At 38.5% G+C, this 57,671-nt stretch carries 55 protein-coding genes, 1 tRNA gene and 2 pseudogenes (2 of these 58 cut by a window edge); 28 read left to right on the forward strand and 30 right to left on the reverse strand.

What is annotated here, in order from left to right:
* A protein-coding gene (locus tag PSF31_RS11180) for a helix-turn-helix domain-containing protein (RefSeq protein ID WP_164561254.1) crosses the window boundary here: on the reverse strand, positions 1 to 289 show its start. Its footprint begins 491 nt before the window's first position; only the first 289 of its 780 coding nucleotides appear in the window; the start codon lies at positions 287 to 289; its stop codon lies beyond the left edge, outside the window.
* 226 nt (positions 290 to 515) lie between these two features.
* On the opposite strand from PSF31_RS11180, the gene PSF31_RS11185 reads away from it, so the two are divergent.
* The 9 genes from PSF31_RS11185 (at position 516) to PSF31_RS11225 (ending at position 6,044) form a co-directional block, all read left to right on the forward strand.
* Positions 516 to 1,724 carry a PrgH/EprH family type III secretion apparatus protein gene (locus tag PSF31_RS11185; protein WP_164561255.1) on the forward strand — a complete coding sequence of 403 codons (1,209 nt, stop codon included), beginning with the start codon at positions 516 to 518 and terminating at the stop codon, positions 1,722 to 1,724.
* Positions 1,725 to 1,770: 46 nt separating this feature from the next.
* The gene (locus PSF31_RS11190) at positions 1,771 to 2,091 is read left to right on the forward strand and encodes an EscF/YscF/HrpA family type III secretion system needle major subunit (protein WP_096863500.1); all 321 of its coding nucleotides are present in this window, start codon (positions 1,771 to 1,773) and stop codon (positions 2,089 to 2,091) included.
* Between the two features lie 53 nt (positions 2,092 to 2,144).
* Complete coding sequence (sctI, locus tag PSF31_RS11195; RefSeq protein ID WP_004263051.1) at positions 2,145 to 2,441, forward strand: type III secretion system inner rod subunit SctI; 297 nt, start codon at positions 2,145 to 2,147, stop codon at positions 2,439 to 2,441.
* A 3-nt stretch (positions 2,442 to 2,444) separates the two neighbouring features.
* Positions 2,445 to 3,194, forward strand: coding sequence for a type III secretion system inner membrane ring lipoprotein SctJ (gene sctJ, locus PSF31_RS11200; RefSeq protein WP_096863499.1), 750 nt, complete (start codon positions 2,445 to 2,447; stop codon positions 3,192 to 3,194).
* On the forward strand, positions 3,178 to 3,735 hold the full coding sequence (locus PSF31_RS11205; protein WP_096863498.1) for a hypothetical protein: 558 nt from the start codon (positions 3,178 to 3,180) through the stop codon (positions 3,733 to 3,735). Before sctJ ends, PSF31_RS11205 begins: the two co-directional genes overlap by 17 nt.
* Entirely contained in the window at positions 3,707 to 4,357 is a 651-nt protein-coding gene (locus tag PSF31_RS11210; protein WP_272683193.1) for a hypothetical protein, read from the forward strand. The genes PSF31_RS11205 and PSF31_RS11210 overlap by 29 nt, the downstream gene beginning before the upstream one ends.
* Complete coding sequence (locus PSF31_RS11215) at positions 4,347 to 4,826, forward strand: hypothetical protein (protein ID WP_096863496.1); 480 nt, start codon at positions 4,347 to 4,349, stop codon at positions 4,824 to 4,826. Before PSF31_RS11210 ends, PSF31_RS11215 begins: the two co-directional genes overlap by 11 nt.
* A gap of 316 nt (positions 4,827 to 5,142) precedes the next feature.
* Entirely contained in the window at positions 5,143 to 5,571 is a 429-nt protein-coding gene (locus tag PSF31_RS11220) for a winged helix-turn-helix domain-containing protein (RefSeq protein ID WP_272683194.1), read from the forward strand.
* A gap of 26 nt (positions 5,572 to 5,597) precedes the next feature.
* Positions 5,598 to 6,044, forward strand: a complete 447-nt coding sequence (locus PSF31_RS11225; RefSeq protein ID WP_004263072.1) for a YbaY family lipoprotein — start codon at positions 5,598 to 5,600, stop codon at positions 6,042 to 6,044.
* A gap of 117 nt (positions 6,045 to 6,161) precedes the next feature.
* Here the strand turns inward: PSF31_RS11225 and PSF31_RS11230 are convergent, their stop codons facing one another.
* Positions 6,162 to 6,623, reverse strand: a complete 462-nt coding sequence (locus PSF31_RS11230; protein ID WP_096863494.1) for a MarR family winged helix-turn-helix transcriptional regulator — start codon at positions 6,621 to 6,623, stop codon at positions 6,162 to 6,164.
* A 108-nt stretch (positions 6,624 to 6,731) separates the two neighbouring features.
* Between PSF31_RS11230 and PSF31_RS11235 the strand changes: the two genes are divergently transcribed.
* The gene (locus PSF31_RS11235) at positions 6,732 to 8,552 is read left to right on the forward strand and encodes an FUSC family protein (RefSeq protein WP_164561256.1); all 1,821 of its coding nucleotides are present in this window, start codon (positions 6,732 to 6,734) and stop codon (positions 8,550 to 8,552) included.
* 50 nt (positions 8,553 to 8,602) lie between these two features.
* Here PSF31_RS11235 and norR read toward each other — a convergent pair whose 3' ends face one another.
* Positions 8,603 to 10,117 (reverse strand): nitric oxide reductase transcriptional regulator NorR, encoded by a 1,515-nt coding sequence (norR, locus tag PSF31_RS11240; RefSeq protein WP_096863493.1) that lies wholly within the window; start codon positions 10,115 to 10,117, stop codon positions 8,603 to 8,605.
* Between the two features lie 181 nt (positions 10,118 to 10,298).
* Here norR and norV point away from each other — a divergent pair.
* Together norV and ytfE are read left to right on the forward strand one after the other, a co-directional pair.
* Positions 10,299 to 11,492: pseudogene (gene norV, locus PSF31_RS11245) on the forward strand (anaerobic nitric oxide reductase flavorubredoxin); the annotation flags it as partial.
* 62 nt (positions 11,493 to 11,554) lie between these two features.
* On the forward strand, positions 11,555 to 12,217 hold the full coding sequence (ytfE, locus tag PSF31_RS11250) for an iron-sulfur cluster repair protein YtfE (RefSeq protein WP_164561257.1): 663 nt from the start codon (positions 11,555 to 11,557) through the stop codon (positions 12,215 to 12,217).
* 71 nt (positions 12,218 to 12,288) lie between these two features.
* Here ytfE and PSF31_RS11255 read toward each other — a convergent pair whose 3' ends face one another.
* The 4 genes from PSF31_RS11255 to PSF31_RS11270 form a co-directional block, all read right to left on the reverse strand.
* On the reverse strand, positions 12,289 to 13,659 hold the full coding sequence (locus PSF31_RS11255; protein WP_096863492.1) for a class-II fumarase/aspartase family protein: 1,371 nt from the start codon (positions 13,657 to 13,659) through the stop codon (positions 12,289 to 12,291).
* A 14-nt stretch (positions 13,660 to 13,673) separates the two neighbouring features.
* The gene (locus PSF31_RS11260) at positions 13,674 to 15,230 is read right to left on the reverse strand and encodes a PTS transporter subunit EIIC (protein WP_096863491.1); all 1,557 of its coding nucleotides are present in this window, start codon (positions 15,228 to 15,230) and stop codon (positions 13,674 to 13,676) included.
* Between the two features lie 193 nt (positions 15,231 to 15,423).
* Positions 15,424 to 16,164, reverse strand: coding sequence for a MurR/RpiR family transcriptional regulator (locus tag PSF31_RS11265; protein ID WP_094960882.1), 741 nt, complete (start codon positions 16,162 to 16,164; stop codon positions 15,424 to 15,426).
* 110 nt (positions 16,165 to 16,274) lie between these two features.
* On the reverse strand, positions 16,275 to 16,757 hold the full coding sequence (locus PSF31_RS11270) for a cold-shock protein (protein ID WP_004263097.1): 483 nt from the start codon (positions 16,755 to 16,757) through the stop codon (positions 16,275 to 16,277).
* 182 nt (positions 16,758 to 16,939) lie between these two features.
* Here PSF31_RS11270 and PSF31_RS11275 point away from each other — a divergent pair, with 182 nt between their 5' ends.
* Positions 16,940 to 17,638 (forward strand): RluA family pseudouridine synthase, encoded by a 699-nt coding sequence (locus PSF31_RS11275; protein WP_096863490.1) that lies wholly within the window; start codon positions 16,940 to 16,942, stop codon positions 17,636 to 17,638.
* A gap of 32 nt (positions 17,639 to 17,670) precedes the next feature.
* Here PSF31_RS11275 and PSF31_RS11280 read toward each other — a convergent pair whose 3' ends face one another.
* The 10 genes from PSF31_RS11280 to PSF31_RS11325 form a co-directional block, all read right to left on the reverse strand.
* Complete coding sequence (locus PSF31_RS11280) at positions 17,671 to 18,210, reverse strand: DUF2058 domain-containing protein (RefSeq protein ID WP_096863489.1); 540 nt, start codon at positions 18,208 to 18,210, stop codon at positions 17,671 to 17,673.
* Between the two features lie 296 nt (positions 18,211 to 18,506).
* On the reverse strand, positions 18,507 to 19,508 hold the full coding sequence (locus PSF31_RS11285; protein WP_232062923.1) for a fimbrial protein: 1,002 nt from the start codon (positions 19,506 to 19,508) through the stop codon (positions 18,507 to 18,509).
* A gap of 13 nt (positions 19,509 to 19,521) precedes the next feature.
* Positions 19,522 to 20,088, reverse strand: a complete 567-nt coding sequence (locus tag PSF31_RS11290; protein ID WP_094960885.1) for a fimbrial protein — start codon at positions 20,086 to 20,088, stop codon at positions 19,522 to 19,524.
* A gap of 39 nt (positions 20,089 to 20,127) precedes the next feature.
* A complete protein-coding gene (locus tag PSF31_RS11295) occupies positions 20,128 to 20,745 on the reverse strand; it encodes a fimbrial protein (protein WP_096863487.1) in 618 nt (205 codons plus the stop codon).
* An 8-nt stretch (positions 20,746 to 20,753) separates the two neighbouring features.
* Positions 20,754 to 21,503, reverse strand: a complete 750-nt coding sequence (locus tag PSF31_RS11300) for a fimbria/pilus periplasmic chaperone (protein WP_004263108.1) — start codon at positions 21,501 to 21,503, stop codon at positions 20,754 to 20,756.
* Between the two features lie 13 nt (positions 21,504 to 21,516).
* A complete protein-coding gene (locus tag PSF31_RS11305) occupies positions 21,517 to 24,048 on the reverse strand; it encodes an outer membrane usher protein (protein WP_164561258.1) in 2,532 nt (843 codons plus the stop codon).
* A gap of 29 nt (positions 24,049 to 24,077) precedes the next feature.
* Positions 24,078 to 24,623 carry a fimbrial protein gene (locus tag PSF31_RS11310; protein WP_232062925.1) on the reverse strand — a complete coding sequence of 182 codons (546 nt, stop codon included), beginning with the start codon at positions 24,621 to 24,623 and terminating at the stop codon, positions 24,078 to 24,080.
* A gap of 66 nt (positions 24,624 to 24,689) precedes the next feature.
* Entirely contained in the window at positions 24,690 to 25,253 is a 564-nt protein-coding gene (locus tag PSF31_RS11315; protein ID WP_094960889.1) for a fimbrial protein, read from the reverse strand.
* An 82-nt stretch (positions 25,254 to 25,335) separates the two neighbouring features.
* Positions 25,336 to 25,725: a helix-turn-helix domain-containing protein gene (locus PSF31_RS11320; RefSeq protein WP_004263121.1), complete on the reverse strand. Its 390-nt coding sequence runs from the start codon at positions 25,723 to 25,725 to the stop codon at positions 25,336 to 25,338.
* A 941-nt stretch (positions 25,726 to 26,666) separates the two neighbouring features.
* A complete protein-coding gene (locus PSF31_RS11325) occupies positions 26,667 to 27,224 on the reverse strand; it encodes a tyrosine-type DNA invertase (RefSeq protein WP_004263124.1) in 558 nt (185 codons plus the stop codon).
* Positions 27,225 to 27,562: 338 nt separating this feature from the next.
* Between PSF31_RS11325 and PSF31_RS11330 the strand changes: the two genes are divergently transcribed.
* Positions 27,563 to 27,925, forward strand: coding sequence for a YibL family ribosome-associated protein (locus PSF31_RS11330; RefSeq protein ID WP_036958636.1), 363 nt, complete (start codon positions 27,563 to 27,565; stop codon positions 27,923 to 27,925).
* 244 nt (positions 27,926 to 28,169) lie between these two features.
* Here PSF31_RS11330 and PSF31_RS11335 read toward each other — a convergent pair whose 3' ends face one another.
* Genes PSF31_RS11335 through PSF31_RS11345 form a run of 3 tightly spaced genes read right to left on the reverse strand, consistent with a single transcriptional unit; the run spans position 28,170 to position 30,972 of the window.
* Positions 28,170 to 29,285 carry an alpha/beta hydrolase gene (locus PSF31_RS11335; RefSeq protein ID WP_096863486.1) on the reverse strand — a complete coding sequence of 372 codons (1,116 nt, stop codon included), beginning with the start codon at positions 29,283 to 29,285 and terminating at the stop codon, positions 28,170 to 28,172.
* 18 nt (positions 29,286 to 29,303) lie between these two features.
* Positions 29,304 to 29,768 (reverse strand): cyclophilin-like fold protein, encoded by a 465-nt coding sequence (locus PSF31_RS11340; protein ID WP_096863485.1) that lies wholly within the window; start codon positions 29,766 to 29,768, stop codon positions 29,304 to 29,306.
* A 1-nt stretch (position 29,769) separates the two neighbouring features.
* Complete coding sequence (locus PSF31_RS11345) at positions 29,770 to 30,972, reverse strand: MFS transporter (RefSeq protein WP_096863484.1); 1,203 nt, start codon at positions 30,970 to 30,972, stop codon at positions 29,770 to 29,772.
* 111 nt (positions 30,973 to 31,083) lie between these two features.
* On the opposite strand from PSF31_RS11345, the gene PSF31_RS11350 reads away from it, so the two are divergent.
* Positions 31,084 to 31,980, forward strand: a complete 897-nt coding sequence (locus PSF31_RS11350; RefSeq protein WP_096863483.1) for a LysR family transcriptional regulator — start codon at positions 31,084 to 31,086, stop codon at positions 31,978 to 31,980.
* Positions 31,981 to 32,048: 68 nt separating this feature from the next.
* Here the strand turns inward: PSF31_RS11350 and rhuM are convergent.
* Both rhuM and PSF31_RS11360 read right to left on the reverse strand, forming a co-directional pair.
* Positions 32,049 to 32,312: pseudogene (rhuM, locus tag PSF31_RS11355) on the reverse strand (RhuM family protein); the annotation flags it as partial.
* 176 nt (positions 32,313 to 32,488) lie between these two features.
* Positions 32,489 to 32,583: transfer RNA gene (locus PSF31_RS11360), tRNA-Sec, on the reverse strand.
* A gap of 309 nt (positions 32,584 to 32,892) precedes the next feature.
* Between PSF31_RS11360 and prlC the strand changes: the two genes are divergently transcribed.
* Complete coding sequence (gene prlC, locus PSF31_RS11365) at positions 32,893 to 34,935, forward strand: oligopeptidase A (RefSeq protein ID WP_004263141.1); 2,043 nt, start codon at positions 32,893 to 32,895, stop codon at positions 34,933 to 34,935.
* Positions 34,928 to 35,698, forward strand: coding sequence for a 16S rRNA (guanine(1516)-N(2))-methyltransferase RsmJ (rsmJ, locus tag PSF31_RS11370; protein WP_094962881.1), 771 nt, complete (start codon positions 34,928 to 34,930; stop codon positions 35,696 to 35,698). Before prlC ends, rsmJ begins: the two co-directional genes overlap by 8 nt.
* Positions 35,699 to 35,781: 83 nt before the next feature.
* Here rsmJ and gdhA read toward each other — a convergent pair whose 3' ends face one another.
* Positions 35,782 to 37,116: an NADP-specific glutamate dehydrogenase gene (gene gdhA / locus PSF31_RS11375; protein WP_004263145.1), complete on the reverse strand. Its 1,335-nt coding sequence runs from the start codon at positions 37,114 to 37,116 to the stop codon at positions 35,782 to 35,784.
* A 266-nt stretch (positions 37,117 to 37,382) separates the two neighbouring features.
* A complete protein-coding gene (gene uspA, locus PSF31_RS11380) occupies positions 37,383 to 37,817 on the reverse strand; it encodes a universal stress protein UspA (RefSeq protein ID WP_004263149.1) in 435 nt (144 codons plus the stop codon).
* Positions 37,818 to 38,267: 450 nt separating this feature from the next.
* Here uspA and uspB point away from each other — a divergent pair, with 450 nt between their 5' ends.
* Positions 38,268 to 38,603, forward strand: a complete 336-nt coding sequence (uspB, locus tag PSF31_RS11385; RefSeq protein ID WP_004263154.1) for a universal stress protein UspB — start codon at positions 38,268 to 38,270, stop codon at positions 38,601 to 38,603.
* A gap of 132 nt (positions 38,604 to 38,735) precedes the next feature.
* Here uspB and pitA read toward each other — a convergent pair whose 3' ends face one another.
* Positions 38,736 to 40,226, reverse strand: coding sequence for an inorganic phosphate transporter PitA (gene pitA, locus PSF31_RS11390; RefSeq protein WP_004263157.1), 1,491 nt, complete (start codon positions 40,224 to 40,226; stop codon positions 38,736 to 38,738).
* 375 nt (positions 40,227 to 40,601) lie between these two features.
* Between pitA and PSF31_RS11395 the strand changes: the two genes are divergently transcribed.
* Together PSF31_RS11395 and PSF31_RS11400 are read left to right on the forward strand one after the other, a co-directional pair.
* Positions 40,602 to 41,810 carry an NAD(P)/FAD-dependent oxidoreductase gene (locus tag PSF31_RS11395; protein WP_096863482.1) on the forward strand — a complete coding sequence of 403 codons (1,209 nt, stop codon included), beginning with the start codon at positions 40,602 to 40,604 and terminating at the stop codon, positions 41,808 to 41,810.
* Positions 41,811 to 42,288: 478 nt separating this feature from the next.
* On the forward strand, positions 42,289 to 42,987 hold the full coding sequence (locus tag PSF31_RS11400) for a pirin family protein (protein WP_164561262.1): 699 nt from the start codon (positions 42,289 to 42,291) through the stop codon (positions 42,985 to 42,987).
* Positions 42,988 to 43,054: 67 nt separating this feature from the next.
* Here PSF31_RS11400 and pckA read toward each other — a convergent pair whose 3' ends face one another.
* The 4 genes from pckA to PSF31_RS11420 form a co-directional block, all read right to left on the reverse strand.
* Positions 43,055 to 44,674, reverse strand: coding sequence for a phosphoenolpyruvate carboxykinase (ATP) (gene pckA / locus PSF31_RS11405; protein WP_004263163.1), 1,620 nt, complete (start codon positions 44,672 to 44,674; stop codon positions 43,055 to 43,057).
* A gap of 203 nt (positions 44,675 to 44,877) precedes the next feature.
* Positions 44,878 to 45,750, reverse strand: a complete 873-nt coding sequence (hslO, locus tag PSF31_RS11410; RefSeq protein ID WP_004263166.1) for an Hsp33 family molecular chaperone HslO — start codon at positions 45,748 to 45,750, stop codon at positions 44,878 to 44,880.
* 39 nt (positions 45,751 to 45,789) lie between these two features.
* A complete protein-coding gene (gene hslR, locus PSF31_RS11415) occupies positions 45,790 to 46,200 on the reverse strand; it encodes a ribosome-associated heat shock protein Hsp15 (RefSeq protein ID WP_004263168.1) in 411 nt (136 codons plus the stop codon).
* A gap of 64 nt (positions 46,201 to 46,264) precedes the next feature.
* Positions 46,265 to 48,358: an IgaA/UmoB family intracellular growth attenuator gene (locus PSF31_RS11420; RefSeq protein ID WP_004263171.1), complete on the reverse strand. Its 2,094-nt coding sequence runs from the start codon at positions 48,356 to 48,358 to the stop codon at positions 46,265 to 46,267.
* A 325-nt stretch (positions 48,359 to 48,683) separates the two neighbouring features.
* Here PSF31_RS11420 and nudE point away from each other — a divergent pair, with 325 nt between their 5' ends.
* On the forward strand, positions 48,684 to 49,235 hold the full coding sequence (nudE, locus tag PSF31_RS11425) for an ADP compounds hydrolase NudE (protein ID WP_004263174.1): 552 nt from the start codon (positions 48,684 to 48,686) through the stop codon (positions 49,233 to 49,235).
* A gap of 156 nt (positions 49,236 to 49,391) precedes the next feature.
* On the opposite strand, the gene mrcA is transcribed toward nudE, so the two are convergent.
* A complete protein-coding gene (mrcA, locus tag PSF31_RS11430) occupies positions 49,392 to 51,908 on the reverse strand; it encodes a peptidoglycan glycosyltransferase/peptidoglycan DD-transpeptidase MrcA (protein WP_096863480.1) in 2,517 nt (838 codons plus the stop codon).
* Positions 51,909 to 52,024: 116 nt separating this feature from the next.
* On the opposite strand from mrcA, the gene PSF31_RS11435 reads away from it, so the two are divergent.
* The 7 genes from PSF31_RS11435 to PSF31_RS11465 all read left to right on the forward strand — a co-directional run.
* A complete protein-coding gene (locus PSF31_RS11435) occupies positions 52,025 to 52,855 on the forward strand; it encodes a hypothetical protein (RefSeq protein WP_036958620.1) in 831 nt (276 codons plus the stop codon).
* Positions 52,856 to 52,858: 3 nt separating this feature from the next.
* Positions 52,859 to 53,404, forward strand: a complete 546-nt coding sequence (locus tag PSF31_RS11440) for a PilN domain-containing protein (protein WP_004263186.1) — start codon at positions 52,859 to 52,861, stop codon at positions 53,402 to 53,404.
* Positions 53,397 to 53,945: a hypothetical protein gene (locus tag PSF31_RS11445; RefSeq protein WP_164561263.1), complete on the forward strand. Its 549-nt coding sequence runs from the start codon at positions 53,397 to 53,399 to the stop codon at positions 53,943 to 53,945. The genes PSF31_RS11440 and PSF31_RS11445 overlap by 8 nt, the downstream gene beginning before the upstream one ends.
* Positions 53,938 to 55,002 (forward strand): secretin N-terminal domain-containing protein, encoded by a 1,065-nt coding sequence (locus PSF31_RS11450; protein WP_420719978.1) that lies wholly within the window; start codon positions 53,938 to 53,940, stop codon positions 55,000 to 55,002. Before PSF31_RS11445 ends, PSF31_RS11450 begins: the two co-directional genes overlap by 8 nt.
* Positions 55,003 to 55,509: 507 nt before the next feature.
* Positions 55,510 to 56,031, forward strand: a complete 522-nt coding sequence (gene aroK / locus PSF31_RS11455; RefSeq protein ID WP_004263200.1) for a shikimate kinase AroK — start codon at positions 55,510 to 55,512, stop codon at positions 56,029 to 56,031.
* A gap of 45 nt (positions 56,032 to 56,076) precedes the next feature.
* Positions 56,077 to 57,165 carry a 3-dehydroquinate synthase gene (gene aroB, locus PSF31_RS11460; protein WP_004263201.1) on the forward strand — a complete coding sequence of 363 codons (1,089 nt, stop codon included), beginning with the start codon at positions 56,077 to 56,079 and terminating at the stop codon, positions 57,163 to 57,165.
* Between the two features lie 261 nt (positions 57,166 to 57,426).
* Positions 57,427 to 57,671 carry the 5' portion of an SPOR domain-containing protein gene (locus tag PSF31_RS11465; RefSeq protein WP_096863477.1) on the forward strand. 661 nt of this gene lie beyond the right edge of the window, so 245 of the gene's 906 nt are visible here — the first part of the coding sequence; its start codon is at positions 57,427 to 57,429; the stop codon falls past the right edge of the window.

The following is a 57,671-nucleotide window of genomic DNA, read 5'->3' on the forward strand; positions in this document are numbered from 1 at the left end:
TAGCGAGAAATGCTTGCCCTGTCGCGGTGTCAATAACTGCTAAAATTTCAACTAATTCTGATAAATCCATTGAATATAAATTCCAGTTTGATTTATCTATCAACTCCCATTCATTTTCTTGGCAAATAAATATAGCCTGACTTTCTATCGAAATATTTAAATTTGAATATAGAGATTTATAAGAAAAAGGCGTTAAATTCTTATTAGGTATAGCCAAGACCAATTTATCCTGCAAAGAAAAGCAACAGCCCCTACTTTCTAATAATGTAGCAATATCTTTGTTTGACATTTTATAGGCCTTATTAACGTAATTTAGTGTATACAGAATGAGCGATAGATGAAAAATCCTCAAGGGAATACTCTGGAATCCTTCACACTTTCCATTCCAAATTAAAAGTAAAAATGAATAAGAACAATTCAACTGACAAAAAAAATATTTCTTGTTTTACTTTCAGCCAATAACGAGACCCAATAATACATAACTAAAATGAAATTAATTCCATGAGATTATTTTTATGAGTAACACAAATAGCCAAACATGCATAATAAAAATTGCTAGTGGCCCAATGACTGGCCAAGAATTAATGGTTAATACAGATAATAATCTTATTATCATTGGTGACGGCTTAGATTACAAAACTGACATCAATGATGATGGGTTTACAACTTACCAGATCCCTAGTAATGGTATTGCATGTGAGTTTTCAATTATTTCGGCAAGTCCATCAACTGAAAGTGGTTTGGCAATTCGACTAAATGATAGTGGACTAAGTACTGAAATTCCTATCGTTCTTCAGCAATTGCTTTTGGCTGATATATTTCCTATCGCAATAAAAATGCAAGATACTGATTGGCAAAGCGCCCAAACGTTTGAAGACGCATTGAGCTCGGAAATGGAAAACCCGTTACCTGCCTTTAAAGCTAAAATAAAAAAGTCAACCAAGGAAAAACCAAGTATTTTTAATAAACAAACTATGCTGGTCTTTTTCTTTACTTTATTTTCAATATTTATTACTTACGTTACTTTCCAGTATATTCCAGAACAAAGTGCTGAGAAAAAAGTAAAAACACTAGAGCACATACTTCAAGGCAACCACGACCCTATTACTGTAACTCAAAGTGCAAATGACGAAAGCCTCATTTTAGTTAAAACCCAAAGAGATGCCGACTGGAGTATGCAACGCCTAGTCAAAGCTAAATATAATGAAAAATTTTCAATTAAAATAATAAATAAACTCGAAAATGAAATTGAAAATAAGATTATTGACGTATTTCCAGACACATTAAAGATAGAGCTTAGTAACTCATGTAACCCCAAAATAACGGCGATAGATGACAAAATATCCATTAATGAAAAAAACAAAATAGATAAAATATTATCTAGCTATTTCAGTTGTTATATTTCGAGTGAAATAAAAAAAGTTAATTTTGGTGAGTTATTACAAAAAGCAGAGCTAGGATTGACAGAAAGTAATGTTCAATGGCGTAAAATTACTAAAGGTAATAAAGTCATATTTATAATAAAAGACAGCTTAAATGACGACCAGACGGCTTCACTGATTAATTTTACAAATTCATTTTACAAACAATGGGGAGAAAACCACATTCAATTTTCTATTTCCCTTGCAAATAACAAGCTTGAAGGAAAATCATTTGTCACCAATGCAAATGGTTATATTCTATTAGGTAATAATCATTGGTTTTTTAATTCAATCAGTTTTTAACTTAACAGATATTTAATTAATACGGTTTTAAATAAAGAGGAAAAAAATGGCAAACTCAAATACAGATGTTATATCAGGTTTAGATGCTAATGGTCGTTGGGGAAGCTCTAAATTAGAAACCGAGGGAACAGGTCAAAATGATCTGGGTATGATCTATCGTACCTCGGCAAGTATTAGTGCTAAAGCTACAAAATTTGGCGATGAATTAAACACCTTACTTGCTAGCGCCAATTTAGAAGTCGATAACCCACTAGTGTTGGCAAAAATCACCGCTATGAGTGGTAACTATAATATGGCACGCCAATTGCAGAGTAATTTTATGAAATCCATTAAAGATACTGACCAAGCCATTATTCGTAACGTTTAATTTTAAAGAGCATTATTAATTATAATGCTCTATTTTATTTAGGATAATTATTTATGTTAGCTATTACACCACATTTACTACTCACTGCCCCAACAGAGACCACATCAGTTCTCTCACCATCTCTTCCGATTGAAGACAAGGTCAAAAAGCTATTTGCTGAATACACAGCAACCGTCAGTCAAGAACGGAAAGCCTTAACTGAGAATGTCAATAATATTGACCCAAGTAACCCAACCCAACTACTGCAATTTCAAAATCGTGTCGGCAATTATAGCCTGACAATGAATATGATTAGCACATTGACACATAAAAGCGTCTCTGCAATTGATGCCGTCTTAAAAGCACAGTAAACCATGAATATTTTAAAGAAGTTTATCTTGATTGGATTTATTAGCTTCTTAGCGGGCTGTGATAACCAATTATTACTCAGTCAGTTAAGTCAAAGGCAAAGTAATGAAGTGTTGGCCATACTGCAAGAGCATGGTGTTGAGGCTACGCGTAAACAAGATAATAAAAACGGGGATTCCATTCGTGTTCAACCTAGTGATTTTGTTATCGCGGTAGATTTATTGCGCCAATATAACTTACCATCAAAAGAGCCAATAGAAATTATTCAAGCATTCCCTGGAGATTCTTTGGTGGCATCACCACAAGCAGAACGTACCCGTTTACTTTCTTTAATCGAACAACGGCTTGAACAATCACTGCTCACCATCCCCGACATTATTAATGCTCGAGTGCATGTCAGCTACCCATTAAATGGCAATAATCCGACCAAGCAAATACAAAATGTGTCTAGCTTGGTTACTTATTCCGGAAGTGAAGATCCTCAAATGATGATGCATAAAATTAAACTGTTTCTAACGAACAGTTTTGCTGAAGCAAATTACGATAATGTCTCAGTCGTCGTCGTCAACCGGCCACCATTACAATACCAAATTAAATCTGAACCAGAAAATACATTCAATCCAATTATAATCAGCTCAATTATCGCAACAATTATCATTCTATTTGCTATTTTACTATTACTGTGGCGCCAGCTAAGTAACAAAAAATCAGCAACTCATCTGATGGAGAAACCTGTTGATGGCAACGCTGACTAACCTACTAATTGAACAAGAAAATATTTTACTCGCGCCAGGTTGCTATTTCCATAGTGAATTTAATGGGGTCGGATATAACGACTTTCCACCTTTACTACAACGTAAACACAATCAGCAATTGATTCATCAATACTCATTGCCTTTACCCAATGAGAAAACTCCCTTATTGCCAAAAGTATTATCTGAACATTGGGCTTTACTACCGGAGGTAGCGTTAGGCTTAGGGGTTCTACTACACGCCGAACCACTCCCTTGGTGGGTTGAACTTTCCAAATACCGTGTATTACATACACGCTTAAGCCGCTCACTTTGGCAGTCGGAAAATCAACCCACGACGTCACCACAGGTACTAACTGCCCTTGGAGCACAACAGTTATTAATGTGTTTAGCTCCCTTTGGCACCACTTACACCCTTCGGGCAAAATATATGTTCAGTCTTGAAACTCAGCAACTTATACCGTCATCCGTAAAAACGATGCTACCTTGGAATACTATTGAAGAAACATGTCGATATGTCAGAGAAAACACCCCCAAATGTTAAACAGACGATGTCTGAAAAAGTTTTGATCAAATACCAAGCATTGAGTGCCGATAGATACCACACAATTATCACTCAACAAGCTCAAAAAAAGGCGAGTGAGCTATACAAACAAGCAAAACAACAGCAAGAAGCTATCTACCAAACCGCTTATCAACAAGGCTATAACGATGGAATTAAACAATTATTAACTGATTTTATTCATGCGGTAGAAACCAGTGAAATTCAATACCAAGAAAATATCAGTCAAAGCAAAGAACAGCTGATGAAAATATTGAATGATATTTTTGGTGATAACCATCTACAAGAGACGGTTGCAACCTATTTTGAGAGGCAATGTGTAAAAACAACCAATACAACATTACACTTACCTGAAAAAATGCAAACTCGTATTACGATAGGTGGTTCTGATATGAAGTTTTCAACCACGGCTGATAATACAATTGCCTTAGAAGTCGATAATAGAATCACCTACTTTTCCCCTGTCATTGCCTCTAAAAATATTTTTCCTCATGTATTTTCTGTTCCGACACAATGCCAAATTTTAAAAATGCATAAAAATGCCTATCAAAACTTGATAACAACAATAAATTCAATACCGGAAGAACACAAATATGCAGACTAATCTACAAACTAAGGTTATCAATCCTCAATATAACGGTTCTCAAATTCATACAGAAAATATTCAAAGTAAAATGACCTCAATATGGCAGGAGAAAAATATGGAGACCACAAATAAGTATCAATACAGCGAAAAAATAGATTTATCCCCTATAGAAAAAAATAAAGTTAACAACTTTATTGATGAGCTTAAATCAAAGGAAGATGACAAAATATTCTTTTCTCATGTATTTAAAACTATGATTGCATTGGGTAAAGATGAAAAACAAAACTTTATCGCTGGAGTTAGCCAAGCATTACAATCATCAAATGACCCAGAGCTAGTATCACTAAATAAAAAATTTAATCGCTCACTCAACCATTATATGTCGATCAGTTTAATGAGCACCCCTCTTAACAACCAACTTCGTCATAATATGACTAATATTGATTTGGAGGGTAACGGCGATGAGGATGAGGAACTAGTAATCTAACATTAATTTTTCTATCTCTCTCATCTTGTATCTATAATCCCTCGACTAATATTTATAGGTTTAGTGTATTTTTTTAATATCCTAAGCCTATTTATTTAGCAAAATATAAAAAATATAAAAAATATAAATAAAAATTGATATATACAACCTCTGAATATCGTTTAAATTCACTTCATCAAAACACATTGGCTCAATATCAAAAAGCGGTTTTATATTTTAAATATCTTATTTACCCTCGTTTTTTGTATTGAAATATATTCATAAATGATCAGGACAGATATAAATTATGACCGATTTATCAACAGTACAAAACCTTATGGATAACATTGACTATAATGAAAAAGAATCAATGATCCTCTTATCTGGAGACGTCGTGTATGACCCACTAAAACGTACACTTTCCCATGAAAAAAATGTCGTTAACCTTTCCGAAAATGAATCATGTCTGCTTAAATTATTATTAATAAAAACAAATAATAAAAGAGAAGTTATGTATGAAATTTGGGAAAAAAGAGGCACTATCGTAACTGAAAGTAGTTATTACAAGCTAGTCAGGCAATTACGACAATCCTTTAAAAAAGTCGATCTCGATGAAAATTTAATTATGACCTTACCTCGAATTGGTATTTTATATACAGGAGAGAAATCAGAAATGCCAACACTCTCAAAATATGACACAAAAAAAAGCCTTTACACCTATATACGATATTTTCTGCAGAGAATGTTTATTCGTTCATCACTATAACCAGATTTCATCAAAGAGAAAATTTAATGCTAAATATTAACCCAAATTTTTCAAAGAAATACTTTTTTTTATTATTTATACTTTTTATAACCTTCATGCTATCTGCTTGTAATAGTACTTTAATGAGTTATTTTACTCATACTCCCGCTTATAATATTAATGGTAATATTTATTCCCACTCTTATGATATTCCCGAAAATTCCACAATTACACTGTCATTGACCTCAATACAACAAAATGAAAACAACGCAAAGTCTAATCTGGATTACAGTTTAAAAACAAAAAGTGCAGGACGTAGTATCGCATTTACAGTCGCTCTTCCTGAAGAATTTCAATCCAAACGGTATACCTTAGGAATGAGTGCAAGAATTGAAAAAGATGGAGAACTAATCATGATGAGTAATAAACTAAGCCCAATACCTGAGAATATGTCTGAAGTAGTATTACTTCCTATGACCGCTATTTCGCAATAACAACGTTCATTTCGCCAAAATAAATTTAAAGAATTCTCCTCCTCTTAATGAAGAATGACATAACCCGCTCTCAAACCAGCCCTAAATACATAACATTGCTAGGTTGGTTATTGAGCCTCACTCATTTGGTTTTTCTAATAAACTCGGAAAATCTGCCGCCGAGCTTTCAATAGCTCGTTTCGCTAAGCTTTCTAGTGCACTAAATAGCTGATCAGCCTCTTGTTCTGGCAAATCCGCCGCTAAATAATCATTCCATTTATCTAGTTTAAAATTTAACTCATTCACAATCGTTTTGCCGAGCGCTGTCAACGAAACATGGTAAACCCGTTTATCGACGAAGCTATTCGTTTTGGCAACCCAGCCCTTAGCTAAAAATTTGCTCACACCTCGAGTCGTCACTGATTTATCCACAACCATCGCTTTCGTAATCTGCTCTAGGGTTGATGCATCATATTGATGAATATGTAAAATCATCAAACACTCAATTGCATTGAGACCATAAGGCTCTCCCATCCATTTCATATAATGGTGAGCTGCTCGGCTAATCACTCCAAATACTCGAGCCTGTTCTGTACGCATAATCCCTCTTTAGTTGATTTTATCAACCAATTAGTTGATAATCACACGGCTTTTAGTTGATATTATCAACTAAATACCTTTTTAACACCCCAAATTTACTCATATTCTATGTCAAAAATAATAACTTTACTGAATTCATTGGGATTCAACCCAGCACGCTTTCGTTTTGCCGCCATTACCGCTTGTGCATCAATTGCTGCGCTCTTTATTGCTCAATATTTAGAGTTAGTTCACCCCCAATGGGCAGCCATGACCGTCTGGGCTTCAGCGCAACCTTGGCGCGAAAATTTACTGGAAAAAAGTTGGTGGCGTTTTGCTGGAACAGTTTGTGGTGTGCTTGCCGGTGTCGTCTTAATTCAGCTTCACCTTATTCACCCGTTACTTTTCATTATTGGGCTAGCGAGTTGGTTAGGCATTTGCAGTGGTATCGGCCAATTACAAAAGGGCTTTGTCGCTTATGGCACATTTTTAGCAGGTTACTCCGCCGTGATGGTGAGTATGTTGAGCGTTCATATTACTGATAGCTTATTTATAGTCGCTTGGGATCGGCTATGGACCATTTTGGTTGGCGTGCTTTCAGCTGTAGTATTCAATTTCCTTTTTACCCCTAAGCGTGAACAAGATAATATCATTACCCTTAAAAATCAAATTGATACACTATTCTTCCAAATGCTACATGACTCACTTGAGAAAAAGCACCCAATTAAGCAACACGATATCGACTATCTTTGGCAAACCATGGCTAGCTATGACGAAATTTTAGAGACTCATCGTATTGGCTGGCGTTATCACCGCAAACAAGTTGCTAAAGCACGTCAAAAACTCATGTTTCAAAGCCAAATATTATTACACTTAGATAAATATCAATCTATTGCACCTTTTTATTTTCCTGCACTAGAGCCAACTGAGACTCAATGGAAACATATTTTATCATTATGCCCCGCTGGAGTACTGAAAACACTATTGATCCCACTTTACTATGCTATTTTTGGTAAATCAGCGAAACACTTTGAAAAAGTGGATAAACTGAAGCTTCATCAAGATAAAATTTCAGCGTGGCACGCCTTTGCTCGTTCTTTTATGACTATCGCTGCAGTTGGTTTGTTATGGTTGTGGACACAGTGGCAAGTACTGGCTTATCTTACTCTCGGTCTTTCAGTGATGTTGGCTCTATTCGCATCCCTCGATTACCCCGCTAGGTTTATGAAAAATATTTTTACTGGGCAATTGTTTGGCGCTATTACAGCGTTAATCTGCACATGGTACTTATGGCCTTTTGCCTCTTCATCATGGCAGATGACCTTTTTCATTATTCCAGTGATTATTAGTGGCGTTATCATTTTTTCCCATAACCGCCTAATTTTAATTGCGTTTGATTACATTATGGTTTCTTTAATTTTGCTCCAACCGAGCTATCCTTTTTCTCTTTCACTCCCTCAAAGTATCGGTAATGCCATTGCGATAGTTTCAGGCCCATTAGTTGCAATGGCTGCTTTCGCATGGATTTATCCAACCAACCCGACCAAGCGTTACCAGCAATTAATCTATCTCTCTGAGCAGCAATTTAAACAAGGAGTAGCGGCTCTAATTCAGGGCAATAAGCCTTCCACATCCCAATTCATGCACCGTTTATTTAGTGGATTATTGCTAGCAAAAAAAGCAAATATTCCTCACCCGCCTACATTTGATTTTTTTATAACTCGACAAAGTATTTGGTTGTATCTACTTATTTTGCATAAGCAATTTGCGCACCACGCATCAAAGAAAAGAGCCCTTATTACGCTTGAAAAGCGCATTCAACAAAATCGCTTTGACTTAAAGAAAATTTCCACACTATTTCAGCATTTACAGCGTAACGAAAATGATAATAAAGAACTTGAACAGCTTAAGAAATATGTAAAACACTATATGGAAAAAGAATATTGCTAATAATAAAATAAGTTCTTATGAGTACCCCGACTAAAGCAGGCATTAATACTTTATTTCAGACCTAGTCGTTTAGCTAATCGATGTAAATTAGCGATATCGACAGACAATTCTCTGGCACATGCAGACCAATTATAATGGCTTTGTTCTAATACTTGTGAAATGACTTTACGCTGAAAATCATCCGTTACCTCACGTAAATTTTTAGTTAGTGGTAAGACTTTCTGTGATGTTTCTGTAAACTCATACTTATTATTATCAAAGGTAAAATATTGAGGCTGTAAGATAATTTCATCAGTATCACTTGAAGCTCGAGCAAGAACAACGGCACGATGAATCGCATGTTCCAATTCACGTACATTACCTGGCCATGAATAATTGAGTAAATACCGTTGTAATGAAGGACTCAGTACCACACTGGATAAGCCAAAACGCTGGCGATATTGTTCACAGAAGAACCCCGCTAATAAAATAATATCTTCGCCACGTTCCTTTAATGGGGGGACAAATAGCGGAAATACACTTAAACGATGAAATAAATCGGCCCTAAACCGACCTTCTAACACTTCTTCGCGTAGATCACGATTAGTTGCCGCCAATATACGAACATTAACGCGTAAACTACGGTCATCACCAACACGTTGAATATCGCCATATTGCAATACTCGCAGTAATTTAGCCTGTAACGCTAATGAAAGCTCCCCTATTTCATCTAAAAATAAGGTACCATTATCCGCCATTTCGAATTTACCACTACGGTGGCTAATTGCCCCAGTAAAGGCACCTTTAACATGACCGAATAATTCACTTTCCGCCACACTCTCAGGCAGCGCAGCACAGTTTAAATAAATAAGAGGGTGATCTGCTCGAAGGGATTTTTCATGGATAGATTTAACGACTAGCTCTTTTCCTGTTCCCGTTTCTCCGCCGACCAGAACATTTAATTCAGACGCGGCAACAATATCAATTTCCTTTTTTAATTGTTGCATACGAAGAGATAAACCAATAATCTCGGTTTCTCCAGAAGGTTTAAATAGTATGGGTTTATTCGGTAATATATTTTGCTTTTCAAGCTGTTCAATAAGTAATGCATTATTTAGTGCTCCCGCAGCTAACGCGGCAATTAACCTCAGTGACTCATTGCTAAATGCATCGAATTGATCAGGTTCCATACCATCTAATGTTAATGCACCAATAAGATTTTGCCCCGCATACAAGGGTAAGCCGACACAAGCATGAACTTTTAGGTGTTGATGATGAGGAATTAACCCATCATATGGGTCAGGGAGCTGGCTATCAGCAGGAAAACGCACTACATCACCGGCTCTTGCAATTGCTTCTAGCCGAGGGTGCCCTGATAAAAAGAATCGACGACCTAAAACATCAGCCATTAACCCATCGATTGCTAAAGGAATAAATTGGCCTGATTCATAACGTAATAACGCACATGCATCACACCTTAATGACTGCCTTAACGTGGTAATCAAACGCTGAAATCGATCTGAATGCTCCATACCACTTTGTAATTCGATTGCAATCTTTGCCAGTGCCTCGACAGAAAAACCCATGATTCATTCCCCATTGTCAATTTGACAACAATTATAGTCATAATGACAACACTTAACATAGTCATTTTGACTATAAACTAAAACAAATTATTTTAATTTATTTAAAAATCAAAATGTTAAATATTGGCATGAATATTGATTATGTCTTCTTATACTCTAAAAGCTACAGGACAAAATTAATATGGCGATTCATGTAAAAAATAACATCCATTGGGTAGGTCAGCGTGATTGGGAAGTACGTGATTTTCATGGAACCGAATACAAAACATTAAAAGGAAGTAGTTATAATAGCTATTTAATCCGCGAAGAAAAAAATGTTCTTATTGATACTGTCGATCATAAATTTAGCCGTGAGTTTGTTCAAAATTTGCGCTCGCAAATTGATTTAAATGATATTGACTACATCGTCATTAACCATGCAGAAGAAGATCACGCAGGTGCATTAACCGAATTAATGAGCTTTATTCCTAATACCCCGATCTATTGCACAGCCAATGCCATTGATTCAATAAATGGTCATCACCATCATCCTGAATGGAATTTCAAAATCGTTAAAACAGGTGACACGCTCGATATAGGTAACAATAAACAATTGATTTTCATTGAGACTCCAATGCTACATTGGCCTGACAGCATGATGACTTATTTTACTGAAGATGCCGTACTTTTTAGTAATGATGCTTTCGGGCAGCACTATTGTGATGAGCGATTATTTAATGACGAAGTCGACCAAAATGAATTATTCGAACAGTGCCAGCGTTACTACGCCAATATTCTTACCCCATTTAGCCGCTTAGTGACGCCAAAAATAAATGAAATTTTAGGCTTTAATCTACCTGTCGATATGATAGCGACATCTCACGGAGTAGTATGGCGTGATAATCCAAATCAAATCATTGAATTGTATTTGAAATGGGCAGCAGATTATCAAGAAGATCGTATCACTATTTTCTACGATACCATGTCAAATAATACTCGTTTAATGGCGGATGCAATCGCTCAAGGCATCAATGAAGCCGACCCTAATGTCGCGGTTAAAATATTTAACGTTGCACGCAGTGATAAAAACGACATTATTACTCATGTTTTTCGCTCCAAAGCGGCACTGGTCGGTACCTCAACCATGAATAATGTCATGATGCCTAAAATAGCAGGTATGCTTGAAGAAATTACAGGCTTACGTTTTTTAAATAAAAAAGCCGCTGCTTTCGGTAGTTTTGGTTGGAATGGCGGCGCCGTTGACCGTGTTCAAACACGTTTGATGGATGCCGGTTTTGATACCGCATTATCTTTAAAAGCAAAATGGAAACCAGACACAAAAACATTAGATGACTGCCGTGAGTATGGGCGTAATATTGCTCGCCAATGGGCATTACCGGCATAAATTAAATAACAAAGTAGCATCAGAATTTTATGATTTTTTAAAGGATACCTCATATGCAATTTAGAGATAAAACACTCGGACAGCTCGCATTATCCATTCCTAGAGCTTCTTCTTTATTTCGCCAATATAATATGGATTACTGTTGTGGTGGCAAACAGACGCTGAGTCGCAGCGCAGAAAAATTAAAGTTAGATATTGACCTATTAGAAAGCCAATTAGCTAAATTAGCCACAGAAACGTTAGAACAGGATTGGCGCAAAGCCCCACTCAGTGAGATTATCGATTTTATCATTGTTCGCTATCATGATAGGCACAGAGAACAATTACCTGAACTAATACTACAGGCACAAAAAGTTGAACACGTTCATGTAAATAAGCCAAGCGTGCCAAAAGGTTTATCAAAATACTTAGAAGCATTACTAGAAGAGCTAACTAGCCATATGATGAAAGAGGAACGCGTTTTATTCCCTATGATAAAAAACGGAATGGGCAGAAACGCAGCAGGTCCAATTAGTGTCATGGAACAAGAACATGATGATGCTGGTGATATCTTAGAAGCAATTAAAGGTATTACCAATAATGTCACACCGCCACCAGAAGCCTGTACTACCTGGCGTGTGTTGTATAATGGCATCAATGAACTGATTGATGATTTAATGAATCACATTAACCTAGAAAATAACTTATTATTCCCAAGAGCACTCGCTGGCGAATAAATAAGTAAGGGGCTATCTATATAATAGACAGCCCCTTATTTAAAATAATTTTTAGTAAATACTAAAAATACCTATTTGTACTGTTGCTTAATTTCTTGCGAAACGACTAATCCACGTTTTGCTTCTTTTTCTGCAATTTCAACGGATAACCCGATATAAGATCTCGGGTCAAGCATTGCTTTAATTTCTTCATTACTGAATGCTGCTGATATCACACTATTTTTGGTCAAATTAGTATAAAAATCTTCCCCATCCGCCGCAGTTTTAATTGCTTCTTCATACAGAAGGGAATGAGCTTTATCTTTGCCTAATTTTTCCGCCATCTTCATCATGACATACTCAGTATTATCCAGCCCTTTGTTTCTCAAAACATTATGAAGCATTCTCTCTTCATGTGGCACAATCGTCCTAGAAAGCTCTTCAGTTCTTAGTAAAATTTCCGTGGTTAATTCCAAAGCTTCTTCAATTAACCCATCAAATAACATATAAGAGCTACTATCACCTTCATAAGGCCTTACCGCAGAATACATACCAACACTCGGTAAAGAATATAATTTCTGTGAGTTAGCAATAATTCCCTTAGCAAGTTTTGGGTTTATTTTATGCGGCATAGTACTACTGCCCACTGTTCCTTTAGTAAACCCTTCAGAAACCTCTGCAATTTCTTCTAACGTTGTGCTATAAACTTCTTCACCGATTTTATGACAAATATTGGCCATTAACGCTAAATTTGCCATATATTCAAGCTTATACGTACTTAAGTTTCTGGATGGTACTTCCATGGCTTCCATACCCACCAACTCAGCGACACGTTTTTGTACCGCCATACCAACATCAGGCATTGAGTTAAATGCACCAACAGCACCACCCATCATGATAGTGAAAACCCGTTTTTCACACTCTTTCATACGTTGGTAGCAATCAATAAAATCGCTGATCCACACCGAAACTTTATAGCCATAGGTGATAGGGATCGCATGACGCCCATGAGTTCTTCCCGGCATCACCATATGTTTGGTTCTTTCGGCCAAATCGGCTAAGTTTTCGATGATTTCACCGAGTAACAACATAAATTTATAATGTACGGTTTTCATCATATAGAGCTGTGAACTTTGCTGAATATTTTGCGTGGTAATTCCATAATGGATATATTTACCACTTTCCTCAGAGCAAGCATTCACTAAAACTTTCAAGAAAGGTACAAAGCCATGGCCTATTTTTTGGTAAATACGGCTCATTTCTTCAAAATCGATATTTTCGATAACAGCCTTTTCTTTAATTTCATCTGCCGCTGATTGTGGAATAAATCCCAGTTCCGCTTGAGCTTGGGCCAGCATGGATTCAAACATTAACCAAGTAGAATATTTTGCTTCATCAGACAATAAGTCTTTAATTCCACGGTCATCAATAGTTTTACTTTTAGAATCGTATAATGCTCTCATTTCGTATCCTTTCTTTATTTCTTCATTGCTTCATCAACAGCATTGCGAACAAACTCAACCTTTGGTCCATACACGACATGGACGTGGTTTGCCGATGGAAAGAAGAATGCGGTACATCCTGATTCCAACATTAAATCTTTATCTATTTGGTTCACTTCTCCAACATCAATACGCATACGAGTAATACAGTTATCTACGTTACGAATATTTTGTTTTCCACCTAATGCTTGGATTAAAATTTCTGCGATTTCGCCATATCGTTTTTCTTTAATTAAGGTATTTTTCAGATTACTCGATTCTTCACGACCAGGAGTTTTAATATCAAATTTAATAATTGCCCAGTAGAAAATAAAGTAAGTGACGACGGCTAAACAGCTACCGATAACAACCAAGAAGATCCAGTTAGTGTGTTCGTACAGTAGACCAAAAATAGTAAAATCAAAGACGGTTCCACGAATATAACCGATACCGACCTCAGCCAATGAAAGCAACACCGCACCGATACCGACAATAATGGCGTAAATTAAGTACAATAATGGCGCAATAAATACGAAGGTAAATTCGAGTGGCTCCGTGACGTTACCAAGCATGGCTGTTAATACCATAGTAACCAGCATGGATTTCACTTCTGCGCGGTTTTCTTTCTTCGATGTTTTGTAAATAGCAAGAGCAATTGCAGGGAATAGGAATAGTGTGACTAGCATTTGTTGCTGCGCCATAAAGCGAGTCAAACTTGGCATCATCGACCAATATTCACTATCTGGGCCTTGGTTAAATAGCACCTCAGTTAATGCGGGAACAACACCAACAAAGGTTTGTCCGTCAATAACATAAGTACCACCCGCCTCAGTAAATCTAAATAAAACGTTCCATACATGGTGTAAACCAAATGGAATAAATAAACGTTCACCACCCGCGGTAAAAAATGGCCCTACAGGACTTAAAAATACCGCCGAGAGTTTCATCAAACCTTGGACTAATACTTCCCAAATAAACGGTAATAACGCACCCACTCCAATCATTAAACCGATCATAATAATAGAAACGGATTTTTTACCAGAAAAGAAAGCAAATGCGGTTGGCAATTCAAGGTTATAGAACTTATCAGTCGCCCAAGCGGCAATCAAACCAGTAATAATCCCTCCTGCGGCACTGATATTTAAAGTTTGTATACCAAGAACTTTAATTTGCCCTACTTGCCCCATCATTGCAGGGTCTGCAAGCTTACCAGTAAGCACTAGCCAAATATTCATGGTGATGATCAGCGATAAGTAGCCGACAACCGATGCAAAGACGGCGATCCCCTTATCTCGATGGCTCATACCATAGGCCACCCCCATAGCAAACAGTAGGGGAATATTATCAAAAATAACACCCGCGATTGAACGAATGCTGACAAGTAATGCATTAACCGTTTCATTTCCGAGAAAAGGAAAACGTGCAATCATATAAGTTTGCACTAATGCACCACTGATACCCAATATCATACCAATAGGTGCTAAAACACCTATTGGAAGGAGTAATGTTCTCCCAAAGCGTTGAATAGATTCACCAAACTTTTTTCTGGCCATACTGTTTCCTTATGACTTCTATTATTAGAATTAAAGGCATACTAGCTTGGGGGAGTTATAAAAGAAATGATGTCACGGTTTTAAAAGTTATCTTAGGTCATAACTAATGACCTAGGTCATATTAATAAAAACTATCTACCAAAGACAAGAATGAAAGACGAGTGAAGTTTTCTTAGAAAATAAAAAAGAAAATTTAAAGTAGATTTTCTAATTCATTGATAAGTAAATCAACTAAAATAAAAAAGCCAATTCTGGATTTTGTGTCATCTCTTTTAGTATCAAAGTTATCGGCAAAACAAAACAGAGTGTTATCAGTATAAGTAGTTAGTTCATTAGTATTAAAGGCGGTCATACTAATGATATTTGCCCCTTTTAATTGCACAATTTTTGCTGTTTCAATAATTTTTTTGGTTCCCCCTGATAGTGAGATAAAAATGACGGTGTCATCTTTGCTGACTAATCGAGTGAAAGAATCAGATAAATTGTAGTCATTAATGAAAAAACAGTGTAAACCTAACGCAAATAGTAAGTGTTCAAGATAATAGCCAACAGCCTTACTTGTCCCTCTGGCAACAATAAAAATATTTCTCGATTTATGTAGTATTTTAGCGCAATCGCTAATTTGCTCTTCATTAATTAATGTAAAACTTTTATTAATATTTTTTTCAAGTTGTTTTTTATAAGACGAAGGTGTGATTTTTTCAGTTTTATTTTTTGTTAAAATATAATTATTAATCTGAAACTTAAGTTCTTTAAATCCACTAAACCCTAATTTTTGCGACAAATTAATAATAACTGTTTTAGAAACAAAGGTTTTAGCAACTAGTTCATTAATATTTAAGTAAGGGATATCTGTAATATTATCAGTCAGGTATTTTAAGACTTTTTTTTCGCTAATGGTTAAATTATCGTAATTTTTTAAGAAATCTAACATATCCCCTCCCCGATGAGCCTAGCTAGCTTTCAAGTGACTCTATTGTATAAGAATAAAGTAATAAACAAGTAAACAGCACTCAAGAGTGGCGCTGTTTACTGGACAAGAAATCACTTAAACTTAAGTTGTTTCACAGCCTCATCGATATCAATTTCATCTTCCGAAAATGTTAATGATGTCCCATGTAACGTACTAATTTCTAATTTTTTCAATGAACGCATTTGACCAGGTTTATCTGATTTTGGTTTGATACTATTCATTAATGCGCCAATTGATAACACGGTATTTTCTTTATCGATACGCGTATCTGCAGGTACTTCTACTGAATAAACACGATAGGATTTAATTGATGTAATCTTAATCCGTTCTCCTGCGATATAAATATATTTACTTTCAGGTATGACTTTGACCGCAAAAGCAGATAACCCTTTATTATTTGTCGTCGGTTCGAAAGTAACTGCAGCATTTTTTTTAATCAAATCTGGGTTGGCAACCTTAACCACATGAAAATAACGGTTATCTCCATTCTCATCTTTGATAAATCCAAAACCTTTATCTTCGAACCATGTTGTGATCGTTCCATTCATTGCCATTACCGCCTAATTAATCTTTTATTGACTCAGTTTTTACAACGCGCAGTATAGAGCACAATGCGTGTGCAGACTACGGCTTTGCTTTTAGTCTGAGTGATAAATTTACGTGATGCAAGTGACAGCGTTCGCCTACCTACTAAAAATTGGTTATTATCAACAACCATTTTTTGCTGGAAAGGCTAATGACTGAAATCATCGACACCTTTATTGCTCCGCCCTGTCACGATGAGATAGAAATTATCTATCAGGATGAGCATCTGGTTCTTATTAATAAGCCAAGTGGCCTACTCAGCCTTTCTGGAAAAAACCCACAAAACTTAGACTCCGTCCATCACCGATTAGTAAAAATATTCCCAGACTGTACTCTTGTTCACCGTCTCGATTTTGGCACATCTGGGTTGATGGTGGTTGCTCGCAATAAAGCCATCAATGCAGCTCTGAGCCAGCAATTTAGCCAACGCTCTGTCATTAAAATATACCAAGCTTTACTTTGTGGCCACTTAGCTAATGATGAGGGGGTCATTGATGCGGCAATAGCAAAAGACCCTGCACAGTTTCCCCGCATGTCGCTTTGCGAGGTGAATGGCAAACCTGCCCGCTCCCACTATCAAGTAATAGAGCGTCTGTATCACCCTGTAGAAAATGGGATATCGTTACCTGTAACCCGTGTCCAATTAACCCCTGAGACAGGGCGCACCCACCAGTTACGCATCCACTGCCAAAAATTAGGCCACCCAATCTTAGGTTGCGATCTATATGGTGGGCGATTATTACAAGGGACTGAGCAGACTCCACGTTTACTTTTGCACGCTAGCGAATTGCATTTTGTTCACCCTGCGAGTCAGAAGAACGTTAAAATGTTTAGCGCCAGCCCGTTTTAACGCCAAAGCTACGACTTAAAATTTGACGAGTATTACCACATCAGGTCGTCAGGGATCTTAAAGTCCGCATACGGGTCATCTTCATCCTGTTCTTCTTGGCTGAGTGCATTGTTGAGTACGATACTATCCGCATCTCTTTGCGTTATTTTATCCGCTACGCTTGCTGGAATAATCACATACTCGTTAACATCACTGTTATCAATCGTTAAACGTGCAATCGCCAGACGCCCACTGATCAGTTGCGTTTGTGTTATTTTGTCTACAACAACTTGCTTGATAACGTTGTTATCTGTGAAATTAAAGCTAATATCTCCCTTTGAAATATCAACTTTATTCATTTCAATAAGTTGTTTAACTTGTGCTTTAAACTCTTTGGATTGCACCATTTGTTTATGCTGCTCACTCAATTGTTTGTCACGCTCAAGCTGTGCTTTTTTATTTTCTTCTACGGCTTCCCTTGCTTCACGCGCCTGAACACGTGATTTTTTAGCCGTTCTTTGCACTTTTGCCATTTTCTTACTGGTAACTAATCCTGCTTTTAGCATTTGCTCTTGTAAGGTGAGTTTCGCCATCTTCGCCTCTAAATCTATCGGATAATTATGTGATTATACCTGTAGCGACTGAGACCTGATAGGTTTTGAGCTTTATTGATAGAGAAATTATGTGATGTTATTTAAGAAAAGATGCTAGCGATGATAATTCAAAATTTGGTGTATTTAACTTATTTTGTCTAATCCAAAATATGTTTATAATAAAATCATCGATATATTGTGATTTTGTTATAAACACGATTTGTTCAGTAACCATAGAGAGCTGACGAGAAAAAATGGAGGCTTTCATCCATATAAAAACCTCTCTATTTCAATAGCTACGGAGTGGACATAATAATGGTAGCGGCTGAACTAAACTGGCCTTCTATCAATTCATTTGGCGATAAATTAGGTTTTTTAACTAGCGTGAACATTAATGTATCTCTACCATGCCCATTTTCTATTTTTGAATCGAAATGCCCATTCATAGGGGAAACTCTTTGCCCTTGATGATAAACCTCAACACCTAATCCAGACATAATAGAACCTTGACTACCAATATCTCCTGTTCTAACAAGTAAAGCATCAGATGAGAAAGTCGAAGTTTCTCCGCTAATAATCATCTTTATTGGCACCGTCAGGTTATTATCTTCACAACTATAAGTGATTTCTGCGTTACGTTGAAAACGGCTTGCACTTCCCACCGTTGAAATACCCGATGCATTTACTGTTTCAAAATCAACAATGATGATTTGGTTATCATTGATATCACACGTACCCGTTCCAACAACTACGTCATTACCCGCATAGAAATTCCATTTAAAATAAGCATGGTCAATATGCTGATTACTATTTACAAATGTCGCATATTTATGGAGATCTAATGTCATCAGCAAATCGCCTTTTCTTACCAAGACTGATGGCGTTGGTTTAACATTTACCTGCAAATATAATTTAATTTGTAAAGGTTCACTAACTGTAGTTAAACGAAATACTTGAATTTCTTTACCACTAAATGGTGCTAAATAATAAGCGCCACGTACGACCACACCCGCTTTTAATTCTGGGTTATTCTTAAATGTTGGACCAAGGTCAGCACCAGTCACATTTAAATAATCAACATAAGCACTGGGGGCTTCATTACGGCAGGTCATAAAATCACTCACATCCGCAAATTCATTTATACGATTTGGTACAGCAAAAATATCATTATCGAGAGGAACATCATAAATACTTTGTGTTCCCCCACCAACTTCCTGCCCTCCATTAGTTTTACACTGGAACGCAAAAATAGTTGGGGAAAATAATAAGGTTGAGAGAAGTAATATTAATATCTTCATTGTTACTGATACCTTAATCATAAATTAAACTAAAAATAGCGGTTGCAGTAAAATGGCCAAACGCAATACTTTTATTTTTTATTGCATCGGGTTCCCCTTGCACATTCGCATTAAAACTTAAAATATTTGTACCATTCTCTAAATTGTATGCAGGCGTCGTACTATTAATGGGAATTTTTTTACCGCTATATTCTAAGATTTCAATTCCGATGCCCGAAGCCATGCTGCCAGAATCTAATGCAAGAAGGCCTGGTAAATTGATATTTTCGTTTCCTGTAAACTTAACGGTCACCGTTCTAAAGATACTATTATCACAGTCATCTAAATGAATATTAAAATTTTCAATTGGCGTTTTTTGATTAATATAGAGGTACTTATTAACGATAGTACCAAAGTCCACAATGATATTTTCATCACCGGGCCTTACTGTACAAGCTTCAGCGACAAGTTGGCCTCGTATCTTAATTTCACCAATTTGACCATTTTTTGCATGACTCTGTAACGAAAAAAATAACAAACTTAATAGCATGGAGAGTATTATTTTTTTAAATTTATAAAAATTGAAATTTAAGTTATTCATATAAATACCTTCAATGCTATATCAGACAATCTATTAAGATTATTCATACGTTATTTGAAAAGAAATAACACTTCGATAAGCTCCAGCCTGTAACTTCTCTGCAATTCTTACGGGAGCTACATAATAAGTTAAAATATTTTGCCCCGTAGAAATAAGCTCAGGTTCACTATACTCACCAAAAGCAATTTCTTTTCCTTTAGGATTAGTTATCTGCAATCCAAGCCCATTCACACCTTCAACTCTCGCTATGTTCGGCCTAAAAGGGACAACTGGCGTGATAAACCTAATTTTCATACCTGGCTGAGAAAGACTCCATGTGACATTACCGGATTTATTGTTTCTCAAAACCGTTGGGGTTTCGATACAATCCAATAACTCGATGTTTACCGGCGTCTTGTGGCCTTGGGCGCCAATTGTTTTTAATGATGCAGTTTCAATATTTCCTAAATCAACGGATTGAAATGCAGAATCCATCGATAAATGGCATGCACTCTCCGTTAATGAGCCATAAACGAAAATTTTACCATTTGCACCTTCAACATCCCAATTACCTGTTGTGTTATAAAAGGCATTATTTGATGCCGCATATATCACAGCTGAATGAAATATGAGAGATAATCCAAAGAGTAAGGAAAAGCTTTTTTGATTAATCATCATTTTCCTCTCTATTTACTTTCAGGAACAACCTGACATGTATTTGCTTGACATTTAAATTGAAGTTTTGGCCGGCCACCATAGTCATTTATATAGGTCAATACCGGATTTGCCCCCACAGTAGAACTTGGAACTCCTAATTTTTCTTCACTAAATGGTGCAACCATAACTGCCTTAAAATTCTGATTTACGGGTGAATTTTTTCGCTCAGCCGCACCAATAATCGTGATATAAAAGGGAGTTGGGTTTTTAATGATATATTGGTCACCTTGCTTAATAAGCTGTGTTTTTTCTTGCCAAGGGTTATTCAGCATTTCTGTTTCGCTTAGCATGATACTTTTAGGACGATAAAATAATTTAATTTTGCTCTGTAACGCTAATTGCAAAACATTCGGTTTATCACTTTTTGGCGGGATCTCCCTTAAATTAAAGTAATAAACACTTTCTCTATCCTGAGGTAACTGACTAATTTCAGGAAGCGCCTCAATACGGACTTGGCTTGATTTTTCGGGTTCAACTCTCTGCACCGGAGGTAATACAGCAAACGGTGAAGTAATTTTTACCCCTTGAATATTTTCAACCCACCCTTGGGCCAAATAAGGTAGCTGGTTATTTTTATTAGTAATAGTAATTGAAACGCTTTTTTGATCACCATTAAAAATAACTCGGGTTCTATCTAAAGCAATTGCCGAGAATGCGCTTCCGCTAACTAAACTGCTTAATAAAATAGTACTGATATATAAATTAGTTAATTTTTTCATAGCAATCACTCATTTACAGATTATTATCTGCTTCATTACGTTTATTTGATAATGGTTTACAAGGAATGAATAATCCTTGGTTAATTGTTTCTAAGTTTTCAGGAAAATTAATTTCACATTGTGCTTCCCCACCCCAATGAATAATCATGACTTCATTTGGGTTGATACCACTAACATAGGCATATCCATTATCAGTAACTATTCCCGTTTCTTTTCCTTTCAGATTCGTGATCTGGGCACCAAATGGCGGTGCAGAACCGTCAGACATACGCATTGAAAGCATCATCTTTTCACCAGACAGTACATTAAATTTGCGATAGCCAATCGCGCCTTCTGTTAATGTCGCTTGAACAATAGAATCCGTTACTTCGGCATTATTCGGTAATGCATTTAAATCGACTTTAACTTTACTGCGGTAGTAGCTATTTAAGTCAGGGACAATCACTTTACCAAATGCATTTGATGCAATAGGGATCCCTCGGTCTGATACGGGAATTTTAGCCACACCATCAGTGTCGATCAGCAAACGAGTTCCGCCAATATTTGAAACTCGATGAGCATCCGCACCATTTAAAGTCATGGTAAATCCGCCTTGTGCCCCTACCCCAAATGACGTGTAATTATTATGAATATAGCTGGCATTCGCAGTTAACTTAGTATTATCACCATAATGGGTAATATAGGTACTTGCGGTTCCACCTTTGTTGGTCGAGCCTGCACTGACTTGATAATTGGTTCTATCTGACAATTTGTCATAATAGGTTGCTCGATTAACGGTATCATCCCGTGTTGCTTGTAATGAATAGCCAATATTTGCACCATTTCCCCAAGGCATTGAAGCTGAAATATACAGGCCATCATCATTTGTTTCGTTATATTTATTGCGATAGGCCGATAACGAAATATTAATATTCTTCAGGCTTCCCCAATCTAAGGTTTTTGTCACCATTAAATTGTAGCGATTACTTTCTGGCTTATCCCAATAGGTTTGGTGCGAGTAGTTTAAATAAGCTGTAATTCTCGATTCCCTAAAGTTTTTATTTAAATAAATCACATACATTTCTTTATTACTACCTTGACGCTCACCTGAGTCTTTAGCCGTTAAAAAATCGGTTACAGTCATAAAACTGCGTTCTGAGAATCGGTAACCTGCGAACTGTACTTGGCTATCATAGTCATCAAAACGTTTTGAATAGTTTATTCGATAAGAATTACCTGTGAGTTTTTTATCATTAGGAATATTTGCAATAGAATGCGTAATATCGAAAGATAAGGCACCAAATGCCAATAAGTCACGACCGACACCCACGTTGAATGCATTATAGTCTTGACTATTTAATGAGCCTGCAAGCAATGACCAACCATTAGTGACACCCCACGACATTTCACCACTCGCAAATGTATCTCCATTAACATGATGATCCATATCCGTTGGGCGACCCATCGCTAATTTATATCGAATACTACCTGGTCGAGTTAAATAAGGGATATTGGCTGTTTCAACCTGATATTCTTGAACTGAACCATCCTGCTCTTCGATTCGGACATCCAGTTTTCCCGTCGTCGCATCACTTAAATTTTGGATACGGAAAGGACCCGCAGCGACTTGTTCTTGATAAATAATCCGCCCTTGTTGGCTAACAATCACCGTCGCATTTGTCGTCGCAACACCCGTTATTTCAGGTGCATACCCACGTAAATTAGGTGGTAACATTAAGATATCAGAGCGTAAGCCAACACCTGTAAATCGAAAACTATCGAATAAATCAGTGTTAAAATAGTCCTCGCCCAAGGTCAATTTCGCTTTAATGCTGGTTAACGCTTTATAGGCGTATAGTCGGCTCCATTGAAAGTCATGCTCATTTTTACTATCCGAGCCAGTTTCTCGTTGAGCACGCCCCTGCCAATCTCCCCTAAAGCGCCATGCACCAAGGTTCACACCTGCGACACCATTTGCTGTCACATTATAGTTGCTATTATTATCATGAGGCTTATTCGCTCTTGCGTTTATATTGTAGTCTAAAATAACCCCTGAAATTCCTTCATCCCACAGAGAAGGCGGATCCCAGTTAGCTGTTCTATATTCAAGGTAGGCTTGAGGTATACTCAGATACAACGTTGAGTCAGATAAATCCCCCCGTGCTTGAAAGCCGGGCAAACTGCGTAAATCAAGACACTCATTATTATGCCACCACGTAATTTGCTTCAACGAACTGGCTGTTAGTCCTAGCTGCTGGACTTGTTCTGGTGTGATACAAACGAGGCTATCTTCAGGGTCGTTTTCTGGCGCATAGAATGAAAAACGTTGCTCGGGTAAAGTTTCTTTATTTACTTGTACTTTGAGGGGATAAATACCAGGCATAATATAGCCTGCACGTGAGAATTGCTTAACATCAATGTTTTTTTTGTCTTCTAAATCAAATAATGCCGTATTAAATTGTATGGTATCGGCAGCATATAACTGAGCGGATAATGACCCAAATGTAATCATTATCGTTGTCGTTATTATATTTATTTTGTGTTGTTTAAAAAACATAAAAAACATCCCTAAAACACCAATATAATTTCTTAGAATTAATAATAATCGACCTTGAACCTTAATAAGGTTTGGTAATTACCCGCTTTAACAGGATGATAATTGGTGACTAATTGCATTTGATATTTAAGGATCATTGTCCCTGGCGTAATTCCTAATGCAGGTAATGGCTTTCCTGGTGTAATGGAATATCCCGATATATCATGCAATGCCAATTGCACTCCTTTTGCTTCACCCGAGAGTGTGAAAAAATCACCTTCTGATGGACCATCAAAAGTGACTTCGAGTGAATTCCATTCGTTATTATCTTTCGAATATTTTTCCCAACGACAATCAATGAGCTTAATATTGAATTCTTTTATGGGGCCTTTCCCAACTTCACGAATATAGCTTGTTGGAAGTACCCCCATATTAATGGTCTGATCCCTAGACCCAATATCTATTGCGCAGGCAGTATCGACTATTTCGCCATTCATCGTGACTTTACCCCACCCATGAGATGATGCAGCCATTTGTGGCGAAAGAAATAATGTTAGAAGAAATAGGGAAGATACTTTGCTTCGCAAATAGATAAATCCTTTCACTTTAACCTCTGACTTAATTTGGTGATTAATAGAGGAACACAAAGGTATTCCTCTTAAACTAATCAATTAGTTATAAGTTAAGGTAAAGTTAGTTACGCCTTCGAATTTACCTAATGGAATTTTATCAACCGCAACGTTTGCACCTTGTACATAAGCGCTATAACGTAATGTATTATCACCCGCTTGTAATTGATGTTCTTGAGCTGTTGCAACTCCCATATCTAACGCTGCGCCATTAGTATCCGTTAATTGAATACCCACGTTGCCAGCAATAGTTGGGTCTGTTGCATCTAAGCCTGTTACACCGAGTAATTTAGAATTGAAAGCAGCGCTAGAACCAGAGAATGTGATACTCACTTTATCGTTGTACACTTTATCATCTGCATCTTTCGGGAATACACAGTCTTCCAATTCAATATTGAATTGCTTCGCGCTAGAAGTACCGCCATTCGCTAAAACAGAGTTAGCGATTTGGCCTAACCATACTGTTTGGTCAATAGAATCTGAACTAATTGAGCAAGGTGCATCGATGATTTCACCTTTAAATGTGACTTTACCATGCCCTTGATCAGCGAGTGCTGGAGATGCAATAGCGGCAGAAACTAGTGCGGCTAAAAATACTTTTTTCATTTGAACCTCATTTATATATAACAACGTGATGATTACCCAACATGATGTAGGGCATAGTTAGAATTTATTATTTTTAAAATAACTATTTGCTGTATAAAGAATTTAAAATAATTTCTGTTTGTCGATTAAAAATATAATGGTAGTTATCCTTTTCATCGGATAAACATTCACTATTATGAATAAATGAATTAGCACTAGGATTTTTTTCATTTATTTTCAATGATACACTTTCAAAAAATGCACTCGGGCTAATTTCTAGATAAAATAAAATTGAAAATAGCATTCCACAGTTAATGCTACATATTCCTCTTTCATAACGAGATATTTGTTGTTGTGATATCTTTAATTTTTTAGCTAGATCACTACCACTAAGCCCTTTCTCTTTTCTAAGATGCGATAATTCCATGCCAATTTGTTCAGTTAGTATTTTCTGAAAGCTATCTATACTGGTCTTTAATTTATTACTTTTCATATCTCACCAATTAAAGCCTTGTGTAATGAGGCAAAACAATCAGAACCACTCATAAAGTGAACAATTTATTTTTTGAAATGCAAAAAAAACGCAACAAAATAAATCAAAATGTTGCGTTAAATGAGTTTTAGGTAAATTGTTTTATATATAAGAATCGTCAGAATTAAAATCTTTAATTTATACCTTAAACTAGAAAAGTCAGATGATTTAACTGGTGAGTTTTATTGCAAAAAAAATCATGAAAGATAACTTTTTGTTGTTAATGACAAATTTTTACATTAATTGATAATTACCTCTAAAATGCATTGCTGCAACAGAGTTTTATGCTATTTGATTTTAGTTAGTCTGATAATTATACTTATTAGGTAATTTGAACATTTTGATTTATTATGTTGCGTTACGAATTGATTTTTATAGATATTTTATTTTATCCGATTGATTACTATTGATAATTAATTAATTTTTTTATTGTATATTAAATTAATGTGTTTTAAATCATCAATAAGATGTTTTTAACTCACAAAAACCAAAAATATGAATTTATCATCTAAATGATTTCACTTATATGGTGACCTTTCACAGAATAACTTTATTTGATAGTCAAAAATAGACTGTTACTGTAAAAAAAATGATTGAAATATGATAATAATTAGTTAACTGAGAAAGCGAACCTTCTATACTCGCAATTAGAGTAATTAAATTATGATGATTCAAAAAAAAAGAATAAATAAAATTATAAACTAATCTTATTTTTAAAGGCTGGAAAATAAATTACTTGAGTATGTTGTTTATGGCTTTAAAAATAATTACTACCCTTAATATGCATAAGAATACCTCAGTTTTATAAAATCAATTACCTAAATAACTGAGGTATTCTTGGTGTTTAGTTCATATTATTATGTTTAGTGCTAGCTTTATATTGACACAACTCATTAAATTACTTATTGATTCGACCAAATACCACTAAATCTTTTTTCATTACTAGCAGTATAAATTACAGTATGGGCGATATTTCGATGCCCTAAATAGTCTTGGATTAATCGAGTGTCCCTACCCAAATCAGCTAAAGCATAACCGCATGCATGCCTTAGCATATGAGGATGAAGCTTTACAGGAAGCCCTGCTATTTTGCCATACTGCTCAAATAAGCGATAAATTTGATAACGAGAAATTTGGCTTCCCTTTTGTGAAATAAATAAACAATCTGACCCTGCTGTTTTCCAAGAATCTCTTTCAACTAACCATTTTTCAATCGCATTAAACTCTTCGGGAATTATAGGCTGTACGGTAGACAGCCCTCCTTTTAGTCTCCTAATAAATATCACTTTCTGCACCAAATCAATATCAGACATTGTGATATGAGTGAGCTCACTAACTCTTAATCCATGCAAAAAGCTCATTAATAACAAGCAATAGTCTCGATTAGGATAGCGACCTTGCTTTGTAGCATCCAATAAAGAATTAACTTCTGTACGTGTAATAAATTTACGTTTAGTCATTATGATCTCATCTATACCTCATTATATTTCGCTACATACCAACGATAAATCAACTAAAAATAATAATTTTTCAGAAAATTAAATATAATATGTCAGAAAGGTCAGTGATGATACCGAAATGCAACAACTTAATCATGATGTTACTAGGATACAAAAGACGAAATATGATGAATAGTTGAATGGAAATTGATTTATAAGGTAGTTATGTTGTTTTCATTCCATGAATGATGAACAATAAAGGTAGCCTCACATGGGTATTAGCCTGTATCCCTTTTCCCCCCTTATCTAGAATAGTGTATACTTGCCAACAAGAAATTTATTCACGGTTAATTAATATAATGAAAGAAATCGAAAAAGCACAAATTAAGCTTCTTAGCGACCGTTTAGATCTTATTCGTCGCCAGATGGCAAGTATGCAACTGACGAGTGAAGTAGAAAAACACGCAGAACTAGAGAAAGAAAAAGCGACACTGGAAATTGAAATCGCTCGTCTGAAGGCGGTGCGTAACAAAAAACTAAGCAAAGAAGCGCAAAAACTAGTAGATATGCCGTTCAAGCGTCCCATCACTAAGAAAGAACAAGCCGACCTTGGCAAGCTGAAAAAATCCGTGCGGGGCTTGACCATTGTCCATCCAATGACGGCATTAGGCCGCGAAATGGAACTGGATGTTATGACCGGTTTTTCTAAGGCTGATTTCTAGTTAGAAAGTCAACCCAACTAAAATCTGTAATGCCCAACGAATACTGGGAGGTTCTTAATACACTTTTTATAGTTATGAACCGCTAGTAAGTAATTCAGCCGCTCATCATCCATCACAAACCCTTTGATCAGATACCGTTTAGCGTTTGCGTTGCCTACTGGCGAAATTGAGTGCCACCAACAGATGGAACGCAGTAACTGACAGCAAGCACATTATTTTACTAAAAAATAATGTGCAACTATATTTATAAATTCTGTTGAAAGAAAACTGTCAGTTTATCGAAAGGGATCTTGCTTAGATTATCATATAAATCAACATGATCAGCATTTGGAATAATCAAGAGTTCTTTAGGAGCTGAAGCTACTTTGTACACATCTTCAGAATAATAACGAGAATGTGCATTTTCCCCTGCAATCAGCAAAATTGGTCTTGGTGATATCATTTCAATATTGGTATGCATAGGAAAATTAAAAAAAGATATAGGCGTTGTTGCTGTCCACGCGGTTGTTGAATTAATTGAACGGGGATGAAAACCTCGAGGAGTACGGTAATAATCAAAAAATGCGGCTAATACAGGCGGTGCATTCTCTGGCAGAGTCTCCGGTAAAACACGTTGTCCCTCGATAATATTGCCATCTTCATCGAATGGCACCTCATGGTAACCTAAAGCATAGTGTCCGTTTTTTGCATCTTTCCAGCGCTGCTGGCTAAGATAATCAATCACTTTATGTCGTTCTTCAATGGTGTAACTATCTTGGTATCCGCGGCTAATACTGCGAGACATATCGTACATTGATGCTGTTGCTACGGCTTTAATACGTGAATCGCTACTCGCTGCAGTTAAAGCCATACCACTTAATCCGCAGATAGCTAACGCACCAATACGCTCGCGATCCACATTTGGCTGTAGCCCTAAAAAATCGACAGCAGCACTAAAGTCTTCCGTATTGATATCCGCAGAAGCAACATTTCGAGGCTCACCCTCACTTTCTCCAGTAAAAGAGGGATCAAATGCTAGAGTAATAAAACCACGCTCTGCTAATGTTTGCGCATACAACCCCGAAGACTGCTCTTTTACTGCGCCAAATGGGCCACTCAATACAATCGCAGCAAATAACCCACTAGTATGTTTAGGTTGATATAAATCTCCGGCTAAGGCTAAACCATAACGATTTTTGAATGTGACTTTTTTATGTTCAACCTTATCACTTTTTACAAAGGTTTTATCCCATAGCTCACTGAAATTTGTATTTGGTTGCGCTAATACTGGTGATGTCATTATTGATGCCATACTCGCAACAGCAATACTTGCCCCCGTTAATTTCAATAAATCTCTACGTTCATGATTCATAATATGCATCCTCTTTTAGTTATTTCTTTAGATAAGCTCTATCACAGCTTGTTTTGGTGATGTAAATTGTAGATATTCCAGCCCATCGGTTATTTTTCCTAATTTAAATAACCCTGAGGAGTAACTAAATGGTTGATAAAAAATAGCAATATTTCCCCAAGGGGCATAATAAGTAATATCCCCAATCTCTGGCACGATCCCACTAGATGAATTGCGAGTTAGTAGTTTTCGGGGAAGATAAGTGATTTTTTCTGTGGATGAATAATCTGCTAACTCAACAGTGAGCGGTAATAAACTGATAAAATCACGCGTCATTTCTGAATCTTTTAATTCTGCCTTTATTATTTGCGTATCAAGACGAATTTCTATTAAATACACTTTAGGTTCTATTGGTAAACTACGTGCCAATAATGGCTGGCTGATGCAGGCAAATACCAACAGAAAATAAAAATTTAATGGGGTAAGCCTATTTTTAAATAATAGATTCAACATATTATTTTTCCTTTTCAGCCTTTGCTGTGCATTGAACAAGTATTGCTGCGACTACAAGAAATAACGCACTGATTGCAAAGGTACTTTCATAGCCCATCAAATCAAATATTATGCCTCCCACCGAAGCGCCGCAGGCAATGGAAAGTTGGATCACAGCAACCATCAATCCCCCTCCTGCTTCTGCACTATTTGAAAATATTCGAGGTATCCAGCTCCACCAACCAACAGGCGCCGCAGTCGCGATAAAACCCCAAATGCTCAATAATACGATGGAAGTAAGACTGGAATAGCCAAAGAAAATAAGTGATACCGCAATACTGGCCATCAATAGTGGAATGGCGATTAATGTTTGATAGAACCCTATTTTTAATACACGATTAATCAGTAGAGTTCCGATAAATCCCGTAATACCAATAAGTAACAAACTAAATGTCACCATCGAGATATCGACTTTTACGACGGTCTCAAGGAAAGGACGCACATAGGTAAATAAGGTAAACTGTCCCATAAAAAATAACCCGATAGCAAGCATACCCAGTGTGATAACGCGATATTTAAAGAAGCTAAAAATACTGAAAATCTGAGGCGTATTTTGATGACTGTTCGGATCAGTTGGCATTGAGGGTAAACTCACCCACAACCACACAATAGTTGCAATCGCGATAGGCACCAAGCCTAAAAATGCCCCTCGCCATCCAATAGTTGAGCCTAAATAAGCCCCTAAAGGTGCAGCAATGACAGTTGCTAGCGCATTGCCGCTATTGAAAATAGCCAGTGCCTTAGGAACTTGATCTATCGGCACAAGGCGCATTGCTATCGCAGCAGACATAGACCAAAAACCACCAACAACAATACCGATTAGCGCACGGCCAACCATATAAATATAATAATTAGAGGCCAAGGCAATCATTGCACCTGACACTCCCATTAAGACCGTAAGCCCTAGTAATAAGGTTTTACGATTTAAATTATGAGTAAGTGCAGAAATAAATAAGCTCGTTATGACAGCAAATATTCCTGAGATAGTAATACCTTGTCCCGCCATTCCTTCTGTCACCTGAAAATCAAGCGCTAACGGTGTTAACAAGCTCACAGGCATAAATTCTGAGGCTATCAATACAAAAACACATAGCGTCATGGCAAAAACTGCACTCCAGTTCGCTCTTTCAGGAAAATTTCGCTCTTGAAAAATGGCATTATCCATCGATTATATTCGCCTATGTACCTACGATATTTAATGGACATCATCATGGCATACAGGTAATAATTTAATTAGTGGGTATAATCTTTATGAACTTGTGAGAAAAATTCATTAATGATGAAAGGTAAAATGAATGACTTGCACGCTTTTCTTATCGTTGCTCAAGAGCAAAGTTTTACAAAAGCGGCCGCAAGACTCGGTGTGACGCCTTCGGCATTAAGCCATACAATACGACTTTTGGAAGAACGCTTAGGGATTCGACTTCTCGCAAGAACAACCCGAAATGTTTCAGTAACAGAGGCTGGCGCACAGCTAATGAATGCCATCCGACCATTATTTGAACAGATTGATATTGAACTTAATGCATTAAGTGAGTTAAGAGACAGCCCTAGAGGGACTATTCGCTTAAGTTGTACCGATGACCAAATCGAAATTTATATTCGACCAATATTGAATAATTTTTTACAAAAATACCCTGATATCACAATAGAAATATATGTGGACTATGGTTTTACAAACATTGTTGAAGAACGTTTCGATGCAGGAATTCGAATTGGCGATGATATCAATAAAGACATGATAGCAGTTCGCATTGGGCCAGATTGGCGCTTAATTGCAGTCGCTTCACCGGACTATTTTAAACAGCACCCTAAACCTTTATTTCCTAACGACTTATCTGAACATCAATGCATCAATATTCGCCATCGTGCTGCGGGGGCTATTTATGCGTGGGAATTTAAACAAAATGATCATACAACAAGTATAAAGGTGGATGGGCAACTCGTTTTCAATAGTACACTGCACCAGTTAAATGCAGCGCTGGACGGAATGGGAATAGCCTATATTCCAGAACATTTAGCCGAGCCTTATATTGCCAAGGGGAAGTTACAGGCTGTATTAATCGATTATAGCCCTTACTTTGAAGGTTTTCACCTGTATTACCCAAACCGTCGACAGTCCTCACCCGCTTTTATGGCTTTTGTAGAAGCGATACGGTATCGAACAAAGTAGTCGCATTTGGTGAGTTGGATAAATAGCAGTGCCCCCATTAATACCCCCAGATTGGTTTTTTAGTGGTAGGCTTTTTTGCTAATCCCACCAGCACATTGCAAAACTTCACGGCCGTTGAAACTTAAAAACTGATCCAGCTTGGTATCCCAATCCTGTAAGAAAACTTGCTTACGACGCAGTGCTTGGTCTTCTGCAAAATCTAACCACATATTGACGATACGGTTTAATTCTTTCAGTTCATTTTCTCGAAGATAGTTCTTCGCGATCGTGACATCGGTTTTATGCACCTCATCAAATTTATAGCTGGTTAAGCCCATATCCAGCTGACTGGCTTTAAGCTTCACTGTGGGGGCATCCAAAAAATAGGGAAAAATTATGCCCCCAATTTTGCCCCCAAACAGGGGTATAAACCAGTAAACAAGAGGATAATCAGACAGACTTCGAAGTGATTAATCTTGTTGATTTAAAAGGAAAATATAGACTTTGGGAGAAATTCAGAAACTGCGTTTGGCGGAAGATCACAGGAGTCGAACCTGCCCGGGACTGCTGGCAGCCCCAACTGGATTTGAAATCCAGCCGCCTCACCGGAGACGACGATCTTCCTCTATAGATTGGAAAGTGATTATAGACTGAATTCATTATTTTCCAAAGCATTGAAACTACAACTATTGCCTTTATTGATAAAAACCAACAAAAACCCCATTTATTGATAAGCGTTAATAAGAAAAAACGTTAGATTGATATTGAGGTTTGTACATCTGCCCCCATATACTTTCTTATATTCGCAATGGCGTGCTGGTTCTATCACCCATAACATTTATCCTATTTGGGTATAAGTTCGCCATTTAACTTTTATTGTCAACACAGTAAGCCTTGGCCTACGAGCACAAGCCTGCAATCACAGGATGTTTTATGACAAATTCATTATTAGCCGATTCCGCACTACCCCGTTTTTCTACTATAGAGCCTGCGGATATTTTTCCCGCGGTCCAACACGTACTCAATGAATATCGCCAAACAGTAGAAAACCTGTTGAGTGCAACAGATCAATACACTTGGGACAACCTGTGCCAACCTTTAGAAGAAGCCAGTGATAAGCTGTCTCGTGTTTGGTCGCCAGTGAGTCATTTACACTCCGTGAAAAACAGCCCAGAACTGCGCGAAGAGTATGAAAAATGTTTACCATTACTGTCTGAATTCAGTACCTGGATGGGGCAGCATGAGCCTTTGTATCAAGCATATAAATCATTAAAAGAAGGGGCTGAATTTAATTCCCTTAGCCAAGCTCAACGTAAGTCTATCGAAAATACCTTACGCGATTTTGAGTTATCCGGCATTGGCTTACCTGCTGAAAAACAGCAACGTTATGGTGAAATTGTGGCACGTTTGTCGGAGATAGCGTCTAAATTTAGCAATAACGTGCTTGATGCAACTATGGGTTGGACCAAACTGATTAAAGATGAAAAAGAATTAGCGGGTATGCCAGAAAGTGCCATTGCGGCAGCAAAAGCTATGGCTGAATCAAAAGGTGAAGAAGGCTACTTGCTCACTCTCGATATGCCAAGCTATTTACCTGTTATGACCTATGCTGATAACGCAGAATTACGTCGTGAGATGAGCCATGCATATAGCACCCGTGCGTCTGACCAAGGCCCAAATGCGGGTAAATGGGATAACAGCGAATTAATTGATGAACTGATGGCTTTACGCCACGAGCTAGCGCAATTATTAGGTTTTAAAAACTACGCAGAAAAATCCCTAGCGACCAAAATGGCCGAATCACCAGAACAAGTGCTGAATTTCCTCAATGATTTAGCTGACCGTGCTCATCAGCAAGGGGAAAATGAACTGGCTGAACTGACGGCTTTTGCTAAAGAACATTATGGTGTCGATACGCTTGAATCTTGGGATTTAGCCTATTACAGCGAAAAACAAAAACAGCATAAATTCTCATTAAATGATGAACAATTGCGCCCATATTTCCCTGAACAACGCGTCCTGAATGGGTTGTTCGAAGTTGTTCATCGCATTTATGGTTTAACTGCCAAAGAACGCAATGATGTAGAAACATGGCATAAAGATGTGCGTTTCTTTGAACTCTATGATGAAACCAATACCTTACGCGGCAGCTTCTACCTAGACCTCTATGCTCGCGAACATAAACGCGGTGGAGCTTGGATGGACGATTGTGTTGGCCGTATGGTACATAAAGACGGCTCATTACAAAATCCTGTAGCCTATTTAACCTGTAACTTCAATAAACCACTTGGCGATAAGCCCGCACTGTTTACTCATAATGAAGTCACTACCTTATTCCACGAATTTGGTCACGGCTTACATCATATGTTAACGCAAATTGATGTTGCAGATGTCGCAGGGATTAACGGTGTACCATGGGATGCTGTCGAGTTACCAAGTCAGTTTATGGAAAACTGGTGCTGGGAGCCTGAAGCCCTCGAATTTATTTCCGGCCATTATGAGACAGGCGAGCCATTACCAACAGAAATGCTCAATAGTATGTTAGCGGCGAAGAACTACCAATCAGCCATGTTTGTTCTACGCCAGTTAGAGTTTGGCCTGTTTGATTTCACCTTACATGCTGAGTATGACCCAGCCAAAGGTGCGCAAGTCATGCCAACGCTATATGCGATTAAAGATAAAGTCGCTGTGGTTCCTTCACCAAAATGGTCGCGCTTTCCACATGCTTTTAGCCATATTTTCGCAGGTGGCTATGCAGCTGGCTATTACAGCTACTTATGGGCAGATGTGCTTGCGGCAGATGCATACTCACGTTTCAGTGAAGAAGGCATCTTTAACCGTCAAACAGGTCAGTCTTTCCTCGACAATATCTTAAGTCGTGGTGGCTCAGAAGAGCCAATGGCGCTGTTTGAACGCTTCCGTGGTCGCAAACCAGAATTAGATGCCATGTTGAAGAGCTATGGTATTCATGGCTAATCGTATTGAGATCCAATTGATCTGCGAAGAGGGTGCCGATCCCGGCACTCTTTCTCAACTTTCTGAAAAATGGCAACTTTCTCATACCCCTGATGCCATTATGGCGGTTGTACTTACGCCTGAAAACTTACAACTGCGCAAACTAGATGAGCCTAAATTAGGTGGGATTTTTGTTGATTTCGTCTCTGGGGCGATGGCCCATCGTCGCAAATTTGGTGGAGGTCGCGGTGAAGCTGTTGCCAAAGCCGTCGGGATCAAAAAAGATTATCTTCCCGATGTCATTGATGCCACTGCTGGCCTAGGGCGTGATGCCTTTGTTCTAGCCGCTCTCGGTTGCCATGTCCGTATGTTGGAGCGCCACCCTGTGGTTGCTGCTCTATTGGATGATGGTTTACAACGAGGCTACCAAGATGCAGAAATTGGCCCATGGTTACAAGAGCGAATGTCATTGATTCATGCATCCAGTATTACAGCACTGAGTGAGATAACCCATGCCCCTGATGTTATCTATCTTGATCCGATGTACCCTCATCGGCAAAAAAGTGCTTTAGTGAAGAAAGAAATGCGAGTATTTCAGTCATTAGTGGGAGCAGATGATGATGCAGATTCATTATTAGCCCCTGCGATTGCTTTGGCTAAACGTAGAGTGGTTGTTAAGCGCCCTGACTACGCGGAGCCCCTTGCGGGACAAAAAGCGCCATCAGCAGTTACCACTAAAAACCATCGGTTTGATATCTATCCATGCATTAAAAATAGCGAATAAACGTAACGGCGAAGGGCGTATGTACAGGTGAATTTATCAGTATGATACAGCCGCCCTTTCGCGTACGTTTTGAGGTCAGAAGATTACAACACACCCTGCCCAAGCATTGCATCTGCGACTTTTACGAAGCCCGCGATGTTAGCGCCTTGAACATAGTTAGTTTGTTTCTCTTCACCACCGAACTCCACACAGTGCTGGTGAATATCCAACATGATGTGATGCAGACGGGCGTCAACTTTCTCTGCTTTCCAACCTAGACGAGCCGCATTTTGAGCCATCTCAAGACCTGAGGTTGCCACACCACCTGCGTTAGCCGCTTTACCTGGCGCAAACAGCACTCCTGCTTCAAGGAACAGCTCAGTTGCAGGAATAGTCGTTGGCATATTAGCCCCTTCAGCGACCGCTTTAACGCCATTTTTGATTAACACTTTTGCTGCATCAACATCCAGCTCATTTTGTGTTGCACATGGCAGAGCGATATCGACAGGAACATTCCATGGTTGCTGACCCGCTAAGTAAGTTAAGCCAAACTCTTTTGCATATTCTTCAATACGACCATAGTTGTTTTTGATTTCTTCCAAACGTGCGAGTTTTTCTGTTGTAAAGCCGTCTTCATCAACTACAGTACCGCTTGAATCGGAAGCTGTAACCACTTTGGCACCTAGCTCCATGCATTTTTCAATGGTGTACTGCGCAACGTTACCAGAACCAGAAACCGCGACACGCATCCCTTCAAAGCCTAGGCCATGACGTTTTAGCATCGCATTTGTGAAGTAAACCAAACCGTAACCAGTTGCTTCAGGGCGAATTAAACTACCACCAAAAGACAATCCTTTACCGGTAAATACACAAGAAGTGTCATTAGACAGCTTTTTCATCATACCTGTCATAAAGCCCACTTCACGGCCACCAACACCAATATCCCCTGCTGGGACGTCAGTATTTGAACCAATATGGCGATAGAGTTCTGTCATCAATGCTTGGCAGAAACGCATCACTTCACCATGACTTTTACCTTTAGGATCAAAGTCAGAGCCACCTTTACCACCACCCATAGGCAATGTGGTCAAAGCATTTTTCAGTGTTTGTTCGAAGCCTAAGAATTTCAGGATAGATAAATTCACAGATGGGTGAAAACGCATACCACCTTTGAATGGGCCGATTGCAGAGCTAAATTGCACACGCCATGCACGGTTAACTTGAACTTTACCTTGGTCGTCTACCCAACATACTCGAAATTGAATTACACGCTCAGGTTCAACAAAACGTTCAAGTAATGCTTGGTCACGATACTTAGCATTTTGCTCTAAAAACGGCCAAAGGGAAGTGAATACTTCACGCACGGCTTGTAGAAATTCAGGTTGAGAAGGGTCTCTTTTTTGGACAGACTCCAAGAACGAAGATAGTGATTGTGTCATCTATGTCTTCCTTTTTAACATGTAGTTGTTGTGATGTGCCTCACTCTTTCTTATCATTATTTTTAGGAAATGTGAGGTTGATTTGTGTTTGCCTATTGAATATATCATTAGTTTGTATTCTAAATTCAAGGTTTTTTTTCACTCTATAGCAAAATAAATTGCTTGACCTGCCAATAACTCCCTCAAAATACATATTTTGAAACAAAAAAAACGCCTGCATAAGCAAGCGTTTTCAGTGAATAATATTTCAAATTGAGTGATATGGATTATTCTTCATCATCATTTAGTGGCACAATCAACATATCCACATGAACAGTATTGATTAACTGGCGAGCAGATGACATCAGCTTGCTCCAGAAATCTTGGTGATGCCCACAGACCACTAAATCCATATTGTATTTCTTAATCGCGTCCACAAGTACTTGGCCTAGGTCGCCACTACCACTGAGCGTTTCTTGAATTTCATAACCTGCGCCTGCAGACAAATCCTTCAGAGCATTACGTGTTTCATCAGTAATACGTTGCTGCATGTCACCAAGATTGACATCAATAAGACCGGTATAGAGGTCTGAATAGTTAACATCAACATGGATCATAGATACTTTGGCCCCGTAAGGTTTTGCCATAGAGACAGCCTTATCCAGTAATACTTTACTTTCAGGTGATAAATCTACCGCAACGAGAATATGTTTGTAAGCCATAAGTAAACTCCTTCCGAATGCTGATTATCTGGTGGTTATGCCTTCACCACATCTTTATGAATACTATACCTGCTAATTGTGATTATTAAGTGTTGCTTTGATCACATCTAAGCAGATTAACCTTAAAATCATCACTTCATATAACATTTTATAAAACAATAACATCATTCATTCAATATTAATATATTGCCCTAAAAAATTCGAGTTATGGCGACTCTTTAGTTTAGAAATGCAACAAAGTTGCACAGCAAACTGTGATAATAAAGTTCAGTAACTCAGATTTATTTTCTTCAATAGAAACAAGAGGTCATCACAAATTTGCGCTAACTGCACTTTTTTTAAACAGTAATTTATCCTACAATAAAATAACTGAGTATAAGTACAATTTTTCTGCTGTATTTCCTTTGCGACAATTGCTGTGAGCTTGAGCTAGGTTCTAAGGAGAGGATTATGTTCAGTATGATTGCATTGTTTTGGGCATTATGCATTTTGTGCATCTTAAATATGATGCGGTACTTTTCTTCCGTTCGTGTTTTATTGTCTATTCTAAGGGATTCAGATCCCCTGCTTTATCAATCCGTTGATGGTAATGGTTTTTTTACTACACACGGCCAACTGAACAAACAACTGCGGTTAGTTCGATACATAAATAATAAACAATATCTGGAACATTACGACCCAGAAGTTATTTTGCGTTGTGAGCGGATCCGTAAGCAATTCATGATGATAAGCAGACTCAGTATTCTTGTTGTCGTGAGCTTAGCCTATTTATTGATAACCGGTTAATTGTGATTAGTAACTTGCTAGCGAGAAAATAGTGATGACCTTCCGATCATCACTATTTTATATATGTAGATTACTGTGTTCATGTAACTGTTAAAGGCTCCATACTCATGTATGAAGCCAAAATTAGTGCGACTAGATAAACAACAGCGATAGCCAGTACAAACCGCCCGATAACACAATGGACACCGGTAAAGTCAATAACCATGCTAATGCAATGCTTTTAATGGTTTTTGTTTGTACACCACCACCATCGACAACCATCGTCCCCGCAACCGCAGAAGATAAAACCTGCGTTGTTGAAACTGGCATACCAGTATAACTTGCCACGCCGATAGAAACTGCTGCAGTCACCTGGGCAGATACACCTTGCGCATAAGTCATGCCTTTCTTACCAATTTTCTCACCAATGGTCACAGCAACACGCTGCCAACCAAACATGGTGCCTAATGATAATGCTAAAGCAACCGCAATAATGATCCACAGTGGCGCATATTCAACGGTATACAGTAAATCATTACTGAGCTTTTTCAGTAAGCTGGCATCTTTCGAACTGGTTTCTGGCAATTTCGCAACCGCATTCGCAGTATCAGAGATACACATCAGCAAACGGCGTGCGTGGTTACGTTGGTCTGGCGTCAGCTCTTCATAGCTTTGAATGCCATCAAGCATCTTTTGCGCTTGATTTAAAATAGCGCTAGTACGCGTGCTATCACAATGGAATTCACCGCCAGGCTCATCACTACTTTCTGCAACGGCCGGGGCATTTTCTATTGCATGGTTTAACGCTGGTTTATGTGTTTCATAGTATTGTTGCAGGTGGACAACCGCATCATGTGTTTTTGCGATGTCATAACCGTTAGAATTCATATTCATAACGAAACCTGCTGGAGCAACACCAATTAACACCAGCATGATAAGACCGATGCCTTTCTGGCCATCGTTCGCACCATGGGAGAAACTCACCCCAACTGCTGACAAAATCAATGCAGTACGGGTCCAGAATGGTGGCTTACGCTTACCATCTTTTTTCTCACGTTCCGCTGGTGTTAAGTGAATACGACGACGTTTCTTTGTGCCACTCCAATAACGGCGCAAAAAGAAAATCATCAAACCGGCAATCACGAAACCGATAGCGGGAGACAAAATTAATGACATGAAAATACTGATCATTTTCGGTATATTCAAGGCATCAACAACAGACGAATCAGTCACAATCGCGTTGGTTAAACCCACCCCGATTATTGCCCCGATCAGTGTGTGTGAACTGGAAGCAGGGATACCGAAGTACCAAGTTCCAAGGTTCCAAATAATTGCAGCCAAGAGCAATGAAAAAACCATTGCAAGGCCGTGAGCTGAGCTCACATTAAGCAAGAGGTCTGTTGGTAAGAGATGGACAATGGCATATGCAACGCTCAACCCTCCCAGCAAGACACCAAAAAAGTTAAAAACCCCTGCCATGACAACTGCGAACTGAGCCCGCATTGCTCTGGTATAAATAACCGTTGCTACCGCGTTAGCGGTGTCATGGAAGCCATTTATAGCCTCATAGATCAGCACAAATAACAGTGCCAGAACTAATAATAGACCTGTATGAAATTCTAAACCTGTAAAAAGATGTAGCATAGACGTTAAGCCATTATATGTTGGACATGAACGCGGCGCATTATCAGTGACAAACGCTGGCGGTGGAAGCAAAATCTAACCTTTTTTTGATTTAACTACCCATCAAAAAAGCACCTCATAGCAATTACCCCATATTTTTCAATACATTAAAGCAATCAAACTTATTCTGAATTTTTGAAACTTTTTAACGATATTTCCAGAAAATAATCGTTGTTTGCTTTTTTTAGACGAATTTTTCTAATTATAATACGTCCTGTATAGTTTTCATCAGTTCTTCCTCAAAGCTTTACATTACAATCCCGGTGAGATGACGTAAAATATCCCGGTTATCAATGTAATTACGCTTAAAATCAAACATATATAGAGACACTTATTGTGAAAAATTTCGACGTTATTATTTTAGGTGCTGGTGCAGCGGGTTTATTCTGTGCCTCACACTCTGGCAAACGCGGTTTGAAGACGCTAGTGGTTGATAACGGGAAAAAATTAGGCAGAAAAATATTGATGTCCGGTGGCGGGCGCTGCAATTTCACTAATATGTATGCAGAACACAGCAATTACATTTCAACAAACCCACACTTTTGTAAGTCAGCACTTGCTCGCTATACACAGTGGGATTTTATTGCCTTAGTGGCCAAATATAATATTCCCTATCATGAAAAAACCTTAGGGCAGCTTTTTTGTGATAATAGTGCACAAGATATCGTCAATATGCTGCAAAGTGAGTGTAATCTACCGAATATCACTATCAAGTTACGCAGTGAGGTGACTGCCGTTGACAAAGCAGATGATGGTTTTTTAGTCACGATCAACGGCTCTCAAGTAAGTACCCACTCACTTGTCATTGCAACAGGTGGCCTATCTATGCCAGGTTTAGGTGCGACCCCTTTTGGCTATCGTCTTGCGGAACAGTTTGGGCATACTATTATTCCAACACGAGCAGCACTGGTGCCCTTCACCTTACATAAACCCCTTTTAGAAACCTTACAGGTACTTTCAGGTATCTCTGTCCCTGCAACGGTAACAGCGACAAGCGGCACCGTATTTAAAGAAAATATTTTATTCACCCATCGGGGGCTTTCTGGTCCAGCTATTTTACAAATATCCAGCTACTGGAACCCTGGCGAGTACGTGAGTATTAACTTACTTCCAGATATCTCCGTCAATGATTTTATCGTTTCAGAGAGACAACAGCACCCAAATCAATCATTGAAAAATACCTTAGCTAAATTATTACCAAAACGGCTAATTGAGGTATTACAAGCCCAAGGACAAATCCCTGAGTTTGCTCTAAAACAGCTTAATCATCCTCAAATTGAAGCGTTACACACCACCTTACACCAATGGCAGGTGCAACCTAATGGAACGGAAGGTTACCGTACCGCCGAAGTGACATTGGGTGGCGTTGATACTCACGAAATATCATCTAAAACCATGCAATCACTTAAAGTACCAGACCTGTATTTTATTGGTGAAGTGATGGATGTGACCGGCTGGCTCGGAGGTTACAATTTCCAATGGGCATGGAGCTCCGCGGCTGCATGCGCGGAAAGCTTACCTCTCCCTTTTGCAAAAAACGACTAAAAAACACTCGGCCTTAACCAGACTCTTAACAGGATTGCTCTGTTAAAGTTATCGGCCTTTATTTATGGCCAAATAATCTTAATCCATTGAAAAATAATGGTTAATATTTAATTTCATATAAATCATATAATTGCAGTTTTAATTATAAGATATATTATTTTGGTTAAAAATAATGCTTTACAAACGATAGTGATAACTATTATCATTATCATCACTTCCTCAACAGGGTTACTTAGTCACCCTTTGCAGGGAGTACGACATTGCTCACATTGCTTCCAGTGTTTACTTTAGCCAGCCTTGCGCTGGCTATTTTTTTATTCACACCACATTCTCTGCAATCACCTTATATCTTATTCAAATTTTTTGGATCCTATGGTTAATGGTAGCTACTTTTCTCTGTGTATAAATTGGTTAAACTGTCATCAATACATTTAGAGCGAGTTCAACCAAGGTTGAAATCCGTACAGGAGAGAACACGATGATCTATTTACGCAAAGCGAACGAACGTGGTCATGCAAATCATGGGTGGCTCGACAGTTGGCATACTTTTTCATTCTCTAGCTACTATGATGAGCAATTTATGGGCTTTTCTGCGCTGAGAGTGATTAACGAAGACTTTATTGCTGCTGGCCAAGGGTTTGGAACACATCCCCATAAAGATATGGAAATATTAACCTACGTGCTCAATGGTACTGTGGAACATAAAGACAGCATGGGCAATATGGAGCAAATCCCTGCGGGTGAATTTCAAATAATGAGTGCGGGTACGGGTATTCGTCACTCTGAGTACAACCCAAGCAATGAAGAAGAGCTACATCTGTACCAAATTTGGATCATTCCTGAAAGAACAGGCATTGAGCCACGTTATGAGCAAAAACGGTTCGACTCCAAAGACGGCAAGCAACTGGTACTATCACCGGATGCACGTGATGGCTCATTAAAAGTTTATCAAGATATGGAACTGTGGCGCTGGGCATTACCTGCTAATGAAACACACACCCATGCTATCGCTGATAAACGTGTCGTGTGGATCCAGATCGTTAAAGGGAATGTTGAAGTGAATGGCCAAAAAGCAACCACCAGCGATGGTTTAGCCATTTGGCAAGAAACAGCGCTCACCATCAAAGCAAGTGAAGATAGTGAAATCCTGTTGTTTGACTTACCATCAGCAGAATAATCATTTTCACAACAAAAAAGGCTCTACTTTGGTAGAGCCTTTATTATTTATTGATTCACAAAACCAATTACAGTTTTGGCCCTGCTTTCACCAGTGCAGCGCCTGCTGGGGTGTCCGTGTACTTATCAAAGTTGTTCACGAAACGTTCCGCTAAGTCTTGCGCTTTTTCATCCCACTGTGCTTTGTCTGCATAAGTATTACGTGGGTCAAGGATATTGGTATCCACACCCGGTAATGCTGTTGGGATTTCTAAATCGAACACTGGCAGTTTAATCATGTCTGCTTTTTCGATGTCACCACTTAAAATAGCGTCAATGATGGCACGTGTATCTTTGATGGAAATACGTTTACCTGTACCGTTCCAGCCTGTATTCACTAAGTAAGCTTTCGCGCCTGCTGCTTCCATACGTTTAACTAATACTTCAGCGTATTGTGTTGGGTGCAGTGATAAGAATGCCGCACCAAAGCAAGCGGAGAAGGTTGGAGTTGGTTCAGTGACACCACGCTCTGTACCTGCTAATTTCGCGGTAAAGCCTGATAGGAAGTGGTACTGCGTTTGCTCAGGCGTTAAACGAGAAACAGGAGGTAACACACCGAATGCATCTGCGGTTAAGAAGATAACTTTTGTTGCATGGCCCGCTTTAGAAACAGGTTTTACAATATTTTCAATGTGGTAGATTGGGTAAGAAACACGGGTGTTTTCTGTTTTTGAACCATCATTGAAATCAACTGAACCATCTGCCAACACCATCACGTTTTCCAATAACGCATCACGTTTGATTGCGCCATAGATGTCTGGCTCAGCTTCTTTAGATAAGTTGATAGTTTTTGCGTAGCAACCACCTTCAAAGTTGAATACGCCGTCATCATCCCAACCGTGTTCATCGTCACCAATTAACTTACGTTTTGGATCGGTAGAGAGTGTGGTTTTACCTGTTCCAGATAAACCAAAGAAAATGGCTACATCACCTTTTTCGCCGACGTTAGCAGAACAGTGCATAGATGCAATGCCTTTTAATGGCAGCAGGTAGTTCATCATAGAGAACATACCTTTCTTCATTTCGCCGCCATACCAAGAGCCGCCGATCAGTTGCATGCGTTCGGTTAAGTTGAACGCAACAAAGTTTTCTGAATTCAAACCTTGTGCTTTCCAATTCGGGTTAGTACATTTTGCGCCATTCATGACGATGAAATCAGGTTCGAAACCCACTAATTCTTCATCAGATGGGCGAATGAACATGTTTTTAACGAAATGCGCCTGCCATGCAACTTCGGTGATAAAACGTACTTTTAGACGAGTGTCAGCGTTCGCACCACAGAATGCATCAATGATAAACAAACGTTTACCTGACAGTTGTTCAGTCACTAAATGTTTGAGATCCGCCCAAACTTCTTGTGACATAGGTTTGTTGTCATTTTTACCTTTACCTTGGTCTGCCCACCAAACTGTATCGCGAGTCACGTCATCACGTACAATATATTTATCTTTTGGTGAACGACCAGTAAAGATACCTGTATCAACCGCAACAGCTCCTAAAGTGGTTACTGTTCCACGCTCATAACCTTCAAGTCCAGGCTTAGTTTCTTCCGTGAATAATAGCTCGTAACTTGGGTTATAAACCACTTCAGTTACATCATGAATACCGTACTTTTCAAGTTCCTTCAGGGTAATGCTTTTAGCGCTCATTATATTGCTCCTGGTAAACATAACTAATCTGCGGATGATCATAATTCTTTACGACTAATTAACAGCGATTGCTATCAAAGAATTGAAAATGTATGATTTTTTTTAATTCATAATGAGACTTAGAGCACGTAATAATGCTTTAAAATTATAAGAAAAAGGTGCAGAATTGCACCCTTGTCACATAATTAGGTTGCTAAATCGTATCAGTGAAGTTGCTGATTTAGCTCATTATTTAACCCCTGAAGATCGGATTCAATAAATACATAATGTGAGCCACAAAATTCACATTCCATATCAATTTTCCCATCTTTGTGCAAAATATCGATAACATCTTCCTTAGGTAAGGTGGCTAACGTACTTTCGCAACGCTCCCTTGAACAAGTACAACGAAACTCGACAGATTGAGGGTCATATAAAGTGACATCTTCTTCATGATAAAGACGATGTAAAACCTCTTTCACATCCAATGTGCTCAGCTCTTGGCCTTTAATCGTGGCAGTCAGTTGCACTAAGTGGTCAAAAAAGTCATGGCTTGTTTCATTTGCTGCTGGCAAAACTTGCAATAACATACCACCTGCACTTGGTTTCCCATCTACTTCACCCACACGAATAAATAAACGGGTTGGTAATTGCTCTGATTGGCGGAAATAGGCATCAATGCTTTCTTCGATAGAATCCCCTTCAATAGCCACAATCCCTTGATAACGTTCACCTTGGTTCGGTGTGATGGTAATAACCATAAAACCGTTACCAATCATTTGCTTGAGAGTGCTACCCGCCACAACTGGGCCATCGACACGTGCAACACCACGCATCTGTTGTAAATTATTACCGTTGATAACCGCCAAATTAACAGGCCCATCACCTTGAATTTGCACAGTAATATCACCATCGAACTTCAACGTTGCCGTCAATAAACTGGTAGCAACAAGTAACTCACCCAACAACCCTTTTACCGCTGTTGGGTAGTCATGGTTTTCTAAAATATGTTCAAAGGTTTCATCAACACTGATCATTTCTCCACGAACAGAATGTTGTTCAAATAAAAAACGGTGGAGTAAGTCTTGGTTTGCCATAATATCTCTCTATTGCTCGGGCTGTTGCTCAGGCCGTCATTAAGACGACTCATGAGAATTTGTTTGTTTAAACTTTAACAGGGTACGCCGTTCTTTCTTATCCGGGCGTCGCTCTGGATGTGGCATCGTCAGTGCATTCATCTTACGCGCTTGTGCCATTTTCTCGCGTTGATTAATACTTTCTATCGTTTCACAGTACAGCAACTGAGCTTCCGGTGCACCTTTGCGCTGGCTACTGATTTGCATGATTTCAACCGTTCGTTCATCATTACCTTGCCGAAGCTTAACGATTCCATGCAGCTCAACAATTTTCCCTGGCTTAGTTCTTTGCCCATTGTAATGGACTTTACCGCCTTCAATCATTTCACGGGCGACCGCACGCGTTTTATAAAATCGCGCAGCCCACAGCCACTTATCAAGGCGAACAGGTTCTATAATGGATTGATTCATGGGGCCTCCTCAACATAAGTCTGAATCAAACTAAGAAGAGGCTCCCTCTACTTCCGGGATGATGCTATCGACGATAGGAAGGGGGATTAGCCTCAAAGCATTTATCATAATATTCTGTGATATTACGCAAACGCTTCTTATTATTCAAAACACGTAGCACAATCAACGAACCATTTAACAACGCACACACCAACAAAAATAGGATAAAAAGCGCACTACATATATACTGAGATACCACTTTTTCATTGGGTTCTTCATGCAACACAATTTGCAATGTCCCATTGGCATCTACTGATAAATCCGTAATTACACCTTCAATATTGAACGGTGTATTGATCAGAAGATTTGATAACCTTTGCAACTCTTGCCAACGCTGTAATGGCGATAGCTCATTAAAAGAAGCTCCCTGTATCGAATCAACTAAAGGCTTGTTTTCATCACTAATTAATAAAACACCACCAGGAGGCGGACTATTAATTTTGCGCACTTCTCTATCTATTTCTGTCCTGATAAAATCATATATGGTGTCTTCCACGATGTTTTCCAAGGCCTCAGCGCTACCAGCACGCAATAAAACATGAGCCCCTTTTAGTTTTCCCGTAGACGCTTTCTTTACTAAAGAAGGCCAATCATCTGTACTCCCTAGGTTAGTCAGTGCATTTTTTAATTTTAGGCAGTTATCAGAATTATGGCACAGTTGTTCTGTCCCCATGATGATAGCCGAAAAATCAAAGATAATATTCATCCCTGATTTCATAATATCCCGCTGTAATCTTGGGTTAACTCCTGTCGAGTTTTTATCTGGATGCAATTGGCTTTTGACGGTATCAAGCAATGATATTGAGTGTTCAACAACCTCTGATTGAGGTTCAGTCTGTAAACTAACATCATTCCAATAAATACCAGAGCAATCAAACGGCACAAATTGAGCTTGGTTTTCTTTATTCAAATTCGGTGAGCGGTAACACATCCCTTTTCCTTGGGCAACTAATGTATCCCCAACTTTGAGCTGACGGGAAGCGAGCTCATTAGGACTCTCAGCCTTGATTTTCTCTGTGCCACCTAGCCACGCAAACCCCAGTTTTATTGGCAAATCTATCGGTTGATATGCAAATATCAGAGCCATCGTTAATAAAGCCCCAACTAACATCAATACATTCTTTTTGAACCGTTTGTAAGGGTAATAACGCTCTTCTTCATGCAAAGAAAGATACTTACCGTGCCTGACCACCTCACCCGTCGTATAAAAATCAATATTAACAGCTTGGTTTTCTTCGTATTTTAAATAATTCGTCCAATGATTAGGGTAGTGCAAGTCAATACCAGCAATAGACGTATTGGTGGAATATTTTTTATCCAGTTCGCCATAGAGTTCCCAGCGCTTTGGTTGGCCATGAATACATTGAATATCTTGATATTGTCGGGGGAACATCCTAGAGCGAAAGAGAATAAGTAACCCAATAATAAACGTAATCGTTGTGATCACTAATCCCGATTCCTGTAATAAAGGAATCGAAACAAGGGTTAAATAACCAAATAAAAAACTCAGGCAGATAATCGCAGCACCAAGCCAACCTGTAGAATGGTGTAACCGATGTTCTTCATTCGTCTCTTTACGAACTTTCAATCGCTCAATACTATGCTGGCCACGTTCTTGAATTGCCGCATCAGGCCATGTTGAATCGATAGGCATACCCGTTTGCCATTCACTACTGAAATCTTTCAGCGAATGGCTATTCATTGAAATAATTAACGGCAAGTGGTCTGTTTCCACTATTTCCATAACATTTTGGCGTTGCAAAAAAGGCTCAAGCTGTGAAGGGAGCTGAACCTCAATTGTATCAATAAAATAGCGCCAACTATTTCCTTGCTCTTGGCGTAAGTTAAAACGTGTCAATGAATGGCAAACTGTCGCTATGATTGAGTTTTTTTTGATTTGCCATGGATGCTGAGATGTATTTGTTGATATAGCAGCGCAATAATTTAAATACTGGGAGATGGTTTGGTAATCTGAATCAATCATTTTCCTAAATGATGGTGACGCTACAGAAGGTATTTGATAGACGCCAGAATGCCGCCCCCGCCTAAAATATAGGAAGGAAGCCATTATAGTCAGGCTAATAACAATTATAGCCGTTATAATGACATGGTTCAGCATTGTTTCCCCAATGAAAAATGAATAAGAAAAGCATATCAGCCCTCACACTTCCTAAAAATAAGCCGATTCCTATTCTATTTGTAGTTTTTATTTTAAATTACAACATCTTGTAAAAAATGTTTTATTTGTTTACCCGTATTATTTGTTTGAGTCAATTATACTAACAGCATTTTATCTACTCGATAATATCTATCATTTTATTTTGATATAGGTCATAGTTGTATGATGATTTCGAAATACGGGCAGTGCTAGGTAAAACGCGTCTCGTAAATCAATGAAATATGCTTTTAGCAATAGATTTCACTCATCCTGTTCGGAAATCGTTATGACAGAGTTAAAAAAACCTAAAATCTTGAATATTCAAGATGTTGCTCAATCAAAATTATTCAGCATTCAATCAGTTGACCTCGAATTTAGTAATGGTGAAAAACGAGTCTATGAAAGAATGCGGCCCGCAAAACGCGAAGCGGTTCTTATTGTTCCTATCATGGGTGATAACCTCATCCTCATTCGCGAATACGCTGTCGGGATTGAAAGCTATGAATTAGGCTTTCCCAAAGGTGCTATCGACCCCGGTGAAATTGCCATTGAAGCAGCCCAGCGTGAACTCAAAGAAGAAATTGGTTATGGCGCTAATCACATGGTTCAGCTCGCCAAACTGACGATGTCGCCATCATACTTTTCAAGTAAAATGAATATTCTTATCGCTCAAGACTTATACAGGGAAAAACTCAAAGGAGATGAGCCTGAACCTCTACAACAAGAGCTATGGCCAATATCTCGAATGATGGAATTACTGGAACACCCTGATTTCAACGAAGCTCGGAATATTAGCGCACTTTTCTATCTAGAACGTTACCTAAAAAGTGTTAAGTAATAACACTTAACATTACATCTGCTGTATGTTATTTCCATAACTAATCATTAATATAGGTATATAACCTACTGATATATTAAACGTCTCTATAGAAAACACCCCATGTTTTAAACCAACAATGGGGTGCTAATTATAGGAATTTAACCAACAATAATTTTAAAATAGCTCTTGGCTGGCCCCACCTTCCGTAGAAATTGTCGTACCTACCTCTTGTACCGCATGTTCTTTCGGTTCAGTTCCTTCAATAAAATACTCACGACGAGAGGAACCTAATTTACCTGTCCTGCTATCAATGGAGACCGAAATAACACCTTTAGGCGGCTTCATTGTTTTCACTGGTACCCCTGCTAAAATAGACTTCATAAAGTCGTTCCACATGGGTTGTGCACTTTTGGCCCCGGCTTCACCACGACCTAATGTTCTCCTATTATCATCGAAACCAATCCATGCAGAAGCAACAACATCTGGGCCATAGCCAGAGAACCAAGCATCCTTAGAGCTGTTAGTTGTCCCTGTTTTCCCACCAATATCCCGGCGACCACCTAAGTCTCTCGCTGCACGCCAACCTGTACCTGACCAACTAGGCTCGCCATAAATATTGGTCATCATCGCATCCCTAATTAAGAATGCAAGTGGGGTATTAATTACATGAGGTGCATATTGGTCACCAGAGTTCCCGTCTAAGTTAGCTGCCGTCGTTAATTCCATTGTTGGCTCTTTTATGACGGTATTATCGCCTGATTGTGTCACTTCTTCGGTAGACTCATCATCAATACCGTTGCTCACAATAGTGCGTTCCGTATCACCATAAATTACCGGAATATTCGTGCAATCAGGGCATGCTATTTTAGGGTTGGCTTCGAAAATAACCTCATCATTATGATTTTCGATCTTCGAAATGTAGTATGGGTCAATCAAATACCCACCATTGGACATGACAGCATATCCACGAACCATTTGCATTGGTGTAAATGATGGAGCACCTAACGCTAATGCTTCAGTACGGTTAATATTTTCCGCTGGAAAACCAAAGCGAGTCAGATAATCAGCCGCATAATCCACCCCCATGGCTCTCATTGCACGAACCATCACAACGTTTTTTGATTGGCCTAAACCTTGACGTAAACGAATAGGCCCATCATAGCGAGGAGGTGAATTCTTAGGACGCCAATCAGAACCTGCACCTGCATCCCAACGGCTAATTGGTACATCATTAAGTAATGATGATAATGTCAGGCCTTTATCCATTGCCGCTGTATATAGGAAAGGTTTAATATTCGAACCAACTTGGCGTAATGATTGGGTGACTCGGTTAAACTCACTCATATTGAAGTCAAACCCACCTACTAGCGCAATAATCGCCCCATCATTTGGATTTAAAGCAACAAATGCCGCATTCGCATCAGGTACTTGCCCTAACCACCAGTTATCTTTAACTTTTCGAACCCAAATTTGCTCACCCACTTGCATGACTGCATTTACAGCTCTTGGCGCGGTACCTTGTTGAGTATCTGAAATAAATTTACGCGCCCAACGCACACCGGTCATTGTAATAGGAATTTGCGAACCATCAGCTAACATCACTTGCGCTTCTGAAGCTGTTGCAGATGTCACAACAGCAGGCATTAAAGGCCCATAAACCGGCATTTTTTTCAATTTTTCGACTATCTGCTCTGCTGTCCAAGCCGTTTCATTCTGTTTCCATAAAACCTCAGCAGGGCCGCGATAACCGTGGCGAGTATCGTAGTCGATCAAATTATTACGGACTGCGGTTGTTGCAGCTTCCTGATCTTTACGGATCACCGTAGTGTAGACTTTATACCCATCGGTATACGCATCTTCACCATATTTATCAAACAAGGTTTGACGCGCCATTTCGGCTAAATACGGCGCAGAAAAATCAATTTTCGGCGCATGATACGAAGCAACTATTTTTTCATTTTTTGCTTGTTCATACTGGTCTTGAGTAATGTATTTCTCCTCAAACATGCGAGAAAGAACCACATTACGACGACTTACCGCACGGTCATAAGAGTACAGAGGGTTAAATGTAGAAGGTGCTTTTGGTAAACCTGCAATCATCGCAATTTCACTAAGCGTCAACTCATCCACTGTCTTACCAAAATAAACGTACGCAGCTGCTCCGACGCCATAAGCACGGTTACCTAAATAAATTTTATTCAGGTACAACTCCATAATTTCATCTTTAGTAAAAAGCTGCTCAATGCGAATAGCCAAAAATGCCTCTTTAGCTTTACGCATCAGGGTTTTTTCAGGGCTTAAATAAAAATTTCTCGCGAGCTGCTGAGTGATTGTACTGGCCCCTTGAGATGCATGGCCAGAAGACGCCATTACGGTAACCGCACGGAAAATACCAATAGGGTCAATCCCATGGTGCTCATAAAAACGGCTATCTTCAGTGGCGATAAACGCTTTGATCATTAAAGGAGGAATTTCTGCCAGAGGTAAAGGAATACGACGCTTTTCCCCATATTGGGCAATCAATTCGTTATCCGCACTGTATACCTGCATTGGAATTTGCAGACGAATGTCTTTCATTGTTGCTACATCAGGTAACTCACCTTCCACATATTTATACATGCCATAAATCGAGGCGGTTCCCAAAAAAATGCAACAGAAAACAAGAATAAAAAAATATTTTACGAACTTCACCGGAAAATTCCCATGCTCGGCTAACAAGAGGGTTTAGATATCACTAACACACAGTATAAAGCTTATACAGCACAATAGAAATCGTAATTTATTTGTTAATGATAAGGAAATTAACTATGTATACATCAAAATGGAACATTGGGATCGACCTCTATCGAGATAGAATACAGCTAGTCGCTGCAAAGCGGCGCAGACAATACTGGCATTTATGTGAATGTTGGCAACAACAATTACCATTCGAGCTAACTGATAATTCTAGCCATGAACAATATCAAATTTTACTGAATATTTTATTACAATGGCGTCAGAAATTACCTAAAAAGTGTTCCGTATCCTTCGCATTACCCGCTGTCCGTACAATAAAACAACAAATTTCATTACCCAGTGAAATCAAATTGCCACAACCAGAATTAGGGTGGTATTTACAATCTCAAGCTGAAAAACGTTTTTCTATGCACGCCCAAGAGCTGGTTATCGACTATCGCGTCATCAAACAACAGGTTTATTTTAATGGGGCCCGCCAGTCAGATATTACTTTTTGGCAAAATCTATTTACAGAAAGCGGGTTCAATCTGCTTGCTATTGATGTCGCCCCCATAGCTTTACGTTATGTGGCAAGAAACGCGGGTTTACCCGATGAATGCTGGGTTATTCATTATCGACAAGGTGAATGGCTTTGGTCAGGGCCAATTAGCCAACCAGCTAATTATAACCATTTGCAAGATACCGATATACCGACACTTTCCCACTTGCTGCCCTTTATTGATCAAGAAAAAGCCTCACCTATTTACCTCATTACAGATCATGAACAGATTTCTCGTACTGATGAGGTAGCTCACCACTGGGAATTACGCCAAGCTTTTCAACAGCATAATATTAAATTACCACAGTTACTGGGGGATTTTGTGATTGCTGCCGGTCTTGCTTTACGTCATGGAGATATTTAATTGATGGAAATATACCAAGTTAACTTTCTCCCTTGGCGCCAACAGCAAATAAAAAAGAAGATACGAGAGTTTTTACTCTTTTGTTCTGTAGTTTGCTGCTCAGTGATTATAGCGTGTGTTTTTTTATTTATTTTTCAACAAATTGAAATGAAAGACCTAAAAAATAGAAAGCACAATAACCAACTACAATATGAACAGATACAACAATTAGTATTGCAAATCGCGACTCAACAAACACAGATTAATAGCTTAATGAGCAAAAAAAGAAAGATAGATAGCATTATAGTAAATAACCAATTTTTACTTAAGTTACTACAAAACCTTCCAACTCTAACTCCACCCAAAAGTTGGCTAACAAATCTACAGTTAATGAATAACAAAATAGAGATCAAAGCTAACAGTTATGATTTTCAAGATATCAATTCGCTTGGCTTACAACTTAAAAATCACCCAGGTTTGAGTGATATTCAATTGAAAAAAATCAGCCGAGTGAATCAATTAAACCGTTTACACCTCACAGCCAAATATCAAGGAGTGCTCGATGAATGAGTCCATACATTCTTTTTGGTATCGCCCATTTTGGCAACAAACCCTACCTGTTTGGTTCTTAATTGTGCTTTGTATCACTGCGGGGTATTTTTTATACTGGAAAAAAAATCAAAATCAGATCATGGAATTAACCATTGAGAACCTGAATTTAATTGAAGCAATTACAAGAGAAAAGAAAGCTCTCTACCGCTCACCTTCGTTACAACAGCTTGAAGAACAAGCTCAATCGCTAAAGCAATCCGTTGATATTAAAGAAGCGCCTCTTGAATTACTGACACAGTTAAATACCTTGCTCTCACATTCATCTGTGACACTTAATCAATTGCAACCAACAGATACCAATACCTATTTTATGGAGTTTCAAGGCCACTTCATTCCTATTTATCACGTTATAGAACAGCTTCTTACCCTTCCTCAAACCCAGAGATGGCATTTTCATGACATAAAAATATATTTAAAACAAGGAATTATCATCACCTCCATCTCATTTTCATTGTTCAACGACACTCTCGCTATCAAGGATGATAACCGCAATGAATAGCTCACGAACTAACATCCTCATGCTGATTGCTGGGGGACTCTTCTTTTTATCTTCATTTTTAATCTCTGCCGAAGAGGTTAGAGATCCCTTTGCACCACTGATACCTCCCTTAGTAATAGAAAACCAGCCTACCCCGGAAACAGCAGTAGCGCAGGTAACGCCAAGTAAAACATCATTAACCCAAAAAATATTTAAATTAATCTCAACCAATGTCCAAGAGGTTCGTCATCTATTAGAACATCCAGATTCTTCGTTATTATCGAAAAATGCCTCTATCCATCACGATATCACGACAAACAGCCTTATTATTAAAGATGATCCAGATCGATTAGCACTGATTGATGAATGGATAAAACATCAAGATAAGCCAAATAAACAAGTACAGATCACTGCACATATCATTAGTAGCAGCCGAACTGCATTACAGGAGTTGGGCTTAGAATGGGGAATGATGGCAGGTGGAAATCTAAACGCTAATCACTTATATCGCTACAATCGTTACTCTTCAATATCAGGACAATTTGCCTTCAATGTTCTTAGTCTTGGTGATGGTTTGCTTGAAATGAAACTAAAAGCATTAGAAAAAGAAAATCTGCTTTCTATTATTGCGAGCCCTCGTTTAGTTGCTTCGCATCAACAACCCGCAAGTATTCAGCAAGGTACAGAGATCCCCTATGTCACCAGTAATGACAAAAAAACACACGTACAATTTAAAGATGCCGTTCTGGGTATGGATGTTACCCCCTCGATTGTGCGTGATGAAAAAATTGAGTTAAACCTTAAAATTAGTCATAACTCACCCGATACTGCACTCACTAGCAGCCAACATCATCACTTGGCCATCAATAAACAAGAAATCGCAACTAACGTAACCATCAAAAATAATGAAACCCTTATTCTTGGGGGAATTTTTCAGCAAAAACAAGAAAAAACAGAGATGGGCTTACCCTTTTTATCTCATATCCCTTTTCTAGGTACATTATTCACAAATACGGCAGAGCATACAGATAAGCGTGTCCTTATTGTTTTTATAACACCAAAACTTATCAATATTTAACATGGAAAAAATAACGCATATACTTCAAATAGTTGAATACACAATAAGTCAAAGATGACAAAAAAAAATATTTTTTATGGCATAAACCTACCGGATAAATTTGACGCTGGCGTCGTTTTAGCATACAAGGTTATCCATTGAGTGTTCTAACTATCCGTAGATTAAAGAACAAGCTGTCAGTCGCTTATAAAACAGCCACAATTAATGTTGCTCTATTCTTAACAGAAATAACTTGCTGATACCAATAGCTAGAAACTGTTAAAAAGCATGATAAACAAGGCATTAGACAACATAGACGGCTCAAGTATCGAAACCTGTAATTTTAAATATGGCACTTTGCTTGCTTAGTGCCATATTTATATAGTTGCAATTCAGGTTGATGTATTGAGATAATTTTCTTATCTGATCTCACATCATCACTTATGAGGTTTCAGTTTAGGTCCCGCCGCTAATCTGATTGGCGGGGCGGGTAATCATTAACGAATAATCGTAGTAATACCAAAAAACATGGCAGAGAAACGCAATATCTTTCTGGTTGGACCAATGGGTGCTGGCAAAAGTACTATTGGCCGTCAGTTGGCTCAACAGCTTAATATGGAGTTTTTCGACTCTGATCACGAGATAGAAAAACGCACTGGCGCAGATGTAGGCTGGGTATTCGACCTTGAAGGTGAAGAAGGCTTTCGCGATCGCGAAGAAAAAATCATCAATGAGCTTACAGAGAAACAAGGCATTGTATTAGCAACAGGTGGTGGCTCTGTTAAGTCTAAAGAGACCCGTAATCGCCTATCCGCTCGCGGTGTCGTTGTTTATCTTGAGACCACCATTGAGAAACAATTATCTCGTACACAACGTGACAAAAAACGTCCACTGCTACAAGTTGACGAACCCGCACGTGAGGTTCTTGAGAAACTGGCTGACGAACGTAATCCTATGTATGAAGAAATTGCTGATATTACCATTCATACTGATGAGCAAAGTGCAAAAGTTGTTGCCAACCAAATCATTGAACTATTAGAAAAAAACTAATTGTTCATGGTGTTATTTTCAAAAATGAACTCAAGGTAAAGCAAGATGGAAAAAGTCACCGTCACTCTAGGCGAACGTAGTTATCCAATCAATATTGCACCCGGCTTATATCAACAAACGGGGGCATTTGAGCCATTAACTGCGGGTCAACGAGCAATGATCGTGACAAATGAAACTCTTGCCCCTATTTATCTCGATAAGATAAAGAATGCCCTTGAAACTTCAGGCGTAAAAGTTGATACCATCATTCTACCGGATGGTGAACAATACAAATCATTATTCATTATGAATGATGTATTTACCGCATTACTTGAAAAACACCATAACCGTGACACCACCCTCATCGCTCTTGGTGGGGGCGTCATTGGTGACCTAACAGGTTTCGCAGCAGCAAGCTATCAGCGTGGAGTACGTTTTATTCAAGTACCTACGACCTTATTATCTCAAGTGGACTCTTCTGTCGGTGGTAAAACCGCCGTCAATCACCCACTAGGGAAAAATATGATCGGCGCATTTTATCAGCCCGCTTCTGTTGTGGTTGATCTCAACTGCTTAAAAACTCTCCCACCAAGAGAACTTGCCTCCGGCTTAGCAGAAGTCATTAAATATGGCATTATCCTCGATAGTGAATTTTTTAGCTGGCTAGAAGAGAATATTGATGCCCTCGTCTCTCTTGATGACCAAGCGATGGCTTACTGTATTCGCCGTTGTTGTGAACTAAAAGCACAAGTGGTTGCTGCGGATGAAAAAGAAACCAGTGGGTTACGCGCATTATTGAACTTAGGTCATACCTTTGGTCATGCTATCGAAGCGCATATGGGCTATGGCGTCTGGTTACATGGTGAAGCTGTCGCGGCTGGCATGGTTATGGCAGCAAAAACAGCAGAATTACTTGGTCAATTTACTCCTGAACAAACTCAGCGGGTGGTCACACTTTTAGAGCGTGCATCACTTCCCGTCAAAGGCCCTTCACAAATGAAGCCCGATGATTATCTCCCACATATGATGCGAGATAAAAAAGTGATGGGTGGAAAACTGCATTTAATTTTGCCTACCACTATCGGCCATTCGGAAATGCGTTCAGATGTTGATACGCAGACTGTCATTGCGGCAATATCATCCTGTATGTCATAAAACGAAGAAAAAGCTGAATTTTTACTGGCGTTTTAAAATGTTACTGGTAGATGTTCACTAAAGTCGTTAAATTATACGGTATGCCTACGCCTATATACGAAACTCTGAAAAAGCGTATTATCAATACCACTTTGGCTAGCGTGGTATTACGAAAGGATATATGCTTTAAATAAGCAGCGATGTCCTGCTTGGTCGTTAGAGGTTGTACTGATAAGAGACATTTTATCTCTACTATAGGCAAATTTTATTCGGGAGAGGAAAATGGACGAATTTAAACCAGATAACCAGTCTCAAGGTCAAAATGATCTTAGGCCTGATACATCAGATAGACCGACAGGGCGCTCACGCCAATCATCATCTGCTGCAAAACCTAAAATTGCACTTTCACGTCAACATATTATGATTGGTGTGGGTGTACTGGTCTTATTGCTGCTCATTATTGCTATCAGCTCAGCGCTGAAAGCCCCTACAGAGCATGAAAAGCAACAAACAACGGGTGCCAATAA

The sequence above is a fragment of the Providencia sp. PROV156 genome, from assembly GCF_028480905.1.
Taxonomy (GTDB): Bacteria; Pseudomonadota; Gammaproteobacteria; order Enterobacterales; family Enterobacteriaceae; genus Providencia; species Providencia hangzhouensis.

Coding starts and splice junctions, on each gene's coding strand:
- PSF31_RS11185 (WP_164561255.1), top strand. CDS start 516: ATGAGTAACACAAATAGCCAAACATGCATAATAAAAATTGCTAGTGGC.
- PSF31_RS11190 (WP_096863500.1), top strand. CDS start 1,771: ATGGCAAACTCAAATACAGATGTTATATCAGGTTTAGATGCTAATGGT.
- sctI (WP_004263051.1), top strand. CDS start 2,145: ATGTTAGCTATTACACCACATTTACTACTCACTGCCCCAACAGAGACC.
- sctJ (WP_096863499.1), top strand. CDS start 2,445: ATGAATATTTTAAAGAAGTTTATCTTGATTGGATTTATTAGCTTCTTA.
- PSF31_RS11205 (WP_096863498.1), top strand. CDS start 3,178: ATGGCAACGCTGACTAACCTACTAATTGAACAAGAAAATATTTTACTC.
- PSF31_RS11210 (WP_272683193.1), top strand. CDS start 3,707: ATGTCAGAGAAAACACCCCCAAATGTTAAACAGACGATGTCTGAAAAA.
- PSF31_RS11215 (WP_096863496.1), top strand. CDS start 4,347: ATGCAGACTAATCTACAAACTAAGGTTATCAATCCTCAATATAACGGT.
- PSF31_RS11220 (WP_272683194.1), top strand. CDS start 5,143: ATGGATAACATTGACTATAATGAAAAAGAATCAATGATCCTCTTATCT.
- PSF31_RS11225 (WP_004263072.1), top strand. CDS start 5,598: ATGCTAAATATTAACCCAAATTTTTCAAAGAAATACTTTTTTTTATTA.
- PSF31_RS11230 (WP_096863494.1), bottom strand. CDS start 6,623: ATGCGTACAGAACAGGCTCGAGTATTTGGAGTGATTAGCCGAGCAGCT.
- PSF31_RS11235 (WP_164561256.1), top strand. CDS start 6,732: ATGTCAAAAATAATAACTTTACTGAATTCATTGGGATTCAACCCAGCA.
- norR (WP_096863493.1), bottom strand. CDS start 10,117: ATGGGTTTTTCTGTCGAGGCACTGGCAAAGATTGCAATCGAATTACAA.
- ytfE (WP_164561257.1), top strand. CDS start 11,555: ATGCAATTTAGAGATAAAACACTCGGACAGCTCGCATTATCCATTCCT.
- PSF31_RS11255 (WP_096863492.1), bottom strand. CDS start 13,659: ATGAGAGCATTATACGATTCTAAAAGTAAAACTATTGATGACCGTGGA.
- PSF31_RS11260 (WP_096863491.1), bottom strand. CDS start 15,230: ATGGCCAGAAAAAAGTTTGGTGAATCTATTCAACGCTTTGGGAGAACA.
- PSF31_RS11265 (WP_094960882.1), bottom strand. CDS start 16,164: ATGTTAGATTTCTTAAAAAATTACGATAATTTAACCATTAGCGAAAAA.
- PSF31_RS11270 (WP_004263097.1), bottom strand. CDS start 16,757: ATGGCAATGAATGGAACGATCACAACATGGTTCGAAGATAAAGGTTTT.
- PSF31_RS11275 (WP_096863490.1), top strand. CDS start 16,940: ATGACTGAAATCATCGACACCTTTATTGCTCCGCCCTGTCACGATGAG.
- PSF31_RS11280 (WP_096863489.1), bottom strand. CDS start 18,210: ATGGCGAAACTCACCTTACAAGAGCAAATGCTAAAAGCAGGATTAGTT.
- PSF31_RS11285 (WP_232062923.1), bottom strand. CDS start 19,508: ATGAAGATATTAATATTACTTCTCTCAACCTTATTATTTTCCCCAACT.
- PSF31_RS11290 (WP_094960885.1), bottom strand. CDS start 20,088: ATGAATAACTTAAATTTCAATTTTTATAAATTTAAAAAAATAATACTC.
- PSF31_RS11295 (WP_096863487.1), bottom strand. CDS start 20,745: ATGATGATTAATCAAAAAAGCTTTTCCTTACTCTTTGGATTATCTCTC.
- PSF31_RS11300 (WP_004263108.1), bottom strand. CDS start 21,503: ATGAAAAAATTAACTAATTTATATATCAGTACTATTTTATTAAGCAGT.
- PSF31_RS11305 (WP_164561258.1), bottom strand. CDS start 24,048: ATGTTTTTTATGTTTTTTAAACAACACAAAATAAATATAATAACGACA.
- PSF31_RS11315 (WP_094960889.1), bottom strand. CDS start 25,253: ATGAAAAAAGTATTTTTAGCCGCACTAGTTTCTGCCGCTATTGCATCT.
- PSF31_RS11320 (WP_004263121.1), bottom strand. CDS start 25,725: ATGAAAAGTAATAAATTAAAGACCAGTATAGATAGCTTTCAGAAAATA.
- PSF31_RS11325 (WP_004263124.1), bottom strand. CDS start 27,224: ATGACTAAACGTAAATTTATTACACGTACAGAAGTTAATTCTTTATTG.
- PSF31_RS11330 (WP_036958636.1), top strand. CDS start 27,563: ATGAAAGAAATCGAAAAAGCACAAATTAAGCTTCTTAGCGACCGTTTA.
- PSF31_RS11335 (WP_096863486.1), bottom strand. CDS start 29,285: ATGCATATTATGAATCATGAACGTAGAGATTTATTGAAATTAACGGGG.
- PSF31_RS11340 (WP_096863485.1), bottom strand. CDS start 29,768: ATGTTGAATCTATTATTTAAAAATAGGCTTACCCCATTAAATTTTTAT.
- PSF31_RS11345 (WP_096863484.1), bottom strand. CDS start 30,972: ATGGATAATGCCATTTTTCAAGAGCGAAATTTTCCTGAAAGAGCGAAC.
- PSF31_RS11350 (WP_096863483.1), top strand. CDS start 31,084: ATGATGAAAGGTAAAATGAATGACTTGCACGCTTTTCTTATCGTTGCT.
- prlC (WP_004263141.1), top strand. CDS start 32,893: ATGACAAATTCATTATTAGCCGATTCCGCACTACCCCGTTTTTCTACT.
- rsmJ (WP_094962881.1), top strand. CDS start 34,928: ATGGCTAATCGTATTGAGATCCAATTGATCTGCGAAGAGGGTGCCGAT.
- gdhA (WP_004263145.1), bottom strand. CDS start 37,116: ATGACACAATCACTATCTTCGTTCTTGGAGTCTGTCCAAAAAAGAGAC.
- uspA (WP_004263149.1), bottom strand. CDS start 37,817: ATGGCTTACAAACATATTCTCGTTGCGGTAGATTTATCACCTGAAAGT.
- uspB (WP_004263154.1), top strand. CDS start 38,268: ATGTTCAGTATGATTGCATTGTTTTGGGCATTATGCATTTTGTGCATC.
- pitA (WP_004263157.1), bottom strand. CDS start 40,226: ATGCTACATCTTTTTACAGGTTTAGAATTTCATACAGGTCTATTATTA.
- PSF31_RS11400 (WP_164561262.1), top strand. CDS start 42,289: ATGATCTATTTACGCAAAGCGAACGAACGTGGTCATGCAAATCATGGG.
- pckA (WP_004263163.1), bottom strand. CDS start 44,674: ATGAGCGCTAAAAGCATTACCCTGAAGGAACTTGAAAAGTACGGTATT.
- hslO (WP_004263166.1), bottom strand. CDS start 45,750: ATGGCAAACCAAGACTTACTCCACCGTTTTTTATTTGAACAACATTCT.
- hslR (WP_004263168.1), bottom strand. CDS start 46,200: ATGAATCAATCCATTATAGAACCTGTTCGCCTTGATAAGTGGCTGTGG.
- PSF31_RS11420 (WP_004263171.1), bottom strand. CDS start 48,358: ATGCTGAACCATGTCATTATAACGGCTATAATTGTTATTAGCCTGACT.
- nudE (WP_004263174.1), top strand. CDS start 48,684: ATGACAGAGTTAAAAAAACCTAAAATCTTGAATATTCAAGATGTTGCT.
- PSF31_RS11435 (WP_036958620.1), top strand. CDS start 52,025: ATGTATACATCAAAATGGAACATTGGGATCGACCTCTATCGAGATAGA.
- PSF31_RS11440 (WP_004263186.1), top strand. CDS start 52,859: ATGGAAATATACCAAGTTAACTTTCTCCCTTGGCGCCAACAGCAAATA.
- PSF31_RS11445 (WP_164561263.1), top strand. CDS start 53,397: ATGAATGAGTCCATACATTCTTTTTGGTATCGCCCATTTTGGCAACAA.
- PSF31_RS11450 (WP_420719978.1), top strand. CDS start 53,938: ATGAATAGCTCACGAACTAACATCCTCATGCTGATTGCTGGGGGACTC.
- aroK (WP_004263200.1), top strand. CDS start 55,510: ATGGCAGAGAAACGCAATATCTTTCTGGTTGGACCAATGGGTGCTGGC.
- aroB (WP_004263201.1), top strand. CDS start 56,077: ATGGAAAAAGTCACCGTCACTCTAGGCGAACGTAGTTATCCAATCAAT.